Origin of the sequence: Methylomagnum ishizawai (assembly GCF_019670005.1) — a bacterium.
Lineage (GTDB): Bacteria > Pseudomonadota > Gammaproteobacteria > Methylococcales > Methylococcaceae > Methylomagnum > Methylomagnum ishizawai.
In genome coordinates this window covers 2051545-2105596 of record NZ_AP019783.1, presented here as the reverse complement: position 1 = coordinate 2105596, position 54052 = coordinate 2051545, and the positions used below count along the sequence as shown (strand labels likewise).

The 54052-nt window shown below is 63.2% G+C and carries 64 protein-coding genes and 1 tRNA gene (2 of these 65 running past the window's edge); 13 read left to right on the top strand and 52 right to left on the bottom strand.

What is annotated here, in order from left to right:
- The 5 genes from K5658_RS09665 to K5658_RS09645 all read left to right on the top strand — a co-directional run.
- Positions 1-556, top strand: partial view of a response regulator gene (locus tag K5658_RS09665; RefSeq protein WP_221066723.1) — the 3' portion only. 161 nt of this gene lie to the left of the window's left edge; 556 of the gene's 717 nt are visible here — the last part of the coding sequence; the start codon falls outside the window, past its left edge; its stop codon occupies positions 554-556.
- Positions 556-1911 carry an ATP-binding protein gene (locus tag K5658_RS09660; RefSeq protein ID WP_221066722.1) on the top strand — a complete coding sequence of 452 codons (1356 nt, stop codon included), beginning with the start codon at positions 556-558 and terminating at the stop codon, positions 1909-1911. The genes K5658_RS09665 and K5658_RS09660 overlap by 1 nt, the downstream gene beginning before the upstream one ends.
- A 105-nt stretch (positions 1912-2016) precedes the next feature.
- On the top strand, positions 2017-2457 hold the full coding sequence (locus K5658_RS09655) for a hypothetical protein (protein WP_221066721.1): 441 nt from the start codon (positions 2017-2019) through the stop codon (positions 2455-2457).
- Between the two features lie 94 nt (positions 2458-2551).
- The gene (locus tag K5658_RS09650) at positions 2552-3004 is read left to right on the top strand and encodes an NUDIX domain-containing protein (RefSeq protein WP_221066720.1); all 453 of its coding nucleotides are present in this window, start codon (positions 2552-2554) and stop codon (positions 3002-3004) included.
- Positions 3005-3085: 81 nt separating this feature from the next.
- The gene (locus tag K5658_RS09645; protein WP_085214618.1) at positions 3086-3313 is read left to right on the top strand and encodes a sulfurtransferase TusA family protein; all 228 of its coding nucleotides are present in this window, start codon (positions 3086-3088) and stop codon (positions 3311-3313) included.
- Positions 3314-3323: 10 nt separating this feature from the next.
- On the opposite strand, the gene K5658_RS09640 is transcribed toward K5658_RS09645, so the two are convergent.
- Positions 3324-3980, bottom strand: a complete 657-nt coding sequence (locus K5658_RS09640) for a histidinol-phosphatase (RefSeq protein ID WP_221066719.1) — start codon at positions 3978-3980, stop codon at positions 3324-3326.
- Positions 3981-4153: 173 nt separating this feature from the next.
- Between K5658_RS09640 and K5658_RS09635 the strand changes: the two genes are divergently transcribed.
- On the top strand, positions 4154-4693 hold the full coding sequence (locus K5658_RS09635) for an RNA pyrophosphohydrolase (protein WP_221066718.1): 540 nt from the start codon (positions 4154-4156) through the stop codon (positions 4691-4693).
- 11 nt (positions 4694-4704) lie between these two features.
- Here K5658_RS09635 and cpdA read toward each other — a convergent pair whose 3' ends face one another.
- The 5 genes from cpdA to xseB all read right to left on the bottom strand — a co-directional run bounded on the left by cpdA (position 4705) and on the right by xseB (position 9375).
- Positions 4705-5544, bottom strand: coding sequence for a 3',5'-cyclic-AMP phosphodiesterase (cpdA, locus tag K5658_RS09630; RefSeq protein ID WP_221066717.1), 840 nt, complete (start codon positions 5542-5544; stop codon positions 4705-4707).
- Between the two features lie 131 nt (positions 5545-5675).
- Positions 5676-6200 (bottom strand): adenine phosphoribosyltransferase, encoded by a 525-nt coding sequence (locus tag K5658_RS09625; protein WP_221066716.1) that lies wholly within the window; start codon positions 6198-6200, stop codon positions 5676-5678.
- On the bottom strand, positions 6197-8116 hold the full coding sequence (dxs, locus tag K5658_RS09620; RefSeq protein WP_221066715.1) for a 1-deoxy-D-xylulose-5-phosphate synthase: 1920 nt from the start codon (positions 8114-8116) through the stop codon (positions 6197-6199). Before dxs ends, K5658_RS09625 begins: the two co-directional genes overlap by 4 nt.
- Before the next feature lie 136 nt (positions 8117-8252).
- The gene (gene ispA / locus K5658_RS09615; RefSeq protein WP_221066714.1) at positions 8253-9155 is read right to left on the bottom strand and encodes a (2E,6E)-farnesyl diphosphate synthase; all 903 of its coding nucleotides are present in this window, start codon (positions 9153-9155) and stop codon (positions 8253-8255) included.
- Positions 9145-9375, bottom strand: a complete 231-nt coding sequence (gene xseB / locus K5658_RS09610; protein ID WP_221066713.1) for an exodeoxyribonuclease VII small subunit — start codon at positions 9373-9375, stop codon at positions 9145-9147. Before xseB ends, ispA begins: the two co-directional genes overlap by 11 nt.
- A 505-nt stretch (positions 9376-9880) precedes the next feature.
- Between xseB and K5658_RS09605 the strand changes: the two genes are divergently transcribed.
- Together K5658_RS09605 and K5658_RS09600 are read left to right on the top strand one after the other, a co-directional pair.
- On the top strand, positions 9881-10276 hold the full coding sequence (locus tag K5658_RS09605) for a DUF7682 family zinc-binding protein (protein ID WP_221066712.1): 396 nt from the start codon (positions 9881-9883) through the stop codon (positions 10274-10276).
- Between the two features lie 30 nt (positions 10277-10306).
- Positions 10307-11158 (top strand): radical SAM protein, encoded by an 852-nt coding sequence (locus K5658_RS09600; RefSeq protein WP_221066711.1) that lies wholly within the window; start codon positions 10307-10309, stop codon positions 11156-11158.
- Between the two features lie 24 nt (positions 11159-11182).
- Here the strand turns inward: K5658_RS09600 and K5658_RS09595 are convergent, their stop codons facing one another.
- The 10 genes from K5658_RS09595 to K5658_RS09550 all read right to left on the bottom strand — a co-directional run bounded on the left by K5658_RS09595 (position 11183) and on the right by K5658_RS09550 (position 21552).
- Positions 11183-12586: a M20/M25/M40 family metallo-hydrolase gene (locus K5658_RS09595; protein ID WP_221066710.1), complete on the bottom strand. Its 1404-nt coding sequence runs from the start codon at positions 12584-12586 to the stop codon at positions 11183-11185.
- 333 nt (positions 12587-12919) lie between these two features.
- Positions 12920-13306 (bottom strand): RidA family protein, encoded by a 387-nt coding sequence (locus tag K5658_RS09590; protein WP_221066709.1) that lies wholly within the window; start codon positions 13304-13306, stop codon positions 12920-12922.
- Positions 13281-15488 carry a RelA/SpoT family protein gene (locus K5658_RS09585; RefSeq protein WP_221066708.1) on the bottom strand — a complete coding sequence of 736 codons (2208 nt, stop codon included), beginning with the start codon at positions 15486-15488 and terminating at the stop codon, positions 13281-13283. The genes K5658_RS09590 and K5658_RS09585 overlap by 26 nt, the downstream gene beginning before the upstream one ends.
- Before the next feature lie 38 nt (positions 15489-15526).
- Positions 15527-15814, bottom strand: coding sequence for a DNA-directed RNA polymerase subunit omega (gene rpoZ, locus K5658_RS09580; protein ID WP_221066707.1), 288 nt, complete (start codon positions 15812-15814; stop codon positions 15527-15529).
- A 125-nt stretch (positions 15815-15939) separates the two neighbouring features.
- Positions 15940-16401, bottom strand: a complete 462-nt coding sequence (locus tag K5658_RS09575) for a cyclic nucleotide-binding domain-containing protein (RefSeq protein ID WP_221066706.1) — start codon at positions 16399-16401, stop codon at positions 15940-15942.
- Positions 16402-16548: 147 nt separating this feature from the next.
- Positions 16549-17724: a phosphoglycerate kinase gene (locus K5658_RS09570; protein WP_221066705.1), complete on the bottom strand. Its 1176-nt coding sequence runs from the start codon at positions 17722-17724 to the stop codon at positions 16549-16551.
- A gap of 34 nt (positions 17725-17758) precedes the next feature.
- Positions 17759-18316, bottom strand: coding sequence for a thioredoxin family protein (locus tag K5658_RS09565; RefSeq protein WP_221066704.1), 558 nt, complete (start codon positions 18314-18316; stop codon positions 17759-17761).
- A 456-nt stretch (positions 18317-18772) separates the two neighbouring features.
- Positions 18773-19330, bottom strand: a complete 558-nt coding sequence (locus K5658_RS09560; RefSeq protein ID WP_221066703.1) for a Uma2 family endonuclease — start codon at positions 19328-19330, stop codon at positions 18773-18775.
- Positions 19331-19433: 103 nt separating this feature from the next.
- Complete coding sequence (locus tag K5658_RS09555) at positions 19434-20033, bottom strand: hypothetical protein (protein ID WP_221066702.1); 600 nt, start codon at positions 20031-20033, stop codon at positions 19434-19436.
- Between the two features lie 220 nt (positions 20034-20253).
- Positions 20254-21552 carry a hypothetical protein gene (locus K5658_RS09550; RefSeq protein WP_221066701.1) on the bottom strand — a complete coding sequence of 433 codons (1299 nt, stop codon included), beginning with the start codon at positions 21550-21552 and terminating at the stop codon, positions 20254-20256.
- 308 nt (positions 21553-21860) lie between these two features.
- Between K5658_RS09550 and K5658_RS09545 the strand changes: the two genes are divergently transcribed.
- Both K5658_RS09545 and ppnP read left to right on the top strand, forming a co-directional pair.
- A complete protein-coding gene (locus K5658_RS09545) occupies positions 21861-22346 on the top strand; it encodes a hypothetical protein (protein WP_221066700.1) in 486 nt (161 codons plus the stop codon).
- Positions 22347-22405: 59 nt separating this feature from the next.
- The gene (ppnP, locus tag K5658_RS09540) at positions 22406-22717 is read left to right on the top strand and encodes a pyrimidine/purine nucleoside phosphorylase (protein WP_221066699.1); all 312 of its coding nucleotides are present in this window, start codon (positions 22406-22408) and stop codon (positions 22715-22717) included.
- A gap of 52 nt (positions 22718-22769) precedes the next feature.
- Here ppnP and K5658_RS09535 read toward each other — a convergent pair whose 3' ends face one another.
- The 23 genes from K5658_RS09535 to K5658_RS09425 form a co-directional block, all read right to left on the bottom strand.
- Complete coding sequence (locus K5658_RS09535) at positions 22770-23786, bottom strand: tetratricopeptide repeat protein (protein ID WP_221066698.1); 1017 nt, start codon at positions 23784-23786, stop codon at positions 22770-22772.
- A 4-nt stretch (positions 23787-23790) separates the two neighbouring features.
- Complete coding sequence (locus tag K5658_RS09530) at positions 23791-24783, bottom strand: NAD(P)H-quinone oxidoreductase (protein WP_343223311.1); 993 nt, start codon at positions 24781-24783, stop codon at positions 23791-23793.
- 166 nt (positions 24784-24949) lie between these two features.
- Positions 24950-25450: a protein disulfide oxidoreductase gene (locus K5658_RS09525; RefSeq protein WP_221066697.1), complete on the bottom strand. Its 501-nt coding sequence runs from the start codon at positions 25448-25450 to the stop codon at positions 24950-24952.
- Positions 25447-26160 (bottom strand): M48 family metallopeptidase, encoded by a 714-nt coding sequence (locus K5658_RS09520; protein ID WP_221066696.1) that lies wholly within the window; start codon positions 26158-26160, stop codon positions 25447-25449. Before K5658_RS09520 ends, K5658_RS09525 begins: the two co-directional genes overlap by 4 nt.
- The gene (locus K5658_RS09515) at positions 26157-26654 is read right to left on the bottom strand and encodes a GreA/GreB family elongation factor (RefSeq protein ID WP_221066695.1); all 498 of its coding nucleotides are present in this window, start codon (positions 26652-26654) and stop codon (positions 26157-26159) included. The genes K5658_RS09520 and K5658_RS09515 overlap by 4 nt, the downstream gene beginning before the upstream one ends.
- The gene (gene lpxB / locus K5658_RS09510) at positions 26651-27808 is read right to left on the bottom strand and encodes a lipid-A-disaccharide synthase (RefSeq protein WP_221066694.1); all 1158 of its coding nucleotides are present in this window, start codon (positions 27806-27808) and stop codon (positions 26651-26653) included. Before lpxB ends, K5658_RS09515 begins: the two co-directional genes overlap by 4 nt.
- Positions 27801-28898: a DegT/DnrJ/EryC1/StrS family aminotransferase gene (locus tag K5658_RS09505; RefSeq protein WP_221066693.1), complete on the bottom strand. Its 1098-nt coding sequence runs from the start codon at positions 28896-28898 to the stop codon at positions 27801-27803. The genes lpxB and K5658_RS09505 overlap by 8 nt, the downstream gene beginning before the upstream one ends.
- A gap of 42 nt (positions 28899-28940) precedes the next feature.
- Positions 28941-29876: a Gfo/Idh/MocA family protein gene (locus K5658_RS09500; protein WP_221066692.1), complete on the bottom strand. Its 936-nt coding sequence runs from the start codon at positions 29874-29876 to the stop codon at positions 28941-28943.
- A 28-nt stretch (positions 29877-29904) separates the two neighbouring features.
- A complete protein-coding gene (lpxA, locus tag K5658_RS09495; RefSeq protein WP_221066691.1) occupies positions 29905-30687 on the bottom strand; it encodes an acyl-ACP--UDP-N-acetylglucosamine O-acyltransferase in 783 nt (260 codons plus the stop codon).
- Between the two features lie 26 nt (positions 30688-30713).
- A complete protein-coding gene (gene xerD, locus K5658_RS09490; protein ID WP_221066690.1) occupies positions 30714-31625 on the bottom strand; it encodes a site-specific tyrosine recombinase XerD in 912 nt (303 codons plus the stop codon).
- A complete protein-coding gene (locus K5658_RS09485; protein ID WP_221066689.1) occupies positions 31606-32070 on the bottom strand; it encodes a methylated-DNA--[protein]-cysteine S-methyltransferase in 465 nt (154 codons plus the stop codon). Before K5658_RS09485 ends, xerD begins: the two co-directional genes overlap by 20 nt.
- 116 nt (positions 32071-32186) lie before the next feature.
- A complete protein-coding gene (rplS, locus tag K5658_RS09480; protein WP_221066688.1) occupies positions 32187-32534 on the bottom strand; it encodes a 50S ribosomal protein L19 in 348 nt (115 codons plus the stop codon).
- 6 nt (positions 32535-32540) lie between these two features.
- Complete coding sequence (gene trmD, locus K5658_RS09475; RefSeq protein ID WP_221066687.1) at positions 32541-33299, bottom strand: tRNA (guanosine(37)-N1)-methyltransferase TrmD; 759 nt, start codon at positions 33297-33299, stop codon at positions 32541-32543.
- 9 nt (positions 33300-33308) lie between these two features.
- Complete coding sequence (rimM, locus tag K5658_RS09470) at positions 33309-33812, bottom strand: ribosome maturation factor RimM (protein WP_221066686.1); 504 nt, start codon at positions 33810-33812, stop codon at positions 33309-33311.
- 18 nt (positions 33813-33830) lie between these two features.
- Positions 33831-34094: a 30S ribosomal protein S16 gene (gene rpsP, locus K5658_RS09465; RefSeq protein ID WP_221066685.1), complete on the bottom strand. Its 264-nt coding sequence runs from the start codon at positions 34092-34094 to the stop codon at positions 33831-33833.
- A 231-nt stretch (positions 34095-34325) separates the two neighbouring features.
- Positions 34326-34418 (bottom strand) — tRNA-Ser (locus K5658_RS09460).
- A 38-nt stretch (positions 34419-34456) separates the two neighbouring features.
- Positions 34457-34651, bottom strand: coding sequence for a carbon storage regulator CsrA (gene csrA / locus K5658_RS09455; protein WP_085216282.1), 195 nt, complete (start codon positions 34649-34651; stop codon positions 34457-34459).
- A 132-nt stretch (positions 34652-34783) separates the two neighbouring features.
- On the bottom strand, positions 34784-36016 hold the full coding sequence (locus K5658_RS09450; RefSeq protein WP_221066684.1) for an aspartate kinase: 1233 nt from the start codon (positions 36014-36016) through the stop codon (positions 34784-34786).
- Positions 36017-36038: 22 nt separating this feature from the next.
- Positions 36039-38639: an alanine--tRNA ligase gene (gene alaS / locus K5658_RS09445; RefSeq protein WP_221066683.1), complete on the bottom strand. Its 2601-nt coding sequence runs from the start codon at positions 38637-38639 to the stop codon at positions 36039-36041.
- A 13-nt stretch (positions 38640-38652) separates the two neighbouring features.
- A complete protein-coding gene (locus K5658_RS09440; protein WP_176225259.1) occupies positions 38653-39093 on the bottom strand; it encodes a regulatory protein RecX in 441 nt (146 codons plus the stop codon).
- Between the two features lie 26 nt (positions 39094-39119).
- The gene (gene recA, locus K5658_RS09435; RefSeq protein WP_221066682.1) at positions 39120-40163 is read right to left on the bottom strand and encodes a recombinase RecA; all 1044 of its coding nucleotides are present in this window, start codon (positions 40161-40163) and stop codon (positions 39120-39122) included.
- A gap of 38 nt (positions 40164-40201) precedes the next feature.
- A complete protein-coding gene (gene thpR, locus K5658_RS09430; RefSeq protein WP_221066681.1) occupies positions 40202-40780 on the bottom strand; it encodes an RNA 2',3'-cyclic phosphodiesterase in 579 nt (192 codons plus the stop codon).
- Positions 40764-41255, bottom strand: a complete 492-nt coding sequence (locus K5658_RS09425) for a CinA family protein (protein ID WP_221066680.1) — start codon at positions 41253-41255, stop codon at positions 40764-40766. The genes thpR and K5658_RS09425 overlap by 17 nt, the downstream gene beginning before the upstream one ends.
- A gap of 141 nt (positions 41256-41396) precedes the next feature.
- Here K5658_RS09425 and K5658_RS09420 point away from each other — a divergent pair, with 141 nt between their 5' ends.
- Positions 41397-42854 carry a TrkH family potassium uptake protein gene (locus tag K5658_RS09420; protein WP_221066679.1) on the top strand — a complete coding sequence of 486 codons (1458 nt, stop codon included), beginning with the start codon at positions 41397-41399 and terminating at the stop codon, positions 42852-42854.
- A 72-nt stretch (positions 42855-42926) separates the two neighbouring features.
- Here the strand turns inward: K5658_RS09420 and K5658_RS09415 are convergent, their stop codons facing one another.
- The 5 genes from K5658_RS09415 to K5658_RS09395 all read right to left on the bottom strand — a co-directional run bounded on the left by K5658_RS09415 (position 42927) and on the right by K5658_RS09395 (position 46959).
- Positions 42927-43397, bottom strand: coding sequence for a YbhB/YbcL family Raf kinase inhibitor-like protein (locus K5658_RS09415; protein ID WP_221066678.1), 471 nt, complete (start codon positions 43395-43397; stop codon positions 42927-42929).
- 132 nt (positions 43398-43529) lie between these two features.
- The gene (locus K5658_RS09410) at positions 43530-43967 is read right to left on the bottom strand and encodes a universal stress protein (RefSeq protein WP_221066677.1); all 438 of its coding nucleotides are present in this window, start codon (positions 43965-43967) and stop codon (positions 43530-43532) included.
- Positions 43968-43979: 12 nt separating this feature from the next.
- On the bottom strand, positions 43980-44450 hold the full coding sequence (locus tag K5658_RS09405) for a hypothetical protein (protein WP_221066676.1): 471 nt from the start codon (positions 44448-44450) through the stop codon (positions 43980-43982).
- Between the two features lie 57 nt (positions 44451-44507).
- Positions 44508-46394, bottom strand: a complete 1887-nt coding sequence (locus tag K5658_RS09400) for an ATP-binding cassette domain-containing protein (protein WP_221066675.1) — start codon at positions 46392-46394, stop codon at positions 44508-44510.
- 40 nt (positions 46395-46434) lie between these two features.
- Positions 46435-46959, bottom strand: coding sequence for a YcxB family protein (locus K5658_RS09395; protein ID WP_221066674.1), 525 nt, complete (start codon positions 46957-46959; stop codon positions 46435-46437).
- 201 nt (positions 46960-47160) lie between these two features.
- Here K5658_RS09395 and bfr point away from each other — a divergent pair, with 201 nt between their 5' ends.
- A complete protein-coding gene (bfr, locus tag K5658_RS09390; RefSeq protein WP_221066673.1) occupies positions 47161-47628 on the top strand; it encodes a bacterioferritin in 468 nt (155 codons plus the stop codon).
- 102 nt (positions 47629-47730) lie between these two features.
- Positions 47731-47943 carry a (2Fe-2S)-binding protein gene (locus K5658_RS09385; protein ID WP_085214711.1) on the top strand — a complete coding sequence of 71 codons (213 nt, stop codon included), beginning with the start codon at positions 47731-47733 and terminating at the stop codon, positions 47941-47943.
- A gap of 88 nt (positions 47944-48031) precedes the next feature.
- Here the strand turns inward: K5658_RS09385 and K5658_RS09380 are convergent, their stop codons facing one another.
- The 8 genes from K5658_RS09380 to K5658_RS09345 all read right to left on the bottom strand — a co-directional run.
- Positions 48032-48781, bottom strand: a complete 750-nt coding sequence (locus tag K5658_RS09380) for a phosphate/phosphite/phosphonate ABC transporter substrate-binding protein (protein ID WP_221066672.1) — start codon at positions 48779-48781, stop codon at positions 48032-48034.
- 20 nt (positions 48782-48801) lie between these two features.
- Positions 48802-49275 carry a PAS domain-containing protein gene (locus K5658_RS09375; RefSeq protein WP_221066671.1) on the bottom strand — a complete coding sequence of 158 codons (474 nt, stop codon included), beginning with the start codon at positions 49273-49275 and terminating at the stop codon, positions 48802-48804.
- A 79-nt stretch (positions 49276-49354) separates the two neighbouring features.
- The gene (locus K5658_RS09370) at positions 49355-49717 is read right to left on the bottom strand and encodes a roadblock/LC7 domain-containing protein (RefSeq protein WP_221066670.1); all 363 of its coding nucleotides are present in this window, start codon (positions 49715-49717) and stop codon (positions 49355-49357) included.
- A 107-nt stretch (positions 49718-49824) separates the two neighbouring features.
- Positions 49825-50460, bottom strand: a complete 636-nt coding sequence (locus tag K5658_RS09365) for a hypothetical protein (protein WP_221066669.1) — start codon at positions 50458-50460, stop codon at positions 49825-49827.
- On the bottom strand, positions 50453-51001 hold the full coding sequence (locus K5658_RS09360; RefSeq protein WP_085214719.1) for a GTP-binding protein: 549 nt from the start codon (positions 50999-51001) through the stop codon (positions 50453-50455). Before K5658_RS09360 ends, K5658_RS09365 begins: the two co-directional genes overlap by 8 nt.
- A 14-nt stretch (positions 51002-51015) precedes the next feature.
- Positions 51016-52269, bottom strand: a complete 1254-nt coding sequence (locus K5658_RS09355; protein ID WP_221066668.1) for a hypothetical protein — start codon at positions 52267-52269, stop codon at positions 51016-51018.
- A complete protein-coding gene (locus K5658_RS09350) occupies positions 52262-53005 on the bottom strand; it encodes a type IV pilus assembly protein FimV (protein WP_221066667.1) in 744 nt (247 codons plus the stop codon). Before K5658_RS09350 ends, K5658_RS09355 begins: the two co-directional genes overlap by 8 nt.
- 461 nt (positions 53006-53466) lie before the next feature.
- Positions 53467-54052, bottom strand: partial view of a porin gene (locus K5658_RS09345; RefSeq protein ID WP_246628604.1) — the 3' end only. 767 nt of this gene lie beyond the right edge of the window; only the last 586 of its 1353 coding nucleotides appear in the window; its start codon lies beyond the right edge, outside the window — the gene reads right to left on this strand; its stop codon occupies positions 53467-53469.

Genomic DNA, 54052 nt, shown 5'->3' with positions numbered 1-54052 from the left:
CGTCATGCTGCCGGGGGAGGACGGGCTGTCGCTATGCCGCGACCTGCGCGCCCGCTCCGACCTGCCGGTGCTGATGCTCACCGCCCGCGGCGACCCCATCGACCGGGTGCTGGGCCTGGAAATGGGCGCGGACGATTATCTCCCCAAGCCCTTCGAGCCCCGCGAACTGCTGGCCCGGCTCCGCAACATCCTGCGCCGGCTCCACGCCCTGCCCAGCCGCGGCGTCGCCCACCAGACGGGCCGCTGGCGCTTCGCCGGCTGGCGGCTGGATGGACGCACCCGCCAGCTCACCTCGCCCCAGGGCGTGGTGGTGGCGCTGTCGGGCGCGGAATACCGCCTGCTGCAAGTATTCCTGGCCCATCCCAACCGGGTGCTGAGCCGCGACCAACTCATGGACCTGGCCCGCGGCAAGGAAGCCGATCCCTTCGACCGCTCCATCGACCTCCGGGTCAGCCGCCTGCGCCAAAAGCTCGGCGACAACGCCCGCGCCCCCGACCTCATCAAGACCCAGCGCAACGAGGGCTATGTGTTGGCGGCGGCGGTGGAGGCGGAGTGATGCCATGGTTCCCGCCGCGCTCCCTGGCGGTCCGGCTGTTCCTGCTGTTGCTGGGCGGGGTGTTGGCGGCGGTATCGACCACCACGGCGCTGGCGATCCACGAGCGCGAGCGTATCGTGCAAAGCTTCCGCGACCAGGCCACGGCGGACCGGGTCGCCGATTTCCTACATTTGCTGGCCGCGCTGCCGCCGGGTGAACGCTTCGCTACGGTGCGGGCCTTGCCCTCGGGGCTGTGGCGCATCGATCCCGGCGACCGGCCCCACGCCGTGCCGCAACCGTTCTCGCCCACCTTCACCCTGGCGCTGGAAGAAGCCGTGGGCACCGGCATCCAGATCGAGGACGCCTGGCGCGTCATCCGCCAGGATTGCGAGGACGACGGCGGCCCTTGCCTGCCCAAGCGGGTGATCGGTGCCTGGGTGCGCTTCCCCGACGGCCAGCGGGTCCATGTCGAAGGCATCCGCGACTATTCCCCGCCCTACCTGCCGCAAGGCGCCCAGTTCGCCATCAACCTCTCGCTGCTGGCGGCCTTCCTGGCGGTGATGGCGTGGTTCGCGGTGCGCCTGGTGCTGGAACCCCTGCGCAGCCTGTCCCAAGCCGCCGAAGCCTTCGGCCGCGATCCCGACCATCCGCCGATGGACGAATCCGGCCCCAGCGAGGTGCGCCAAGCCGCCCGGACCTTCAACCAGATGCGCGAGCGCCTCCGCGCCCACATCCAGGAACGCACCCACATCCTGGCCGCCGTCACCCACGACCTGAAAACCCCCCTCACCCGGATGCGCCTGCGGTTGGAACAATGCGAGGACGAACCCTTGCGGGCGCGCCTGGTGGAGGATGTCGAGGCCATGCGGACCCTGGTCGCCGAAGGGCTGGAACTGGCCCGCAGCCTGGATACCGGGCAGGCGCCCCAGGCGGTCGACCTCGCCGCCCTGCTGGGCAGCCTGTGCGACGATGCCCAGGACGCGGGCGGCGACACCCGTTATCTCGGACCGGAAACCGCCCTGGTCGCGGGCCGGCCCGAAGCCCTGCGCCGGGTGTTCCTCAACCTGATCGACAACGCCCTGAAATATGGCGGCGTGGCCGCCGTGGGCCTGGAACGGGCGGGCGCGGACTGGCTGGTGCGGATCAAGGACGCCGGCAACGGCATCCCGGAACGCCATCTGGCCGAGGTCATGCAGCCGTTCTTCCGGCTGGAAACCTCGCGCTCGCGCGAAACCGGCGGCACCGGGCTGGGTTTGTCCATCGCCGCCAACCTGCTCGCGGCCCAGAACGGGATTTTGACCTTGCACAACCGTCCCGAGGGCGGACTGGAAGCGCGGGTGCGCCTGCCCGCGCTCAAAGGCAATGGCAAGCCATGAACCGCCATGGCCATGGCGTTGCGTTGTCCCTGGAGGATTCGATGGATCGTCTCTGGTATTCGGACGGCTTATCGCCCAAACTTCCCTTATTTGAGAGGGAAACCGATGACACGCTTCGCACGCTTGGGAGGGATGGCGGGACTGGGCTTGCTACTGGCGGCCTGCGCCCAATTCAGGGATTCGGACACGCGCCTGACCGAGAACCACCTGTTCACCGCCGGCTTCAAGATGATGGAGGCCAACACCCCGGAACGGCAAGGCATGTTGAATGGGCTGGCCCCCGAAACCCTCACCCGCGTCCCCAGGCCCGAGGCGGTCTATTACATCTATGCCGACCCGGATATCTGTAGCTGCCTGTACGTGGGGCGGGAAGCCGAGTTCGACAAGTTGCAAGCCCTGTTGCGGGAACGGCAGGATTCCGACCGGCGGATGATCGCCAGGGAACTGGAGCAGGACCAACGCCTGGGCTGGGGTCCGACCGGACCCTGGGGCAATTGGGGCATGGGCGGAAACAGTGCCGGGAGGCCGGATTGGGACCCCCAGTGATCGGCCAACGGGGCGCTCCCGGCCCGGCAACCGGCCAGCCCCCGGCTTATTTCGTTGGCGCGGGACCGGAGCGTCCCGCCCGTTTGGAGTTACGATGCGCAATGAATTGATCGGCGACGGCACCAAGAGCTATATCCTCTCCTCCGGGGTGATCATCGTGCGGGGCCTGCAAAGCCCGCACTACCTGCTGCTACGGGCCTTCCAATACTGGGATTTCCCCAAGGGCGTGGTGGAACCGGGGGAAGACCCGTTCATGGGTGCCCAACGCGAGGTGGAGGAGGAAACCGGGCTGACCGGATTGCTGTTCCATTGGGGCAAGACCTTCCAGGAAACCCGCCCCTACGGCATCGGCAAGATCGCCCGCTATTACCTGGCCGAATCCCCCGAGGGCGAGGTGTTCCTGCCGGTGAACCCGGCGCTGGGACGGGCCGAACACGAGGAATTCCGCTGGGTGGATTTCAAGGCGGCGCGGAGCCTGGTCGGCCCCCGGCTGAAGCCCATCCTGAACTGGGCCGATTGGCTGGTGACCCATGGCCGGAACGGTTGAGGGCGGAGCGCCGCCGACCCCGGTGGAACCGGCCCCGATTTGCTAAAATCGCCGCCCTCGTTCCACCGACCGGACCCCGCGATGCAGATTCACCTGGAATTGGATACCACCGGACTGATGTGCCCCCTGCCCCTGCTCAAGCTCAAGAAAGCCCTGCAAACCCTACAGGGCGGCCAGACCGTCCTGGTCTTGGCGACCGATCCGGCCTCGGTGCTGGACTTCGGCGTGTTCCTGGAACAGGCCGGGCACGAGTTGCTGGAACGCAGCGAGGACACCGGGGTGTTCCGCTACCTGATACGCAAGGGCTGAACGCCGGGACTCAGCCACGCAGGCCGATGACCGGCCAGCCCCGCTCCCGGGCGTGACGGGCCAAGCTCGGGTCCGGGTCCACCGCCACCGGATGTTCGACCCGCTCCAACAGCGGCAAATCGTTGTGGGAATCGCTGTAGAACCAGCTTCCCGCCAAATCCCGCCCTGTTTCCGCCAGCCATTCCGCCAACCGCGCCACCTTGCCTTCCTGGAAACAGGGCGTGCCCTCGAAACGCCCGGTATAGCGCCCGTCGCGGAATTCCGGGGTGGTGGCGATCAGGTGTTCGATGCCGTACAAGCGGGCGATGGGTTCGGTCACGAAGCGGTTGGTGGCGGTGACGATCACCGGCAGGTCGCCCGCCGCGCGGTGCTTTTCGATCAAGGCCCGCGCCGCCGGCAACAGGATCGGCCCGATCTTGGCCGCGACGAATTCTTCGCGCCAGCGGTACAGGGTCGCGGGTTCGTGCCGGGCCAGGGGGGCCAGCGCGAACTCCAAAAACCGGGCGATATCCAGACACCCTTGCTTATAGTCCTCGTAGAAGCGGGCGTTGGCCGTTTCGTACTCCTGGGCGTCGACGATGCCGCGCTCGACCAGGAATTGCCCCCACAGATAATCGCTGTCACCCGCGATCAAGGTGTTATCGAGATCGAATATTGCCAGACTCACGAGATTCCTTTAAATTCCAAGATGACGGTAAGAAGAAACTGTCAACGGCCCGCCCCGATAGCCTGGGTGGCCGGAGCCGGTCCCACCCGGCGCTAACGCCGGACCGAAACCGTAACACCGCCGGACGAGACGGCGGACTATACACCAGCCCCAACCAGGACTCGCGCCCCGTCATGATCGACCCGGATGGCTATCGCCTCAACGTAGGCATCATCTTATGCAACGACGAGGGCCGTGTGTTCTGGGCGCGGCGGTTGGGGATGCGCTCCTGGCAATTCCCCCAGGGCGGCATCAAATTCAACGAAGACCCGCAATCCGCCATGTACCGGGAATTGTACGAGGAAGTCGGGCTGCGCTACCGCGACGTCAAGATCATCGCCCGCACCCGCGACTGGCTGCGCTACGACCTCCCCGAGCGCTATATCCGCAAGCATTCCTATCCGCTGTGCATCGGCCAGAAGCAACTCTGGTTCATGCTGCGCCTCCGGGCCAGCGAATCCCGCATCCGCCTCAACCGCACCGCCAAGCCCGAATTCGACCATTGGTGCTGGGTCGATTATTGGTATCCCGTCAGCGATGTGGTCTATTTCAAGCGGCAGGTCTACCGCCAGGCGTTGACCGAACTCGGCAACCACTTGGCCACCGGCAAACCCGCCCGCGCCCCCGCCGCGCCCCTGCCCGCCGGTCCCCGGATCGTCGTCCAGGAAGGCTGAGCCGCCACGGCTCAATAACCCCGCGACGAGAAATCCAAGCCCTCGGGAATCTCCCGGCCCCGTCCCATCGTGGTGGCGATGCCGCCATCGGCCCCCAGTTCGATCCAGCGATAGCCGGGCGGCAGCGCGTCCAGCGCGAAATCGGCTTGCAGCGGTTTGAACTGGAAACAGGTCGAGGGCGTGGCGATCATGCGGACGCCTTGGTGCGTCCGGTCGATGGCCTGGTGGACATGGCCGCACACCACCGCCCGCACCCGTGGATGCGCCGCCAGCAATCCGAACAAACGGTCGGCGTCCTCCAACACCATGGTGTCCATCCAGGCGCTGCCGCTGGGCACGGCGTGATGGTGCAGGGCGATCAAGGCGTGGCATTCCGGGTGCCGCCCCAGCAGGTCCTCCAACAGCCGCAATTGCTCCCCGCCGAGGCGGCCAAAGGGCAGGCGCGGGATGGTGCTGTCCAGGCAGATGATTTGCCAACCGCCCACGACGAGGTTGGATTGGAACAACACCCCCGCGCCGACCAGGTGTTGCTCGATCAACCGGGGGTCGTCGTGGTTGCCGGGCAGGCAATAGGCCGGGCAAGGCAGTCCCCGCAAGCGCTCCCGCAAGCGCCGGTAGGCCGAGGGCACCGGGTCTTGCACCAAATCGCCGGTCAGGAGGACCAGGTCCGGGGGCGGGCCGGACGCCAAGGCGGCGCGGAGGGTATCGACGAAGCTTTGCTCGGTGTCCACGCCGAGCATACGTTCCCCGGCCCCGGCCAGGAAATGCAGGTCGGTGAGGTGCAGCAAGCGGAGGTTCCCCGGCGGTTTCGGGGCGCTGGCCGGGGCGGCAGGCGGCGAAAGGTCGGTCATCGGACTGGTCCCGTTAGGGTGGCTCGTGAGTGGTGGTTGCCGCCGCGCCCTGGGGGAAGCGCCGCGCCGCCGCTATTGTATCTGGTTTGTATCCGGCCTTGCCGCGGCGACCCGGAATCCGCGACACCCGCCTAGAACTTCAGGAGGGAATGCACCGGATAGCCCGCCAGCCGTTCCCGCCCACACAAAGCCTCCAACTCGACCACGAACCCCAGGGCCACGACCTCGGCCCCCAGCGATTCGATCAAGCCGCAACTGGCCTGGGCGGTGCCGCCGGTGGCGAGCAGGTCGTCGATCAGCAGCACCTTGTCGCCCGGTCCCACGGCGTCGATATGGGCTTCCAAGGAGGCGGAACCATATTCGAGGTCGTAGCTGACGCTCTGGACGTTGTAAGGCAGCTTGCCCGGTTTCCGCAAAGGCACGAAACCCACGCCCAGTTCCCAGGCCACCAGGGAGCCGAAGATGAAACCCCGCGCCTCCATCCCCGCCACCGCCGTGATGTCCCGGCCCAGGAAGGGGTGCAGCAGATGATGCACCGCCAAACGCAGGCTGGCCGGGTCCTTCACCAAGGGCGTGATGTCCTTGAACAGGATGCCGGGCTTGGGGAAGTCCGGGATATCCCGGATTTTGGCTTTGAGCGCTGCGACCGGGTTCATGCGCGTTGCTTCCCGGCGGCGATACGCGGTATGGCCTGTGCTTCGGGCATGGCCTTCTGGCGGAAAGCGTCGATGGACTCGAAAATTCCGGCGGCGTCGAGGCCGCATTCGGCCAGGAGTTCCTCGCGGGTGCCCTGCTCGACGAAGAAGTCGGGCAATCCCAGGTTCAACACCGGGTTGCGGCGCAGATGGGCATTCAACAATTCGTTGACGCCGCTGCCCGCCCCGCCCGCGACCACGTTTTCCTCGACCGTGACGATAAGCTCGTGGCTCTCGGCCAGCTTGAGGATCAAATCCTCGTCCAGGGGTTTGACGAAGCGCATATTGACCACGGTCGCGCCCAGCTTTTCGCCCGCCTCGACCGCCGGGGACACCAGGCTGCCGAAGGCCAGGACGGCGATGCGGGAGCCTTCGCGGCGGACCTCGGCCTTGCCGATGGGCAGGGCGGTCATTTCGTCGCGCACCTCGACCCCGCCGCCCTTGCCGCGGGGATAACGCACCGCCGCCGGGCCATTGTGCTTGAAGCCGGTGTAGAGCATTTGGCGGCATTCGTTCTCGTCGGCGGGGGCCATCACCACCATCCCAGGCAGGCAGCGCAGATAGCTCAGATCGAAACTGCCCGCGTGGGTGGGACCGTCGGGACCGACTAGGCCGGCCCGGTCGATGGCGAACAGCACCGGCAGTTTTTGCAACACCACATCGTGGATCAGCTGGTCGTAGGCGCGTTGCAGGAAGGTGGAATAAATCGCCACCACCGGCTTATAGCCTTCGCAGGCCTGTCCCGCCGCCAAGGTCACGGCGTGCTGCTCGGCGATGCCCACATCGAAATAACGGTCGGGGAAACGCCGCTCGAATTCCACCAATCCGGACCCCTCGCGCATGGCCGGGGTCACGCCCAGGAGCCTGCGGTCCCGTTCCGCCATATCGCACAGCCATTGGCCGAACACTTCCGTGTAGCTCGGCGTGCCCGGCTTGGCCTTGGGCAAATGGTCCTGGCTCGGGTCGAACACACCGACGCCATGATAGGCCACCGGGTCGCGCTCGGCGGGGGCATAGCCCTTGCCCTTTTTGGTGACCACATGCAGGAACTGCGGCCCCGGCGTCTTGCGGAGATTGCGCAGGGTGGTGATGAGAGTGTCGAGGTCGTGGCCGTCGATGGGACCGATATAGTTGAAGCCCAGTTCCTCGAACAGCGTGCCCGGCGCCACCATGCCCTTGACATGTTCCTCGGCGCGGCGGGCCAATTCCCACACGCCCGGCATCCGGTGCTTCAACAGTTCCTTGCCGCCCCGGCGCACGCTGGAATAGAAATTGCCGGACAGGATTTTGGCCAAATAGTTGTTGAGCGCCCCGACATTGGGCGAAATCGACATCTCGTTGTCGTTGAGGATCACCAAGAGGTTGGCGTCGAGCGGACCCGCGTGGTTCAGCGCCTCGAACGCCATGCCGCCGGTCATGCCGCCATCGCCGATGATGGCGACGGCGTGGGTGTCCTTCTTGTCCAGGGAAGCGGCTATCGCCATCCCCAGCGCGGCGCTGATGGAGGTGCTGGAATGGCCCACGCCGAAGCAATCGTAGGGGCTTTCGTCGCGGTTGGGGAAGGCCGAGAGGCCGTCCTTCTTGCGGATGCTGGGCAGGCGCTCGCGGCGTCCCGTGAGGATTTTGTGCGGATAGGCTTGGTGCCCCACGTCCCAGACCAGCTTGTCCTCCGGCGTGTTGAAGACATAGTGCAAGGCGATGGTCAATTCCACCGTGCCCAACCCCGCCGCCAAATGCCCGCCGGACTGGCTCACGCTGTGCAGCAGGAAAGCCCGCACCTCTTCCGCCAAGCGCGGCAATTGGTCTTCCGGGAGGTTGCGGAGGTCGGCGGGACCCGTGATGGAGGGGAGCAAGGAATGGCTGTTCGGATGATTCATGGGGGATTCTTAAGTCGGGAAACGGGGCCGGACGGAACGCCGGTCCCAGGGGGATCGCGGCGGCGGAAACAAGCTCGGGGCCATTATGGAACCGCGCCCCAGGGCTTTCAAGAAAGGCCGTTCCGCCGCCCCGGGCCTAGTTGCGGCGTTCGATGATGAACAGCGACAAGGCCCGCAGCAGGTCGGCCTCCGCGCCGAAGCCCGCGAGGCTGGCCAGCGCCTCCTCGTGCAATTCCTGGGCTTTCTCCTTGGCCCCGTTCAGCCCCAGGAGGGCCGGATAATTCGGCTTGTTGTGGTCGCGGTCCTTGCCCTGGGTCTTGCCGAGGGTCTGGGTGTCGCTCTCCTCGTCGAGGATATCGTCCTTGATCTGGAAGGCGAGCCCGATGCATTTGGCGTAATGGTCGAGTTTGTCGGCGGCGGCCGGATCGTGCGGCACCTGGGCCAGGGTCGCCAGCTTGACGCTGGCCCGGATCAAGGCGCCGGTCTTGCGGATGTGCATGTTTTCCAGGCTGGGGAGGTCGAGGATTTTGCCCACCGCGTCCAGGTCGATGGCCTGCCCCCCGACCATGCCATAGGAACCGCTGGCGGTCGCCAGGGTTTCGATCATGGCGATGCGGTTCTCCGCCGGAACCTGGAGGCTGGGATCGTGGGCCAGCACATGGAAGGCCAACGCCTGCAAGCCGTCCCCGGCCAGGATGGCGGTGGCCTCGTCGAAGGCGATATGGCAGGTCGGCTTGCCGCGGCGCAGGGCGTCGTCGTCCATGGCGGGCAAATCGTCGTGGATCAGCGAATAGACGTGGATGAATTCCACCGCCGCGGCCGGGCCGTCCAGCAGGTCGAGGGACAACCCCAAGGCAACCCCGGTGGCATAGGTCAACAAGGGCCGCAGCCGCTTGCCGCCGCCCAGCGCGGAATAGCGCATGGCCTGGTGCAGCCGTTCCGGCATCCGGGTCGTGGCGGGGAGCCTCGCGTCCAGCGCGGCTTCGGCGCGGGTCTGGCAGGCCCGCATGAAATCTTGCAAAGCGTTCTCAGGATTCATCGGTAAAAGGTTTCAGTGTGGGTTCGCCGTTCTTTTCCAGCAACACGCGGACTTTTTGTTCCGCTTCGCGCAGGGCGGCTTGGCTGGTGCGGGTGAGTTGCACGCCGCGCTCGAACAGCTTGAGGGCTTCTTCCAAGGGCAGGTCGCCCTGCTCCATGCGCTCCACCAGTTGTTCCAGCTCGGCCAGGGATTCTTCGAAATTGGGGGCTTTTTTCGCCATGGTCCGGGGCGTTGCGGCGCGGTGGTCGGTGTAGGGCGGTATTATCACAAATGTTGGTACTTGAGAAAAACACTGGGATTTAGCGCGGGCGGCGTCCCGATGGGACATGGGCCGGGCGCGGCTTCCGGGCCGGAACAGCCCGCCCGTGGAGCGGCCCCCGGTCCGGCCTGGGGGTTTCAACTATCATGTCCGCGGCAGCCGGAGCCATATCGCACCGGCCACCAAGCCGGGAGGAGCCGTCGCGGCCAAAGTCGCCGACGGCCACCATAGCCCTCCGCACGGCGGATGGAAACACACGAAGAGGCACCAGCGCCCGAAGCTCCGGACCGGGCCGGGCCGGTCCGGGTCGGCTTCCGGGCTGGTGTGGTTTATACGAAAATCACGGACAGCGGAACCAAATTTGCCGGCCCATTACGGCAATTGGACGGAGGATACCCCGTTTGCATAATAACCCGCCCCCCCAAAAAAAGCCGCACTCCCCCAGTTTTAATACTTTCCGAATACCATGCCTGTTAGAAAAAAAACCTTTTCGTGCGGCCACAGCGGCAAAGGGAGATTCTGCCATCGCTGCGCCAGCGAAGAACAGCGGAAGCACGCGATGCTCCAAGCGAAAACCCAGCGCATCCAACGGCTCTCTCAAGCCCCGATCCCGCTCGACGACCTGCCTCCCGAAATCGCGGAAAAAACCCTCGAAATGATCGCCGCACTGCAACAAGGCGCCTCTTATATGGATTTCATGGGGAAACGGATGAAGAATATGGGACAACGCCATGTCATTTCCATCCCCATCGGACGGAGATACCGCTTGATCTGCAAAGAAGATAATGGCCAACTGGAATTCATCGAAGCCATCTCCCACGAAGAATATAATAACCGTTTATCCGGTAACGGCTGGGTTTGAGATTCCAGCCGCAATCCCCACCCCATCGCCATGACCAAACTCACCTCCGCCAACCACGACCGCCATAGCGCCGGACTCACCTACGTCTACCCGGTGGTGTCGCGCCGCTCGGGCGGGCTGTCCATCGGTGTCAACCTCAACCCCAACCACGCCTGCAACTGGCGCTGCGTCTATTGCCAAGTCCCGGACCTCGTCCGGGGTGCCGCCCCCACCATCGACCTGTTCCAACTGGAAGGCGAATTGACCGGGTTGCTCGAAGACGCCCTGCATGGCGATTTCTACCAGCGCTATGAATTGCCGGAAGACCAGCGCGTGATCCGCGATATCGCCCTTTCCGGCAACGGCGAACCCACCAGTTGCCGCGAGTTCGACGCCGTGGTCGGGGTGGTCGGCCAGGTCTGCGCCGAATTCGACCTGTTCGGGGCGATCAAACTGGTCCTCATCAGCAACGGCAGCCTGATGGCGAAACCCGAGGTCCAACGCGGCCTGGCCCATTGGTCGGAACTGGGCGGCGAGGTCTGGTTCAAGCTGGACCGCGCCACGGCGGACGGCATCCACCGCGTCAACAGCGTGAACCTGACGCCGGCAGCCGTGTTGCGGCATTTGGAAATCTCGGCCCGGCTGTGCCGGACCTGGCTACAAACCTGCTGGTTCGCCTGGGACGGCGCGGCCCCCGGCGCGGACGAACAACGGGCCTATCTGGATTTGTTGGCGGAAATCCGGGCGCGGGAAATCCCGGTCGAGGGCGTGCTGCTCTATGGACTGGCGCGGCCTTCCCTGCAGGCGGAAGCACCGCGCCTCTCGGCCTTGCCGCTGGCATGGTTGGAGGATTTCGGCGGGCGGATCGAGGCGGCGGGGTTCGTGGTCAAGGTGAGTGGATGAATCGCCCGTCCCGCGCTTGCGGACTCAAGCGCCCACCCGCGCCAAAATATACGCCACGCAAGCCGTCAACTTCTTCGCATAGGGGATATGCAAAAACTCGTTCGGCCCATGAGCGTTGCTCAAGGGTCCCAGCACCCCGGTAATCAGGAACTGCGCCTCGGGGAATTGCTGCCCCAGCATCCCCATGAACGGAATGCTCCCGCCCAGGCCGACATAGGCCGCGTCCTTGCCATAGAACGTCCCGGAAGCTTCCTGGGTCGCTTGTTCCAGCCAAGGAGCCAGGGCGGGCGCGTTCCAGCCGGTGCCGGATTGGTCGAACTCGACCGAGATTTCCGCGTCATAGGGCGGGTCGGCGGTCAGCTCGGCGCGGATCGCGGCTTCGGCTTCCCGGCCATCCACCGTCGGCGGCAGGCGGATCGACAGCTTGAAGGCGGTATGCGAGCGCAGGATGTTCCCGGCGGAGTGGATGGGCGGCATCCCCGCCTGTCCGACCACGCACAGGGTGGGACGCCAGGTATTGTTGAGCAGCAATTCGGCCCCGTCGGCGCTGACCGGGCACAACCCCGGCACCACCTTGAAGCTGCCGCGGATGCCCTCGACGCCGATGATCTCCGCCGCCGCCGCCGCCTGCTGGCGGCGCTGCCCGGGGATTTCGGCCAACAGCGCCGGGATGCGGCTCGCGCCGGTCACGGGGTCTTCCAGCCGGTCCAGGAGTTGGCGCATGATCCGCATGGACGAGGGCACGATGCCGCTGGCGATGCCGGAATGGGCGGTTTCCTCCAACACCTTCACATCGACCACGCAATTCACCACGCCGCGCAGCGAGGTGGTGGACCACAGCCGTTCGTAATCCCCGGCCCCGGAGTCCAGGGCGATGACCAAATCCGGGGTGCCGATGACGGCACCGTAGGCGTCGAGATAGGCGGGCAGGTCAGGCGAACCGCTTTCCTCCGAGAATTCGATCAGGAGGACGATGCGCGGCAAGTCCACGCCCGCGAGCGCCCGCAGCGCCGCCACGGCGGCGAACAGCGCATAGCCGTCGTCGGCCCCGCCCCGGCCATAGAGCTTGTCTTCGCGCAGGACCGGCGTCCACGGACCCAAGCCCTGGCTCCAGCCTTCCATTTCCGGCTGTTTGTCGAGATGGCCGTAGATCAACACGGTTTTATCGATGGCACCGGGCACCTCGACCAGGATCAAGGGCGTACGGCCCGGCAAATGGGTGCCGTGCAGGGTCGCGCCGGGAAGGGGGTGGGCGGCGAGCCAATCCAGGGCGAGGCGGCGGGCGGCTTCCATATGGCCATGCGCGGCCCAATCGGGATCGAAATGCGGGGATTTGTTGGGAATCTTGATGTACTCGGCCAGGACGGGCACGATTTCGCGGTCCCAGAACTCGGCGATGTTGGCATACAGCGTATCGGTGGCGATCATGGCTAGGATTTTCCTCTAAAACGACGGCGCGGCTAGTATTCCGCAAATCCCACCGGCCCGACCACAGTTCCCAGATTCCACGCATCGGCCTCGACGCCTATGGGCGGCGTCCGGTCCACCATGGCGGCGGCGACGCCCCGGCCAGGGTCCGAGCCGAAGTTTTTTTGAAGGCGGGATTGATACGGCGCAAGCGGGCGGGGAACCGGCGGAGCCGGGATGCGCGGCCCGGTGTGCCGGGTAGGAACCCACGACACAGACCGGTGATCGGCGTACTGTCCAGTGGACCGGGCCGGGCGGCGTTGGACGCGAACCCGGCCCGGAAGATTCAAGGCGCTATCGATCCAGCACCATCACCCCGTCCATCTCCACTCCCGCCCCCCGTGGCAAGGCCGCCACGCCTATCGCCGCCCGCGCCGGATACGGCGGGGCGAAATAGCCCGCCATGATCTCGTTCACCAGGGCGAAATGGCCGAGGTCGGTCAGGAAGATGTTGAGCTTCACCACGTCCCGCAAGCCGCCGCCCGCGGCTTCCGCCACCGCCTTGAGGTTGTCGAACACCCGGCGGATCTGGGCGTCCATGCCGCCCTCGACCAGGGTCATGGTGGCGGGGTCCAAGGGGATTTGCCCGGACAGGTACACGGTGTCGCCGACCTTCACGGCCTGGGAATAGGTGCCGATGGCCTGGGGGGCGAGTTCAGTCTGTATGATTTGTTTTGCCATGGGTGGTTTTCTTGCGGAGTTCGGATTTGACACGGGAAATCTTCATCACCACCGAAAGCTTCTTGAGTTCGCGCATCACATTGGCGAGATGCACGCGGTCGCGGACCAGGAGGGTGATGATATCGACGGAAATCTGGCTGTCCTGGTTGGTGATCTGCACGTTCTCGATGTTGGCCCGCATCCTGGAGATGGTGGAGGCCACCTTGGCCAGGGTGCCGACCTGGTTCATCAATTCCACCCGGATCACCGCCGGGAATTCGCCGCTGGCCTGCTTATCCCATTGCACTTCCAGCCAGTTGGTGGGTTTCTTGCGGAGGTCTTCGAGGTTGCGGCATTCGCTCAGGTGGACGACGATGCCCTTGCCCGGATTGAAGAAGCCGACGATGGGATCGCCCGGAATCGGGCGGCAGCATTTGGCGAGATTGACCACCATGCCTTCGGTGCCCTTGATGATGAGCGGCGAGAGCGTGGTCCGGTCCGGGGCGGCGGCGTCCTGTATATCGACGTGGACCAGTTGCCGCGTCACCAGGAACGGGAGCCGGTTGCCCAGGCCGATATCTTCGAACAAGGCGTCCCGCGACCCCAGGTCGAGCCGCTTCAGCAGTTCCTCGACCCGGCCCGCGGGAATATCGTCGAAGCGCAGGTTCTGGGCGTCCAGTTCCTTCTCCAGCAGGCGCTTGCCCAGGACGATGGCCTCCTGCTTCTTGAAATTGCGGAGGTAGCTGCGGATCGCCGCCCGCGCCTTGGCCGTGACCACGAAGCTCAACCACAGGGGGTTCGGCCTCGCCCAGGGCGCGGTGATGATTTCCACCGTGCGGCCATTTTCCAGCACGGTCTGCAAGGGGGCGAGCATCCGGTCCACCCGCGCCGAGACGCAGGTATTGCCCACGTCGGTATGGACCGCGTAGGCGAAATCGACGATGGTGGCGTTGCGCGGCAGCTTGACGATCTTGCCCTTGGGCGTGAAGACGTAGACCTCCTGCTGGAACAGGTCCACCTTGAGGTTGTCGAGGAATTCCATGGAATCCCCGGCGCTCTTCTGGATTTCCAAGAGGTCGCGTAGCCATTCGTGGGCGCGGGCCTGGCTGTAGGACGATTGCTCGTGTTCGCTTTTGTAAAGCCAGTGCGCGGCGATCCCCGACTCGGCCAGATGGTGCATGGCACGGGTACGGATTTGGATTTCCAGGGGTTGGCCGTAGGGACCGACCAGCACCGTGTGCAGGGATTGGTAGCCGTTGGCCTTGGGCACGGCGATGTAATCCTTGAACTTCCCTGGGACCGGTTTGTAGAGGTTGTGGACTATCCCCAAGGCCCGGTAGCACTCGTCCACGCTGTGGCCGATGATGCGGAAGGCGTAGACGTCGCTGACCTCGCCGAACGAAAGATGCTTGTTCCGCATCTTCTGGTACAGGCTATACAGATGCTTCTCGCGGCCCACCACCTCGCATTCGCCCAGGCCGCCCTCGTTCAGGCGCCTGTGGATGCTGGATTCGATGGTCGCCACCACTTCCTTGCGGTTGCCGCGGGCCTTCTTGACCGCCTGTTCCAATATCCGCGCCCGCATCGGATACATGGCGGCGAAGCCCAGGTCTTCCAGTTCCAGCCGGATTTCGTTCATCCCCAGGCGGTTGGCGATGGGGGCGTAGATATCCAGGGTCTCGCGGGCGATGCGGCGGCGGCGGTTGCCGGACATGATGCCCAGGGTGCGCATGTTGTGCAGCCGGTCGGCCAGCTTGACCATGATGACCCGCAAGTCCTTGACCATCGCCAGGAACATCTTGCGGACGTTCTGGGCCTGGGCCTCCGCCCTGGATTTGCAATCGAGCTGGGTCAGCTTGCTGACGCCATCGACCAGGGCCGCGACCTCCTCGCCGAAGCCCTCGCGCAATTGCTCGCGGGTGATGGGCGTGTCCTCGATCACATCGTGCAGGATCGCGGCCATGATGCCCTTGGTGTCCATGCGCATCTCGGCCAGGATCATGGCGACCGACAGCGGATGGCAGATATAGGGTTCGCCCGTGAGCCGGAACTGGCCCTCGTGGGCGGAATTGCCGAGTTCATAGGCACGGTGGACTTCGTCGATCTGCGCCGATTCGAGATAGCCGGACAGCAAGGCGCAAAGCCGGCGCACCAGCTTTTCCTGTGGGAGTTCGGGGTCTTCCCTGGGCGGCAAGGGACTCATGGCGGCGGGCTTCTGGATGCGGGGATGGACCGGCGCGATTATTCGAAATCGTCGTCCAGGTCGGACAGCGCGGGATTGCGCAACGGCAGGGGCGGACGTTCGATGCTGAAGCGGTCGGCCTTCGGAGCCACGTTGAGGTAGTCGCGGGTGATGAGGTCGGCGGCGATTTCGCGCAAGGCCACCACGGTGCATTTATCGTTTTCCCAGGGTATCTTGGCCTCGTCGGGACGGCGCGACAATTCGCGGGCGCGTTTGGAAGCCAACAACACCAACTGGAAACGGTTGTCCACATTCCTCAAACAGTCTTCTACGGTCACTCTGGCCATGGGTTTCGATTTCTCCGGTAGTGAAAGGGTCCACCGTGGTTTTACCCGAAACCAGCGCTCCTGTACAGCCATGGGGAAAGCCGACCCTCCCGCGCCCGGCCCGCCCCAACCGCCCAGCAACCAGGCTAAGCCTCGTAATCGTTCAAGTACAAGGCGGTGATGGCATTGCTGCGCAGGGTGGTTTCCCGCATCCGGCTGACCACCTGGTCGAAAATATCCCGCAAGATCCAATAGCCCAGGCCGGGGTTCCGGTCCATGAAGGCTTCCAGCGATTTGCCATCGATCACGGCGACCTGGCAGTCGCAGGTGGCGACCACGCTGGCGGTGCGCGGCTGATGCTCGAACAAGGACAGTTCGCCCAGGATTGCGTCGGCGTTCGACCGGGCGATTTCGGTGGTGCGGCCGGGCGGGCCGAGATGGTCCACCGCCGCGTAGATTTCGGTGGCACCTTCCAGGATCAGGTAGATTTCGGTGCCGGCGGAGCCTTCTTCGATGATGGTCGCCCCCGCCGGGTAGTGCTTGATCTCGTGGCGCACGGAATTGATGAATTCGGGTTCGCGCAGGATATCCCGGAACTTGAGTTTCATGATGGTTCCTCCCAAAACGATGTGGACGATCTCGGGCGAGCGGAACTCCCTGTCCCTAGGCCGCAAGGCTTCCGGCGCGGCTGGCTTGGTTGCGTGACTGCAAGGACGGGCGCGGCGGGAAAATCCCGCCGCGCTTGGGGACGGAGCTTAGGCGCGGGCTTCGAGCATGGCCACGGCGGGCAGCTTCTTGCCTTCCAGGAATTCCAGGAAGGCGCCGCCACCGGTGGAGGTGTAGGAGACCTGGTCGCCGATGCCGTATTTGTCGATGGCCGCCAGGGTGTCGCCGCCGCCCGCGATGGAGAAGCCTTGGGAATCGGCCACGGCCTTCGCCACGGTCTGGGTGCCCTCGGCGAACTGGTCGATCTCGAACACGCCGACCGGACCATTCCAGACGATCGTCGCCGCCGATTGGATGATTTCGGCATAACGGGCGGCGGTATCCGGCCCGATGTCGAGGATCATATCGTCCTCCGCCACTTCGGCCACCGGTTTGATGGTCGCGGCAGCGGTGGCGGAAAACTCCTTGGCGCAGACCACGTCGGTCGGCACCGGAATCTCGCCGCCCCGGGATTTGGCTTGTTCCATCAGGCGCTTGGCTTCGGGGATCAGGTCGGCTTCGTACAGCGATTTGCCGACGTTGTGGCCCGCCGCCGCGATGAAGGTATTGGCGATGCCGCCGCCGACGATGAGTTGATCGACCAGATGGGACAGGGAATCCAAGACTTCCAGCTTGCCGGACACCTTGGAGCCGCCGACGATGGCGAGCAAGGGGCGCTCCGGGCTTTTCAGCGCCTTCCCGAGGGCGTCGAGTTCGGCGGAGAGCAGGAGGCCCGCGCAGGCTTGCGGGGCTTTTTGGCCCACGCCATGGGTGGAGGCTTCGGCGCGGTGGGCGGTGCCGAAGGCGTCCATCACATAGACATCGCACAGCGCCGCCATCTTGGCCGCCAGTTCCGCGTTGTCCTTCTTCTCGCCCTTGTTGAAGCGGACGTTCTCGAACAGCACGGCCTCGCCCTCGGCGACCTCGAACTCCCCTTCCAGCCAGTCCTTAATCAAGCGCACCGGCTTACCCAGGAGCTCCGCCAGGCGGTCGGCGACCGGCTGCATGGAATTCTCCGGGCTGAATTCGCCTTCCGTAGGACGGCCCAGGTGGGACATCAGCATCACCTTGGCCCCCGCGCCCAAACAGTGCTGGATGTTCGGCAGGGCGGCACGGATGCGGATATCGCTGGCGACCTTCCCGTCCTTCACCGGCACGTTGAAATCCTCGCGGATCAGGACGCGCTTACCGGCGAGATCGAGGTCGGTTACTCTCTTGAAAGACATAGTTTTCTCCTGTTTAAGGGATTGTGGGTTCGGTTCAGCGGTCGCGCCATTTGATGGAACAACCCATGCTGGGGATTTGTTCCTGGGGACCCTGGCCGGTCAGGGCGACCTGCTTCATGGCCTCGTAGAGGTCGCGCCGAGCGTCGGCCGGGGCGGTATCCTTGCGGCTGGCGTCGAGCCGGCCGCGGTATTGTAGTTCCAGGTTCCGGTTGTAGCCGAAGAAGTCCGGCGTGCAGACCGCGCCATAGCTTCGGGCGATATCCTGGCTTTCATCGAACAGGTAGGGAAAGGGATAGCCGCAGCGCTCGGCCACGCGCTTCATGTTGTCGAACGAATCCTCCGGGTAGTCGGCGGGATCGTTGGACATGATGCCGACGGCGTGGATGCCGTGTTCGCGCAAATCCCGCACGTCGCGCACCAGCCGCTCCTGGATGGCCTTGACATAGGGGCAATGGTTGCAGATGAACATGACCAGGAGGCCGTTGGGGCCGCGGCATTGTTCCAGGGTCCAGGTTTTGCCGTCGATGCCGGGCAGGGAAAAATCGATGGCGGGGGTGCCGAAATCGCAGATGGGGGTTTCCAATAGGGCCATGACGCGCTTCCTTGGGTGGGGGCGGAGTCTTGGCATCATAACAAAAGAAAGGCGGCGGCGGCGTATCGCGGGGACGGTGGCGACCGGGCCGGTTCCGTGGGAAGGCTCGCGGCAACGGTGCGGATCATTCGGACCGATGACAGGCGTCGCAAAGCTTGTTGCCGTCGGATTCCCTCGCAATCACCGGCCAGCCGCATCGACGAGGGACCGGCAGAAAGCCATGGCCCGGTCGAAATCGGCGATGCCGAGGAAGATGCGGGAGAACATGAGTGGGCTTTCGAGGCTTTAGGGTGGTTTCTAGAGCATTTTCAGGTTGTTTGTAGGGCGGGCACGTATTCCATACCCACCGGGATAGCCCGGAAGTGGTGGGCATGAGTACATGCCCACCCTACGGCTGAGCGCAAACCCAAACCGAAAATGCTTTGTTTTCCCAGATTCCGCCGCGCTTCATCCTGGCTACGTGGGTTGACCGAAAATATAATCCAAGTCCATTTCCAAACCCTCGAACGGCGACACCCGCACCTTTATGAAATCTTCAGGCGACCGGCATTCCATGGCGAATACCACCCGGTATCTACCTTCCACCCATTCATAAGCGATGAGGGTTTTATCCTCGGGCGAAATCACCCAATAATAAGCCACGCCATGCCGCTGTAGTAGCAGGAAATTATGGAATATATCCTTGCGTTCATGCCCAGGAGAGGTAATTTCGCACACCCAATCCGGGATGATATCCATGATACCTGTTGGCCGGTTGGGAACCCGTTCCTTGCGCCAACCGGCCAAATCGTGGCTGGCATACCTGACGCTGACGCTGATTTCGGTCATGATCCACCAACCGCCGGGGCCGTCCTTGCGCCTCAATGGGGAAACCTCGTCGGAAATACCGGCTTGGACCAAAGCATGTTCGGAACGCGCCATGGGCCGCTGGACGATTTCGCCATTGATTAGCTCGACCCGCTCCTCGGGGAATCGGAGCAAATCGTCCACGGTGTTTAATCGCTGGGCTTCCATGGTTCCTCCCGGATTCGGTCGGGTCGTGGATAGGCACAGCAGGGTGGGCATGGGCACATGCCCACCCTGCCCGGCTGCATAGTTTCTACGCGGGCTTGGATGCTCATAGCCTGAACTTGCCAAGTAGAACCCAAGCAATGAACGCAAGCGAGAGCGCTGCAATCGCTGGAGCCACCCAGTTGCGCGCGATGCGAAACGGCAACTCGCCTTTCTTCACTCGCTCCCACTCCTTCTTCAAAACAGGCTGGGCATATTCGCTGGCAATCTCGATGGCCTTCATGGTTTCTTCGACGCCTGTCTTGTTATTGACCATTGCGTTTTGCTCGCTAACGGCACGGCGTAGCAGACGAAGAAGTTCTTGATGCTCCGGTTCGTTTGGATTTAGGCGAAGCTGAATCTTGCAGAGTGACTCTGCAACCTGATACCGGAGGTCTCCGACTTTTTCATCGCTGATTCGAAGCGCCGTCTTGTCTTTGTAATCCGGCCCGTAGGTGTTGAGTATCTCTACGGCTCTGGCAAAAGCTCTTGCTGCGGCAAGAAAGCTGGCGAGTTCTTCTCTGAGTGCGTCAATCCACGCCTGTCGAAACTCCGATGTCTTCTGCTCTTTCGTGAGCGTGAGGCTGACAAACGAAACGGCAGCAGTAATCAGTGCGGCGACGAGTGTGGCTATCGCAGTAAGTGACTGAACTGGAAGGTCGTTCATTTGAAGCATAGCATGTAAATAAATAGATTCCCTTAACCACCCAAACCAGGACGTTAAGCGAACGTCTTGCTAGCCAACCACACGAAATGTGGCCCCACTTATCGAACCACAGCCCCATAAAATTGACAACGAAAATCCCCATTCCCAAAACGCAAAAAGGGCCGGCGCTCCCCACGCCGACCCTTTTGAATCCGAAGCGCGATCCGCCGCGCCGCGACCCTCAATAACCTTCCTTCTCGATCAAATAGCGCTGTACCGCCGATTCATAGACCTCGGTGGAAATCTTGACGCCATAGATCACCGTGCCGCAATGCTCCTCGACGATGATGCTCAACAGGCGGAAGGCGTTGCGCGGTGTCAACTGCCGCACGATGAACTGCGCCTTGCTCTCGCCGTCCTCCTCGAAGATATCGGCCAGTTGCAGCGGCGGGCTGCCCGGCTTGCGGCCCACGTTCATGCGTTTCTCGATCAGCCGGATCATGTTCTCCGCCGACCAGTTGATCGAGGAAATGGTCTTGATGCGGTCGCTGCGGTAATACTTCTTGAGATCGTGCAACTCGTAGGGCAGGAACATGATGATGCCGAGGTGGTCGATCTGGAACAATTGGTCGTCCAGCACCGGCGTCACCAGTTCGCGCATCTTCTCCGGGTCGCCCTTGATGCTGGTCGGCTCGTCCACCCGGTCCACCAGTAAATACACCCCCGACAGCCCGAAATAGCGCACCAATTCCATGAAGCTCTTGAGCAGGGTGAAGCGGTTCTCGGTGGTGCGCGGAATGCCGTGGAACTCAAAGAGGCCCGGCCCGATTTCCTGGATGATCTTGAACGTCCCTTCCAGCGACACCGGCACGCCCCGGATATAACGGTAGATTTCCCCGGCCAGGAACTTGGCCTGGCTCTTGGCGAAGAAGTTGCTCTTCTTCTTATAGCCCGCGATCTCCATCTGGCGGCGCAGGGCCGACACCTTGCTCGACAGGTCGTTCGGAGCGAAATAGAGCGCGGTCAGCAGCAGGAATTTCTCGGCGATTTCCCGGTTGTCCTTGAGCATGTCTTCCTTGTGGGCTTCGAGGATATGGCCGTAAAGTTCCTCGATGCCGAGCTTGAGGATGTAATCGAGATGGTCGTCCAGGGTCATCTTGGCTTCGCGGGCCAAGGGTTCTTCCTTCTTGCGCTTGAAGATGCGGGCGAGGGCGGATTTGTTGGCGGAATATTCGATGGGCAAGCGCCGGGGGCGGCTCACCTCGCTCAGGAGCTCGTTGAATTCCACATAGCTGATGACCAGCACCTTGTCTTCGTACTGGCGCAGGTAGCGCTCGGTGTCGATCCGCATGGAGGATTTGCCCGCGCCGCGGATGGCGAAGATCACGTAGGGGCTGGGCTTCTCCAGGTGCAACAACACGGAACGCAGCGAGGTGTTCTCCACCATCGCGGTTTGCAGATACGGGTCGCGGTCCGCGTCGAAGATGACGAATGGGTTGTGTTCAAATTGCCAGACCTGCAGCCATTCTTTGATTTCCATGAAGCTCTCGGTATATTTTTTTCGTCGGGTTCTTGGGGATGGGTTCGCTGGGAGTCCTTGTTGTTCGAGCGTCCGTCCCCGGAGCCTGCGCCCAAGGACCGTCATACCGGAGAACCCCGGCCGCGCCGCTGGCGAACTATATCACAGTTCTATTTTACCCCGTCCGTGCGGGATTCCGGCGAGTTTTATCGCAAATCCCACACTACCGGGCGGTTTCCAAGCCCGCCAAGTTTGACCTATCGCGCTTGAACCGCCCCCCGAAGGAAGCTACCCTTCCGCGTCCGGTCAACCCAGCCCAGCCATTAGCCATGAGCGATTCCGATTCCGAGGCTCCCGCCCGTCCCGCCGTCCTCGCCACCGAAGCCGACCCCCCGGTAGAACCCAGCTGGATCCCCTTGTACTGGTTCCTGGGCTTCGTCGCCCTGGCCTTCATCCTGGAAGAAGCCCTGTTCGAGTTCATCCTGGAAATCCTGGAATTCATCGGCGACGGGATTTTCTTCGTGGTCGAGGGCAGCGAGGAGCATCTCGAAGACCAGATCGAGGAATGGTTCGACCTCGATCCCTACCATGCCGAGATCGTCACCGCCTGGAGCCTGACCCCGGTCAAGCTATTGGCGGGGCTGTTGGTGCTGCGCTGGCTGTGGCGGAAAGCCCGCCGCCAATGGTTTCCCAGGATCGCGGCCTTTTTCCGGCGGCAATACCGCGCCGTGCGGCTGGCCTGGCAACTCCTGGCCTGGCCCTACAAACTGCTGGCGGGCGTGGTCGTGGTCGGCGTGCTGGCGGTGCTGATCTAAGCCATCCGGCCCGCCCGTCGTATAATCCCGCCTTTTCCATACCCAAACCGAGGAACCCCATGTCCCAATTCGATGAGGTCAGCGTCGTCAAGAAAGCCAATGTCTATTTCGACGGCAAGTGCGTCAGCCACACCGTGCTGTTCCCCAACGGCACCCGCAAGACCATCGGCGTCATCTTCCCGTCCAGCCTGACCTTCCAGACCGCCGCGCCGGAAATCATGGAAATCATCGGCGGCGTGTGCCATGTGCGCCAGGCGGGGGAAAGCGAATGGACCACCTACCAAGCCGGTGATTCCTTCAAGGTGCCGGGCGATAGCCGCTTCGATATCGAAACCGTCGAGATGCTGGATTACGTTTGCCATTTCGGCTGATCCGGGCGCTTCCCCAAACGCCCCGTCCGTGCCCGGCACGGACGGGGCGTTGTCATTTGGGGGCCGGTTTGGGCTTGGGCTTGGGCTTGGGCTTGGACACCGCCGTTTTTTCCTTGCCGGCCTTGGCCTCCTGGGCGGATTTGGCCTTGACGGGTTTGGCCGGTTTCTGGGTATCGGTCGGTTTTATCGCCTTGGGCGGGCCCGGCTTGGAAGGCTTGGCCGGTTTTGCGTGGGCAGCATGGGCGGGTTTGGCGCTCCGATCCTGCCCCTTGTGCGCCGGTTTGGGCTTGGCCACCTGGCCGGCCTGGTGGGCCGGCTTGGCGTTCTTGTCCGCCGCTTTCGGCGTTTTGGGCTTGGGCCGTGGTTCCGGGTCGGCCTTGACCCGCCTGGGCGGGAGCGACCGGGCGGCGGGCCCGCCCACCGGCTCCAAGTGACGGGCGGCGGGCGGCGGTTCGGCGAATTCGGGCGGTTCCTCCTCCTTCACCTCGGGCAAGGGATGGTCCTTCTCCCAGGCCGCCAACAAATCCAGCCCCCGGTTGATTTCGTCGGTGGTCATGCGGTCGGCCAGTTCGGTCTTGCGGTCCGCCGCCGTGGGATGGCCGCGGTCGGCGGCCAGGGCGTACCAGAAATACGCCTGGGCGATATCCTTGCGGATGCCGTCGCCCGCCTCGTACAAGGAACCCAGGATCGCCGCCGACCCCGGATCGCCCCGCTCCGCCGCCTCGCGGAACCAACCCACCGCCGCGCCGTGGTTCTCGTCCATGCCCAGGCCGTAATACTGCATCATCCCGAGCTTGCCCTGGGCCAGGGCGCTGCCCTGGCCCGCCGCCCGGAGATACCAGCGGTAGGCGGCCCCGTAATCCTGCTCGACGCCATAGCCCTTGAGATACAGGTTGCCGAGATTGATCTGGGCATCCCGGTCGCCCGCCTCCGCCAAGGGCTGGAACTGCGCGGCGGCGGCGCGCCAATCCTGTTTCGCCACGGCGGCGAGCCCCCGCGCCACATCGGCCTCGGCCCGCCCCGCCAACAAACACAACGCGGCCAGGGCCGCGGATACCCGGAATCTCATCGGTTCAACTGTTCTCCAACACCAATTTGCCGATATGCCGGCCGCTTTCCAATAAATGATGGGTTTCCGAGGCGTCGGCCAAGGGGAAGGTGCCATGGATCACGGGCTTGATCTTCCCGCTCTTCAACAAGGGCCAGACCTGGGATTTCAGCGCGGAAGCCAGCGCGGCCTTCTCGGCGAGGCTGCGCGGACGCAGGGTGGAACCGGCCAGGGTCAGGCGCTTGAGCAGGATCGGCAACAGGTTGATTTCGGTCTTGGGACCGCCCTGCACCGCGATCAAGGCCAAGCGCCCGCCGGGGGCCAGGCATTCGAGATTGCGCTGTAGATAGGGACCGCCCATCATGTCGAGGATGAGGTCCACGCCTTGGCCCCCGGTATATTCGCGGATGGCCTCGACGAAGTCCTGCTGGCCGTAGTCGATGGCCCGCGCCCCGAGTTGCTCGCAGAAAATGCATTTTTGCACGCTGCCGGCGGTGACGAACACCTCGGCACCGAACTCCCGCGCCAACTGGATGGCGGTGCTGCCGATGCCGCCGCTACCGCCGTGGATCAAGACCCGCTCCCCGGCCTTCAAGCCGCCTTGCTCGAACAAATTGGCCCAGACCGTGAACAGGGCTTCCGGCAAGGCCGCCGCCTCGACCCAACTGAAGCCCTTGGGGATGGGCAGGCACAAGGGCGCGGCGGCGACGCAATATTCGGCATAGCCGCCACCCGTGACCAGGGCGCACACGCCCTCGCCGACGCCGGGATGCTTCACGCCCTCGCCCACGGCCACGACCTGTCCGGCGACCTCCAATCCCGGAATATCGGACGCGCCGGGCGGCGGCGGATACAAGCCCCGGCGTTGCATGGCGTCCGGGCGGTTGATGCCCGCCGCCGCCACTCTGATTAACACTTCCCCAGGACCGGGCTCGGGCACGGCGCGGCGGCAAGGCTGCAACACCTCGGGACCGCCCGGTTGGGTGATTTCGATGGCAAACATGGTAGATGGGATCACACTCACGGCAGTTTCTCCTGTAATTATTAAGGCCGATGAGCTAGTTATAGCCCATGTTCGGACCTATCACCCGCACCGCCATCGTGCCGGGACGAGCCAGGACAGACTTCGGATTCCAGCTTACCGCTTCCAATTGACAATCACCGTGTAGCCCGGATGCGGCGGCCTACAGCCCGGCCAGCCAATATCTCAGGCGCACGCCCAGGGCGGTGGTATAGCCCGCGCTGGCATAGCGGATATTGCCGTCGGCACCCAGCACGAACACCGCGGGCACACCGCGCAACCCGAAGGCTTTGCCGATGTCCCCGGAAGCGTCGATCACCACGGGGATATCGAAGCCCATCTGCTTCATATACTGGGCGACCTCGGCGGCATCGCCGGACTGCATGGCGATACCGAGCAAAGGCATATCTTGCGCCAATTCCTGGATACCGCCTTGCATGCCCCGACAAACGGGGCACCAACTGGCCCAGAAATACAGCACGGCGGGTTTGGGCAGGGAAGCCAGGCCGGGGAAGGCTTGGCCGTCCAGGGTGGGCCCCTGGATCGCGGGCGGCGGGCCCGAGGCCAGGTCGCGGTTGGCGAACAGTTGCATCCCGAAAAACAGCGGGACCAAGGCCAGCCAAGCCAGGAGGTTCTTTCCGAATTTTTTGTTGAGTGTGTTCATGCGAAGCGCCGCAATAATTCGCCGCCATGGCGCTTGAGCCATTGCCGTTCCTGGAGCCAGCCGGGCAAATGCCGGGCCACCAAATCCCAGAAGGCGGCGGAATGGTCGCGCCGACGGAGATGGCAAAGCTCATGCACCACCACGTATTCCAACACCGTGGGCGGGGCGAAAGCCAAAAGCCAATTGAGGTTGATATCGCCCCGCGCACCGCAACTGCCCCAACGGCTTTTCATGCGTTTGATGCGGATGGAGCGGGGTTCGAGACCGTAGCGGACGGCGTGGCGGGCCACGATGCGGGCGGCCTCGTCCGCCATCCAGGTTTTGATCCAGGCGGACAGGGCGGCTTTCACCCGCTGTTCGGTGGGACCGGAAGCCGTGGCGGGCAAGGCGATGCGGAAACCCTGGTCGAATTCGACGCGGGTCCGGCGGTCGGGGGATAGGACGATATCCAGGGCCACCTCGCGGCCCTGGAACGGCAGGGTCGCGCCCGCGAGGAAGCCGACCGGCGCGGTGGCCGTGGCGGCGCGGGCGCGGAATTCCGCCAGCTTGCGCTCGGCCCAGGCGCGGTGCTGTTCCATGAAGGCCAGCGCCTGTTCCCGGCCCACGCCGGGCGGGATCACCAATTCGGCCCCGGCGGGCTTCACCACCAAGCGCAGGCGTTTGGCCCTGGCGCTATAGCGCAGCCGACAACCGGGCGCGGCGTCGCTCACGGCGAGTCTTCGCCGATGGCGAGGATTTCCAGGGTTTTATCGCCCACCGGACGCCGCCATGTCACCACATCGCCGGGCCGGGCGTTCAACAGGGCTTGGGCCAGCGGCGACACCCAGCTGATCCGGCCCTGGGCGGCGTCGGCTTCGTCCTCGCCGACGATGACGCAGCGCTGCCGGTGCCCGTCCCCGTCCTCGACCTCCACCGCCGCGCCGAAATGGACCTTGTCGCCGGGCTGGACGCCGGGCCGCACCAGCACGGCGCGGGCCACCCGCTCGGTGTAGTAATGCAGATCGCGTTCGACCCGCTTGAGTTGCTGGCGGCTATCCAGATCGTCGCGGGGTTCCAAAGCGCTACGCAGGGCGCTCAGTTCCCGTACCCGTTCCTGCAATTGCGCGAGGCCACGCGGGGTCACATAGTTGATGTGGGGGCTTTGGGGCCGCTCCGGCAAAGCCTCTTCCAGCCCGTCCATTTCCTTCACGAAAGCCCGGCTCATGGCACCGCTCCGGGCACCAGCATCTCCGCCGCCAACCGCGCCAACTCCTGGGAGCCATTGCGCCCGCCCAGCCGCTCCCGCACCTCCGCCAGCGCCCGGCGGATACCTTCCGCATACTCGGGTTCCCGCAGGATTTTGCCGATCTCGGCGGCGATGTTGGCGGGGTTGGCTTCGTGTTGGATGAATTCGCGGACGATGCCCCGGCCCGCCAGGATATTCGGCAGGCCGATATGCGGGATGCTGACCAACAAGCGGCCCAGCCAATAGCTCAGGGGCGACAGGCGGTAGACGATGACCATGGGCACGCCGACCAGGGCGACCTCCAGGGTCGCCGTGCCCGACACGGTGATGACGGCGTCGCAGCATTGCAGGGCGTCATAATCCTGGCCCTGGATGACCCGGATATCCAAACCGGCAGCCTCCAGCCGCCCCTGGATATCCGCGTCCGCCACCGAAGGCGCTTGGAACAACAGGAACCGCGCCCCCGCGAAATCCTGGGCCAGCCGCCGCGCCGATTTCAGGATGACCGGGAACAAGCGTTTGATTTCATTGACGCGGCTGCCGGGCAGGAGACCGATGACCGGGGCCGCGCCGTCGAGTCCATATTTTTCCCGCGCCGCCCGAAGATCCAGCGTGGGCCTCACCTTCCCGGCCAGGGGATGGCCGACATAAGTGACCGGCACTTGGTGGGCCTCGTAGAACGGCACCTCGAACGGGAAAATCACCGCCATGTGATCGACGATGCGGCCATAGGTCTTGACCCGGCCCGGCCGCCAGGCCCAAACCTGCGGGCTGACATAGAACAACACCCGCACCCCGCTGGCCTTCGCCGCCTTGGCCAGCCGGAAGTTGAATTCCTTGTAATCGACGCAGATCAGCAAGTCGGGTTTTTCCTCGCGGGCGAGGGTTTGCATGAGCGCGAGCGCCCGGCGGATTTCGCCGTAATGCTTGGCGATTTCGACCAGGCCGATGACGCCGATGCCGGAGGAATCGCAGCGGATTTCGACCCCGGCCTCGCGCATCGCCGCCCCGCCCATGCCGATGCCGCGCACATCCGGCACCAGGGCTTTCAGCGCCGTGAACAGGTCGGCGGCATGGCGGTCACCGGAGGCTTCCCCGGCGGACAGCAACACCAAGGGGGGACGTTCAGCCATCGAGCGCCGCCCGGATCACCGCCACGACGCGGCGGATATCCGCTTCCCCGAGTTCGGGATAGATCGGCAAGGACAGGCAGCGCGCTGCCACGGATTCCGTGACCGGGAGGCTCAGCCCGGCGCAATCGGCCTTGAACACGTTCTGCTGGTGCAAGGGCACCGGGTAGTAGATGGCGCAGGCGATTTGCGCTTGTTGCAACGCCAGCATGAGGGCGTCGCGGCGGTCGCTGAGCAGGGTGTATTGGTGATAGACGTGGACGCCGATACCATCCTCGTGCGGGGTCTCGACCGGCAAATCCGCCATCAATGCGGAATAAAGCTGGGCGGCGCGGCGGCGGCCCGCGTTGAATGCCTCGATATGGCGCAATTTCACCCGCAGGATCGCGGCCTGGATTTCGTCCAGGCGGCTGTTATAGCCGATGGCGTCGTGGTAATAGCGCACCTCGGAGCCGTGGTTGCGCAGCATCTTCACCTTGGCGGCGATATCATCGGACTGGGTCGTGACCAAACCGCCATCGCCGTAAGCGCCCAGGTTCTTGCTGGGGAAGAAGCTGAAGCCCGCGCCCAGGCCGAACGCGCCCGTTTGCTTGCCATCGAGGGTCGCGCCGAAGGACTGGGCGCAATCCTCGATCAGCACCAGGCCGTGGCGCTCGCACAGCGCCGTGATCGCCGCCATGTCCGCCGGTTGGCCGAACAAATGCACCGGCATGATGGCCTTGGTCTTGGCGGTGAGGGCGGCTTCGATCCGGGCGGGGTCGATGTTGAAGGTCTGGGGATCGATGTCCACGAAGACCGGCTTGGCCCCCACGTAGCGGATGGCCTCCGCCGTGGCGATGAAGGTGAAGGCCGAAGTGATGACCTCGTCGCCCTCGCCCACGCCCGCCGCGCGCAGCACCAAGTGCAGGGCGTCGGTGCCGGAAGCGCAGCCGATGGCGTGCTTCACGCCGAGGTAGGCGGCGGCTTCCTCCTCGAACGCCTTGACATTCGGCCCCAGGATGAAGGCGCAGCTTTCCAAGACTTCCTGGACGCCGCGGTCGATTTCGTCCTTGAGGTTGGCGTATTGGGTTTTGAGATCGACCATCGGGATCATGGCTTGAGAACTCCTAGGATTGATGATTGGGTAACGCCGCGCTCAGGATTTCAAAAGCCGGGTAATCTCGGTCGCCGTCGCCAAAGCCCTGCGCCCGGCGTGGCCAGAACACAAAGGCTCCCTGCCCTCCCGCACGCAGGCCACGAAATGCTTGATCTCCGCCATCAAGGCATCGCCGTTCTCGAACACCGATTCCTCGCTGACGATCTCGGGGACGCCGGGGAACATCTCCCGTTCGCCCTTGCGGTGCTTGGCCAATACCCGGTTCTGGAAATCCACCGAAACATAGCAGTTCGGCATGAACATCCGCATCTTGCGCTCGACCTTGAGGCTGGCGCGGCTGGCGGTGACGTTGGCGACACAGCCGCTTTTGAAGGTAATGCGGGCGTTGGCGATATCGGTGTCGTTGGTCAGCACGGTGACGCCCTTGGCGTCGATGCGTTCGACCTCGGAATCCACGATGTCGAGGATGATATCGATGTCGTGGATCATCAGGTCCAACACCACGCTGACATCGTTGGCCCTGGGATTGAAAGGCGCGAGCCTATGGGATTCGATGAACAAAGGCTTGTCCTGGGTCAAGTCCAAGCCCAACAGCGCCGCGTTGAAGCGTTCCAGATGGCCGACCATCAGCCGCACATCCTTTTCACCGGCAAGGCGGATCAATTCGTCGGCCTCGTCCACCGTGACGGTGATGGGCTTTTCCACCAAGACATGCACGCCCGCCGCCAGGAACTCGCGGGCCACCTCGAAATGCAGGCTGGTGGGAACCACGATGCTGACGGCATCGACCCGGCCCAGGAGTTCGCGGTAATCGGCGACGGCGCGGGTCTGGTTGGCCTCGGCCACGGCCTGGGCCTGGGCCGGGTTGCTATCGACCACCGCGACCAATTCGCAATCGGGAAGCGCGGCGTATTTTTGCGCGTGGAATTTGCCCAGGTATCCGACGCCGATCACGGCGCAGCGCAGAGGGTTCATAGGGTTCGCTCCGATGGGGAAATAGGCATCAATCGTCGCCGCGGCCGAGTTCGACGAAGCCCAAGGTGCCGTGGCGCTTGGACTCGGCGGCCAGCCATGTCCGTAGATAGGCCAATTCCGGGGTGTCGGGCAGGTCGTCCAGGCTTTGTTTATTACGCAAGCGGCGGAACGCGGCGGACACCGCCTTGAGCCGGTCGCCATCGATCCCGGCCCGGCGCACGCCGACCAGATTGACCCGGTAATGCTTGCCGGGACGCCCGCCGACCATCGTATAAGGAATCACGTCCTTGTTGATGCCGGCCAAGCCTTGCAGGATGGCGAGGCTGCCGACCCGGCAGAATTGATGCACCACCGCCCCGCCACCGCAGAACACCCGGTCGCCCATTTGCACATGGCCGCCGAGGGCCACATTGCTGGCGAAGATATTGCGGTCGCCCAGCACGCAATCATGGCCGACGTGGCTGCCGTTCATCAGGTAATTGTGGGAACCCAAACGGGTCGAACCGCCCGGTTTCGTGGCCCGGCTCAGCGTCACCGCCTCGCGGAAGACATTATGGTCGCCGATATCCAGATAGGTCTCGGTGGCCTCGTCGAAACCCAAATCCTGCGGCAAACCGCCCAGCACCGCATGGGGATGGACATGGTTGTGCCGACCCATCCGCACATAGGGGCGGATCACCGCATGGGCGTCGATGCGGCAACCCTCGCCGACCACCCCCGGCCCCTCGATCACGGCGAACGGTCCGACGGCGACTCCAGCCCCGAGTTCGACCTCGGGCGCGACATAGGCGGTGGGATGGATATTCGACATGGTGGCTCCGATAGGGGGAAAGGGGTTCAACCGCGGGGATGGCAACGGGCGTGCAATTCCTTGAGCCGTTCCTGGGCGACGTGAGTATAAATCTGGGTGCTGGATAAGTCGCTATGGCCCAGCAGCATCTGCACCACCCGCAGATCGGCCCCGTGGTTGAGCAAATGGGTGGCGAAGGCGTGGCGCAGGGTATGGGGCGACAAGGGTTTGTGGATGCCCGCTTGCAGGGCGTAGCGCTTGATGAGATACCAAAAGGCTTGCCGGGTCATGCCCGCGCCCCGGTCGGTCACGAACAAATCGTCGCTGCGGCGGCCCTTCAGCAAGACGACACGGGCGGTATCGAAATAACGGCGCACCCATTCCTCGGCCTCCTCGCCCAGGGGCACCAAGCGCTCCTTGCCGCCCTTGCCCATGACCCGGACCACGCCCCGGCGCAGGTTCACTTCTTCCAGTTTGAGGCCGACCAGTTCGCTGACCCGGAGCCCGGTGGCGTAGAGGACTTCCAACATGGCGCGGTCGCGGCAGCCCAACACCTCGTCGGTGGGGGGCGCTTCGAGCAGGGCTTCGACATCGCGCTCGGTCAAGGTCTTGGGCAGGGGACGGCCCAGGCGGGGCGGGTCGATGTTCAGGGTGGGGTCGATTTCGATCCGGCCTTCCCGCAGCAGGGACAGATAAAGCTTCCGCAGACTGGACAATAGCCGCGCCATGCTACGTCCGCTGGCTTTCCGCTGATATCTGAACGCCAGATAATTTTCTATCGCGGCGGCATCGACCGCCAACAACCCCCCGCGCTGCGCCTTGCCGAGCCAGGCGGAAAAATGCGACAGGTCGCTGATATAAGCTTTCTGGGTATTCTCGCTCAAGCCCTCTTCCAGCCACAGGGCGTCGGCGAAACGCTGGATCAACTCCCGATCCGTCTCAGGCGGCGTAGCCTTCATGCCTCAGCAGCCAGCGCTTGAGATCGAGGAGCGGCCCGGACCTCCGGCCACCATAGCCGCCCAAGCCCTGGGCCGACACCACCCGGTGGCAGGGAATGACGATGGGAAAAGCATTAGCGCGGCAGGCACCGGCCACGGCGCGGGGACCGCTGCCGAGGCGGTCGGCCAAGCGGCCATAGGTTTCGACGTTCCCCGCGGGGATGGCGACCAAGGCGTCCCAGACCCGGCGGCGGTAATCGGTACCGGACAGGCGCAAGGGCAAGGAGAAGGCAAAGCCGGGATCGTCGAAATAGCGGGCCAACTGGGAAGCCGCCAATGCCAGCACCGGATGGGCCGGAATTTCAACGGCGGGGGCATCCAGGGAGAAATCGATGCCGACCAATTCATGCTCCGTGGCGGACAGGGCCAGGGCACCGAACGGCGTCGCGATGATCGCGGTAGGCATGGCTGGAACACCGAATGCGGGGAATAGAAGATTTTCCGGCCCCGGAAACGACCGACGGGCAGTTTGCGCTGCCCGTCGTACCGTTCCACAGGTTCGCGGCGACCACCGCGGGCCGGTTAGATTTTTTCCTTGATGCGGGCGGCCTTGCCGGTGCGGTCGCGCAGGTAGTACAGCTTGGCGCGGCGCACATCGCCCCGGCGCTTGACCGCGATTTCCTGCACCTGCGGGCTGTAGGTCTGGAACACGCGCTCCACACCCTCGCCATGGGACATCTTGCGCACGGTGAAGGCGGAGTTGTAACCCCGGTTGCGCTTGGCGATCACCACGCCTTCATAGGCCTGTAAACGCTCACGGTTGCCTTCCTTCACCTTGACCTGCACCACCACGGTGTCGCCGGGCGCGAATGCCGGTATGGTCTTCGCGCTCATCCATTCGGCTTCGAGTTCTTGAATAATATTCGCCATTGCTGCTTACCCTTCTTGTGTCTTTCCGGTATTCAATTCGTTCTGGAATTCCCCGAGCAATCCTGCCTGTTCGGCGTCGAGTCGGACCTTGGCCAGAAGGTCCGGCCTTTTCAGCCAGGTACGCCCGAGCGATTGCTTCAAACGCCACCGCCTAATGGCCTCGTGGTTCCCGGATTGGAGGATTTCCGGGATTGCGCGGCCATCGATTTCCTCGGGGCGGGTGTAGTGGGGACAATCCAACAACCCGGCCACATGGGAATCCTGCGCCGCCGATTCGGCATGTCCCAATACGCCGGGAAGCAAACGCACCACGGCATCGAACAGGACCAAAGCCGCCAATTCCCCGCCGCTCAGGACGTAATCGCCAATCGACCATTCCTCGTCGATTTCGGCCTCGATCAGGCGCTCGTCTATGCCTTCGTAACGGCCCGCCACCAAGATCAAGCGCGGAACAGCGGCGAAATGTGCCACCGCCGTTTGATCCAACACCCGGCCCTGGGGACTCAGGTAAACCGTCTTGGCCGGCAAGGCCGAATCGGCCCGCGCCGCGTGGATGGCGTCGCGCAAAGGCCCGACCTTCATCACCATGCCCGGTCCGCCGCCATAGGGCCGGTCGTCCACCGTGCGATGACGGTCATGGGTGTATTCGCGTGGATTCCACAGGACCAGATCGGCGATATGGTTTTCGATGGCCCGCCCGGTGACGCCATGGCGGGCGGCATCCCGCAGCATCTCGGGGAACAGGGTGACGACATCGAAGCGCATCGTCGCGCCCTAGAAGTCGGGGTCCCAATCGACGCTCAGCCATCCCTCATCGATCCGCACTTCCTTGACGAAAGCGCCGACCACAAAGGGAATCAAGCGTTCGCGGTCGCCCCGGACTTCCATCACATCGTTGGCCCCGGTTTCCATCATACCGACGACTTTTCCCAGCACCACGCCACCCAGGGTGCGGACTTCCAAGCCGATCAAATCGGCCCAGTAATATTCCCCCGGTCCGGGCGGCGAGAAGCTTTCCCTGGAAACCGCTATGGTATGCCTTTGCAAAAGCAGGGCTTGGTCGCGGTCGCTTATCCCATCCAAGCGGGCGATAACCACATCCTCGCCATGCCGCTTACCCTCGACAAGCTTATAATCCTTGGATCCGCCATTCCCCGCGATCCGCCATGGGGAATACTTCAGTATGTTTTCCGGCGGATGGGTATGTGATTTGATTTTGATCCATCCCCGCACACCGAATGCCCCGAGAATCTCGCCAACGATGACTTGCCGGGACATTGCGGCTCAATCGACCGCTTAGGCGGCGGAAACGGCGGAGAGTTTGCGCAGTTCCTTGATCAGGCTGCCCACTCTTTCAGTGGTTTGGGCCCCTTGGCCGATCCAGTATTGGATACGCTCTTCGTTCAAACGCAACCGCTCGGCAGTCCCCTGGGCAACCGGGTTGAAGAAACCCACGCGCTCGATATAACGGCCATCCCTTTTGGAGCGGCTATTCGCGACCACCACATGATAAAAAGGACGCTTCTTCGCGCCGCCACGGGACAAACGGATAGTGACCATGAAGATTCCTCTCTGAGTTTCAGAACGACCTGAAAAATCCGAAAATTATATCAACAAAAACAAGCCCCGCACAAGCCCCGCATGGCTTACACCAGGGCTATCGTAGCTTGATGATTCTAAGTATAGCGGGGGGGCTTATCAGGACGATAACAGCGGACTTGACCAGGAAGCCCGTGTTTCCACGACGATGCGCGAAGACCGTAAACTATTTCCGCGCCACAACTGAATAAGTGGCGGAGAGAGAGGGATTCGAACCCTCGATAGAGTTTTAAGCCCTATACTCCCTTAGCAGGGGAGCGCCTTCAGCCTCTCGGCCATCTCTCCGAAGTATCTGCCTATTATAACCGATTCCGCCCGAAGATTCAGCTAATTTCTCCGCCGGGTTGGACCTGCTGCTCGCGTTTGATGCGCTCGTAGATTTCCTCACGATGTACGGAAACCTCTTTGGGCGCATTCACACCGATACGAACCTGATTACCCTTGACCCCCAATACGGTAACCGTTACATCGTCCCCGATCATCAGAGTCTCGCCAACCCTACGAGTCAATATCAACATAAATCCTTCCTTATACGGTCTCGCCAACTTATTAAGAGCAGCACCGCTTTAAGCAACGCTATCCCGACCCACAGTTGCATACAAGCCGAATATTATACCACTTCCCGCTGTATTTCTAACAGAAAATTCAGGCTAGGCGGCTTCGGCGGGCTGATCGAGATGGAAGGCTTCATGCAGGCTCCTGACGGCCAACTCCAGATATTTCTCGTTCAGGACCACGGAAATCTTGATCTCGGAAGTCGAAATCATCTGGATATTGATACCTTCGCCCGCGAGCGCCTCGAACATCTTGGCGGCGATGCCGGCATGGGAACGCATCCCGACACCGACCAGGGAAACCTTGACGATAGCGGTATCCCCGGCGGCTTCCTTGGCCCCCAGGTCGGCGCAGATGTTCTGTAGGATTTCCAGCGCCCGCTTGTATTCGTTGCGATGCACGGTGAAGGTGAAATCGGTGCTGCCGTCCTCGCCGACGTTCTGGACGATCATGTCCACTTCGATATTGGCCTGGGCGATGGGGCCGAGAATCTTATAGGCGATGCCCGGCCTGTCGGGCACGCCCAGGATGGTGAGCTTGGCCTCGTCGCGGTTGAACGCGATTCCCGAAATCAATGGTTTTTCCACGCCGCTTGCCTCCTCGTAGCTGATCAACGTGCCGGACCCTTCCTTGAAACTGGAAAGCACCCGCAAGGGAACATTATATTTGCCCGCGAATTCGACCGAGCGGATCTGCAATACCTTCGAGCCCAGGCTGGCCATTTCCAGCATTTCCTCGAAGGTGATGCGCTCCAAGCGGCGCGCCTTGGGTTCGATGCGGGGGTCGGTGGTATAAACGCCGTCCACATCGGTGTAGATCAAGCATTCGTCGGCCTTGAGCGCCGCCGCCAGGGCCACCGCCGTGGTGTCGGAACCGCCCCGGCCCAGGGTCGTGATATCGCCGTCCTCGGTGACGCCTTGGAACCCGGCCACCACCACCACCCTACCCCGCGCCAAGTCGGCACGCATCCGTTCGGTGTCGATATCCTCGATACGGGCCTTGGTATGGGCGCGGTCGGTCAGGATGCGGACCTGGGCACCGGTATAGGAACGGGCATCGCAGCCTTTCTGCTGCAAAGCCATGCTCAGCAAGGCAATCGTCACCTGTTCGCCAGTCGACAACAGCACATCCATCTCGCGGGTATTCGGACGCTCCTGGGCCTCGTGGGCCAAGGCGACCAGGCGGTTGGTCTCGCCGCTCATCGCGGACACCACCACCACCACATCCTCGCCGCGCTGACGGGCCTTGATGACATTGTCGGCCACATGCTTGATGCGCTCGACCGTGCCCACCGAAGTACCGCCATATTTGTGTACGTAAAGAGCCATTTTTGCTATCGGAGTGGTTGAATCATGCCAAACGGCCACGTACCCATTCGGGCACGCCGCGCAAAGCTTCATCGAGTTTGCCGGGATCGGTGCCACCGGCCTGGGCCAGATCGGGACGCCCGCCGCCCTTGCCGCCGACCTGGACCGCCACCGCGTTGACCAAATCGCCCGCCTTGATGCGCCCGGTTTGGTCCTTGGTGACGCCCGCGATCAGGCCGACCTTGCCGTCCTTGACGCTGGCCAGCACCACGGCGGCGCTGCCGAGTTTATTCCTGAGTTGATCGACCAAATCGCGCAGGGCTTTGGGGTCGCTTTCTTCGACCTTGGCGGCCAGCACCTTGATGCCGTCGATCTCGACGGCCTGGGCAGCCAAATCGTCGCCGGAAGCGCTGGCGAGTTTGCCCTTGAGCTTGTCCAGTTCCTTTTCCAGGGCGCGGTTGCGTTCCAGCAATTGCTGCACCTTATCGACCACACCATCGCGCCCGGCCTTGAGCTTCTCGCCGACCGACTGCACCAAGCGCTCGCTAGCCTTGACCCACTCGAACGCGCCCGCCCCGGTCAGGGCTTCGATACGGCGGACGCCCGCCGCCACACCGGATTCGGCGACGATCTTGAACAGGCCGATATCCCCGGCCCGGTCGGCGTGGGTGCCGCCGCACAACTCGGTGGAGAACTCGCCGATGCGCAACACCCGGACCTCGTCGCCGTATTTCTCGCCGAACAAGGCCATGGCCCCGGCCTTCATGGCCTCATCCTTTGCCATGACATCGGCGCGGACCGGGCTGTTGACGCGGATTTGCTCGTTCACCAAGCGCTCGATGGCGTCGAGTTGCTCGGGTTTGATCGGCTCGAAGTGGGAGAAATCGAAGCGCAGACGTTGCGGATCGACCAAAGAGCCTTTCTGCGCCACATGCTCGCCCAAAATCCGGCGCAAGGCGGCGTGCAAAATATGGGTCGCCGAGTGGTTGAGCGCCGTGGCGTTGCGGGCCGCGCCATCCACCTCGGCCCGGCAGTCCGCGCCCAGCGTGAACAGACCCCGCGCCACCTTGCCGATATGCAGGAATACATCGCCCGCCTGCTTCTGGGTATCGCTCACCTCGAACAGCGCATCCCCGGCACGGAGGACACCCGAATCGCCGACCTGACCGCCGGATTCGCCATAGAACGGCGTTTTATCCAGGATGACGACGCCTTCCTCGCCCGCCGCCAATTGATCGACGGCTTTGCCGCCCTTGAGCAAGGCCACGACACGGGCATCATCGGCCAGATGGGTGTAGCCGGTGAACTGGCAATGCACATCCACCGCCACTTCCTGCGAATAATCCACCGCGAAATGGCTGGCGGCGCGGGCGCGTTCGCGCTGGGCCTCCATGGCCTGCTCGAAACCGGCCAAATCCGGGGTCAAGCCATGTTCGCGGGCGATGTCGGCGGTGAGATCGACCGGGAAACCATAGGTATCGTACAACTGGAACACGGTTTCGCCCGGAATGACGGTGCCGCTCAAGCCTTTGAGATGGGCTTCCAGAATCTTCATGCCCTGATCCAGGGTCTCGGCGAAGCGCTCTTCCTCCTTGCGCAACACCTGCTCGACCGTGGCACGGGCGGCGACCAGTTCGGGATAGGCCGCGCCCATCTCGGCGCATAAGGGCGCGACTAGCTTATAGAAGAAGACATCGCGGATGCCGAGCTTATACCCATGGCGGATGGCCCGGCGGATGATGCGGCGCAGCACATAGCCCCGCCCTTCGTTGGACGGCAACACGCCATCGGCGACCAGGAAGGCGCAGGAACGGATATGGTCGGCCAGCACCCGCAGCGAGCTATTATCGGTATCGCTCAGCCCGGCCAATTCGGCGGCGGCCTGGACCAAGGTGCGGAACAGGTCGATCTCGTAATTGCTATGTACGCCCTGCGCCACCGCCGCGATGCGCTCCAAGCCCATGCCGGTATCGACCGAAGGCTTGGGCAGCGGGGTCAAGGTGCCATCCGCCGAGCGGTCGTACTGCATGAACACGAGGTTCCAAATCTCGATGTAGCGGTCGCCGTCCTCATCGGGGGAGCCGGGCGGACCGCCCGCGATATGGGCACCGTGGTCGTAGAAGATTTCGGTGCAGGGACCGCAAGGGCCGGTGTCGCCCATGCTCCAGAAATTGTCCTTGGTGCCGATGCGGGAGAAACGGTTGGGATCGATGCCCACCTCGTTCAACCAAATATCGGCGGCTTCGGTGTCCTGGTCGTAGACCGTGATCCACAGCCGTTCCGGCGGCAAACCCAACACGCCGGTCAGGAATTCCCAGGCGTAGCGGATGGCGTCGCGCTTGAAATAATCGCCGAAGCTGAAATTGCCCAGCATCTCGAAGAAGGTGTGATGGCGCGCGGTATACCCCACATTCTCCAGGTCGTTGTGCTTGCCGCCCGCCCGCACACAGCGCTGCGAGGACGCCGCCCGCACATAGCCACGCTCTTCCCGCCCGAGGAACACATCTTTGAACTGCACCATGCCGGCGTTGGTGAACAGCAAGGTCGGATCGTTGCCCGGAATCAAGGGGCTGGACGCCACCACGGCGTGGCCGCGTTCTTGGAAGAAGTTGAGGAATAAGGATCGCAGTTCCGAACTGGTCATAGGGTTGCCATTGTCAATCGTCTGGTTGTGCTAGTCCGCGCCGCGCCAAGCGCCGGAATAATTGGCGGATGTCGTCGTGCCCGAAGCCCCTGCCAAGCAAAAAACGTTCCCGCGATGCCCGTTCCGGCAAACCGTCCGGCAGGGTGTCGCCGTATTTCTTGCGGTAAACCTTGTCGATCTGCGCCTCCCAATCCCACTCCTTGAGATCGGGCGCGTCCCCGATACCGCGTTGCCTGAGTTCCCGCTGGATCCGCGCCGAACCATAGCCCTTGCCGACCCTGCCGCGCACGAACGATTCGGCGAAACGCGCATCGCTCTGTAGCCCGTCGCGCACGGCGTCGGCGACGACCTCATCGACCAGGGATTCCGGGTAACCTCGCGACAAGAGCTTTTGCCGCAGTTCGGCGCGACCGTATTCACGGCGGGAGAGATAACGGAGGCAAGCGGCCAGCACCGCCTGCCTCTCATCGGGGGCTTCGGTCAGAGTTCGGCCTCCTCGACCTCGTCGGCGGGGGCCGGACCCGGCGCGGGCGGGGTCGCCAGCGCTTTCTCGCGGATTTTGGCCTCGATGGATTCGGCCATTTCGGGGCGTTCCTTCAATAGGTTGCGGACATTGTCCTTGCCCTGGCCGATGCGCTCGCCGTTGTAGCTATACCAGGAACCGGATTTCTGCACGATGCCATGATCCACGCCCAGGTCGATCAATTCACCCTCGCGGGAGACGCCTTCGCCGTACAGAATCTCGAACGTGGCTTCCCGGAACGGCGGGGCCACCTTGTTCTTGACCACCTTGACGCGGGTTTCGTTGCCGACCACTTCGTCGCCGCTTTTGATCGCGCCGATGCGGCGGATATCGAGGCGCACCGAGGCATAGAACTTCAAGGCGTTGCCACCGGTCGTGGTTTCGGGGCTGCCGAACATCACGCCGATCTTCATGCGGATTTGGTTGATGAAGATGACCAAGGTATTGGAGCGCTTGATATTGGCGGTGAGCTTGCGCAAAGCCTGCGACATCAAGCGGGCTTGCAAGCCGACATGGGAATCGCCCATCTCGCCTTCGATTTCGGCCTTGGGGGTCAGGGCCGCCACCGAGTCCACCACCAGCACGTCCACGCCGCCGGAGCGCACCAGCATATCGGCGATTTCCAGGGCTTGTTCGCCGGTGTCGGGTTGGGAAATCAGGAGGTCGTCGAGGTTGACGCCGATCTTCTCGGCGTAGCTGGGATCGAGGGCGTGTTCGGCATCGATGAAGGCCGCGACCCCGCCCAACCGCTGGGCCTGGGCGATCACTTCCAGGGTCAGGGTGGTTTTACCGGAGGATTCGGGCCCGTAGATTTCGACGATGCGGCCACGGGGCAGACCGCCACAGCCCAGGGCGATGTCGAGGGTCAGGGAGCCGGTGGAAATCACCTCGATATCGCGCATCGCGGCCATGTCGCCGAGACGCATGACCGAGCCTTTGCCGAATTGCTTGTCGATTTGGGAGAGCGCCGCGTTGAGGGCTTTTCGCTTGTTCTCGTCCATCGTGATGGGACCGCCCAATCAGTTGAAGTAGCCGACGATTATCCCACAGACCCCGATCCCGGAATAGCCTCGACATTTTGCAAGCGCCACGTTTGACGCGGCGTGTAGGTGGCGCCTTCACGGCCCAGGCGCGATTCGACCAAGCTGCAAGCATCGACCCGCCAAGCCACAGGTTCGGGCAAGACCAGCGCCGTCCGCCCGGAACGGCCTTTGCGGGCCAGGGTCAGATGGGGCCGGTAAGGCCGCTGGTCCAGGATGAAACCGGCTTGCTTCAAGCCCTGGGCCAAGCCTTGGGCCAAATCCGACAGCGGTTGGGGCGCTTGGCCCGCGCCCAGGCAGACGATGCCATTGCGCGGCCAAAATTCGGCCCGGTCCAGGGTCAAGGTGAAGGATGGCACCTTGATCGCGTCGGCGACCCGGACGATCCCAGGCCAGCGTTCCTGGGCGACTTCGCCCAAAAACGCCAAGGTGACATGCAGATTGTCGGGTTTCACCCATTGCCCGGCCATAGTCCGGGCGACCACGTCACGGGCGGCGCACAACGCGGCCCGCGCCTCCCCATCCGGCCACAGCGCCAGGAACAACCGGGCCGATATGGCGCTATTCCCGGCAGGCATCCAACACCCCGCGCAGGGCCACCGCCACCGCCTGCGCCCGCACCGCCCGGCGGTCGCCTTCGAAGCGCTCGCAACGCGCCACGGTCTCCCGCCCTTCGCAGGCCCAGGCGAACCAGACCAACCCCACCGGCTTGTCGGGGCCGCCACCGCCCGGCCCCGCGATACCGCTCACCGCCACCGCGATATTGGCCCAGCTCAGCCGCACCGCGCCCTCCGCCATCTCGCGCACCGTGGCCTCGCTGACCGCGCCGTGTTCGCGCAGGGTTTCGGGATCGACACCCAGCATATCCATCTTGGCCTCGTTGCTATAGGTCACGAAACCCCGGTCGAACCAGGCGGAACTACCCGCCACGGCGGTCACGCATTCGGCCACCCCGCCGCCGGTGCAGGATTCGGCGGTCGCCAACATCCAGCCCGCCGCGCCCAAGGCCGCGCCGGCCTGCCGCGCCAAGCCGTACAAATCTTCATCGCTCATCGCCAACCTCCGCCCTGCCAGGGCTTATTTTCATTGTTTAACGCCGCGCCGTTGGGTGCCGCCCCAGGATTTTTCGTACAATCCCCCGCAAAAAACGCACCGCCCGCCCCAACCACCTCCTCCTTCGATAAGGCTTGAACGATGACTAGGCTCCTGTCGCTCGCCAGGGTATTCGGCCTGATGCTGATGGTGTTCAGCATCACCTATCTCCTGCCCATCCTGACTTCGCTATTGTTCGGCGACGGCACGGCGGGGCTGTTCTTGGCGGACATGTGCTTCACGCTCGGGGCCGGCATCCTGCTCTGGTTCGCCACCCGGCGTTTCGTCCGCGACCTGAAGGCCAAGGACGGTTTCCTGCTGGTGGTCCTGGCCTGGACCGGGATGGCGGCGTTCGCCACCATTCCCCTGCTGTCCTATCTGGAAAGCCTGTCGTTCACCGACGCCTATTTCGAGACCATGTCCGGGCTGACCACCACCGGGGCGACGGTGCTGTCGGGGCTGGACCAATTGCCGCCCGCCATCAACCTCTGGCGGCACGAGCTCAATTGGCTGGGCGGCATGGGCATCATCGTGCTGGCGGTGGCGATCCTGCCGGTGCTGGGCGTGGGCGGACGCCAGTTGTTCATGGCCGAAACCCCCGGCCCCATGAAGGATAGCAAGCTGACGCCGCGCATCACCGAAACCGCCAAGAACCTCTGGCTGGTCTACGGCACCATCACCGCGCTGTGCATCCTGGCCTTGAAGGCGGCGGGGATGAGCTGGCTGGACGCGGTCTGCCACGCTTTCGCCACCATGGGGCTGGGCGGCTTCTCGACCCACGACGCCAGTGTGGGCTATTTCAATTCGCCCGCCATCGAGGGCATCCTGATCGTGTTCATGCTGCTGGCCGGGATGAACTTCGCCACCCATTTCCAAGCGCTCCGCGGCAAGAGCCTCGAACCCTACCGCCAGGATATCGAGGCCATGCCCTATCTGATGCTGCTGATCGGCAGTTGCCTTGGCATCGCGTTGTATCTCTGGCTGCAAGGCACCTACGCCAGCTATTGGACCGCCCTGCGCCACGCCAGCTTCAACCTGGTGTCCATCGCCACCGATTGCGGCTTCGCCAGCACCGATTTCAACGAATGGCCGATTTTCGCGCCCCTGTGGATGCTGTTCCTGAGCTGTATTTGCTCCTGCACCGGCTCGACCGGCGGCGGCATCAAGATGATGCGCACCATGATCCTGGTCAAGCAGAGCGAGTTGCAGATGTTCCTCCTGACCCACCCCACCTCGGTCAACCCCTTGAAGCTCGGGAATATGGTGATTCCCTCCAACATCATGCTCTCGGTGCTGGGCTTCATCTTCGTGTATTTCATGAGCATCGTCATCCTGACCTTGCTTTTGGTGATGAGCGGGCTGGATTTCGTGTCCTCGTTCTCGGCCATCCTGGCCTGCATCAACAACGCGGGGCCGGGCTTGGGACAGGTGGGGCCGACCACCAATTATGGCGTGCTGACCGACTTCCAGGTGTGGATGTGTACCTTGGCGATGTTCCTGGGGCGGATCGAGGTGTTCACGGCGCTGATCCTGCTCACGCCGGCCTATTGGCGGAAGTGATTTGGCCCCCGGCGGGTGAGCGCCCCGCGGTCGGGATGGAATTGGCATCCGGGCCGCGCGGGCATACCGGGGTCAAGGACTGCGCTGATACAGCCCGATCAAACGGGCTTCGGCGAGGATATGCCCGCGCATGGCCTGTTCGAGTTGGGCCTTGGTGGGCGTGCGGAGGTCGGGCAGGACAATATCGAGGGCGTACAGCTTATGGAAATAGCGGTGCTGCCCGACCGGCGGGCAAGGACCGCCATAGCCGGTGCGCTTCCAGTCGTTGAGTCCCTGGCGGGCACCCGGCGGCGGGGCAGCCATCCCTTCGGGCAAGCCGGACACGGTGTTCGGCAGGTTATACAGCACCCAATGCACCCAGGTGGTCTTGGGCGCTTTGGGATCGGGGGCGTCGGGGTCGTCCACGATCAAGGCGAAGCTTTGGGTGCCTTGGGGCCAGCCCGACCAGGCCAGCGGCGGGGAAAACTCCTGGCCGTCGCAGGTATAGCGCTTCGGAATCAAACGTTGATCGGCGAACGCCGGGGACGAGAGTCGCAAGGACATGGCGGTTCCTCCTTCCTTGGGTGCCTGCGCGGAAGCGACTCCGCAGCAGAGGGACAACGCGGCGGCCAGTCCGGCCGGCCACCGCCCGGTGCGCATGGATTCCATGGCGCTCCTCCTGGGGTTTGGAAAAGCTCAGGCCCGCAGCCGCACCGCCAGCACATCGCATTCGGCATGGTGCAACACGCCGGAAGCGGTCGAACCCAGCAACAGCGCCAAGCCATGGCGGCCATGCGAACCCACCACGATCAAATCCACCCCGCGTTCCTCGGCCAGGCGGGTGATTTCCAGCTTGGGGCTGCCGATCTCGACCCAGCGCCGTTCGGGCGGGATGCTCAAGCCTTCGGCCAGTTTATCCAGCCGTCGCCGCGCCGCCTCGACCAGTTGCCCGGTCAGGTCGACCTCGAACGGCACGATGGGACCGTAGGCGGCGTCCATGTACTGGAGGTTCTCCACCACATGGACCACGCTCAGTTCGGCCTGATGGCGGTGGGCCAGGTCCAAGGCGCGTTGGGCGACCCGCCCGCCATGTTCGGAAAAATCGGCCCCTAACAGGATATGTCGGTAATTCATGCCCGTCCTCGCTCAACCTGGATTGGAAAACAAGAGGTCCATCAACTCGACGCTGCCCGCCATATAGGCCAAAGCCAGCCCCAGCCCCAGCGCATAGGACGACGACAAGGCTTGGCGCAACACATGGCCGATGATCGCGATCTGCCACAGCAAAAGCAAAGTCACCACCGTCAACACCACCTCCCTGCCCTCCCCGGAGCAGCGCGACCACACCAACAAGGGCAAGGCCAGGGCGCTGACCAAGGTATCGCATCCCAGGGCGGCGGTGAAAGTCTGCAAATACCGGGGGGTTTGATGGGCCAGGGCCAGGACGATCCACAGGAAGCCGGCCAGCAGCCCGATCCCCACCAAGGATTGCGCGATGCCCTCCCACCAATCGACATCCAGCAGGGCCAAGGCCAGCGCCACCGCCAGGTTGGCGGTCGCGACCAAACCCAGCAGGAAGGCCGAGGCCGGTACATCGCGCGGGCCTTTGTTAAACAAGGCGACATCCAGGAACAACCTAATCAACGGCACCGGGGCGTCCTCCGCACGGCCATATCAAGATTCCTCGGCCTCGGCGGCTTCCAAGGCTTCGCCGGCTTCCAGCCAAGCGACCTCGGCTTCCTCCAGGGATTTCTCGACGCCCGCCTTTTCCAGCAGCACGGCTTGCAAACGGGCCTTGGCCTCGGCCAGATACAGCTCGGGATCGGCCAAGCGGGTTTCCAGGGCTTGTTTCCGCGCGGCGAGTTGTTCCATCGCCGCCTCGGCCTTTTCCAGGGCCAGGCGCAAAGGCCGGAGCGCCTTGCGCCGGTCGGCGTCGGATTTGCGCTGGTCCTTGCGCGAAGGCGCGGCGGGTTTAGCGCTGTCGCGGGCGTTGCGGCGGGCGGAGAGCCAGAGCCGATAATCTTCCAGATCGCCCGAGAATACATCCATGCCGCCATCCGCCACCAGCCACAAATCATCGGCCACGGTGCGCAGCAAATAGCGGTCGTGCGAAACCACGATCAAAGCGCCCCGGTAGTCCTGTAGCGCCAAGCTCAGGGCATCGCGGGCGTTGAGGTCGAGATGGTTGGTGGGTTCGTCGAGCAGGAGCAGGTTGGGCCGCTGGTAGATCAACAAGGCCAGGGCCAGCCGGGATTTCTCGCCGCCCGAGAACGGCGCGATGGGGTCCAAGGCCTGGTCGCCCCGGAAGCCGAAACCGCCCAGGAAATTCCGCAAATCCTTCTCGGTGGCCTTGGGATCGAGCTTTTGCAGATGCCAAAGGGCGCTGTGCTCGGGCCGCAGTTGTTCGAGTTGGTGCTGGGCGAAATAGCCGATTTTGAGGTCTTGCGCCGCCAGCCGCTTGCCCGCCAGCAAGGGCAGTTCGCCCGCCAGCAGCTTGACCAGGGTGGATTTGCCCGCGCCGTTCGGACCCAGCAGGCCGATGCGGTCGCCCGGATTCACCGTGAGCTTGGCACCGCTGAAAATGGTTTTCTCGCCATACCCCCCGGCGGCATCGTCCAGTTTGAGCAAGGGGGACGGCAGTTTTTCCGGCGTCAGGAAAGCGAACTCGAACGGCGAATCGACCTGGGCCTGGGCGATCAACTCCATGCGGGACAGCGCTTTCAGGCGGCTTTGCACTTGGCGGGCCTTGGTGGCCTGGGCGCGGAAGCGGTCCACGAAGGAACGCACATGGGCGATTTCGCGCTGTTGGCGCTCGTAGGAAGATTGTTGCTGGGCCAGGATTTCGGCGCGGCGGGTCTCGAAGGCCGAGTAATTGCCGGTGTAGAGCGTCAAGCCCTGGTGTTCGATATGGAGGATGTGGTCGGTGAGGTCGTCGAGGAAATCGCGGTCGTGCGAAATCAGGAGCAAGGTGCCGGGATAGGCCACCAGCCAATCCTGGAGCCAGATGACGGCGTCGAGGTCGAGATGGTTGGTGGGTTCGTCCAGCAGCAGCACGTCGGAACGGCACATCAGGGCTTGCGCCACATTCAGGCGCATCCGCCAACCGCCGGAGAATTCCGACACTGCCCGCCGCTCGTCGCCCGGCGCGAACCCGAGGCCGTTCAACAGCTTGGCGGCACGGGCCGGAGCGTCGTAGCCGCCGACCGTCTCGAAACGGCCATGGGCATGGGCCAGGGCCACGCCGTCGCCGACCGCTTCGGCCCGGCCCAATTCGGCCTCGATCTGGCGCAGTTCGCGGTCGCCGTCCATGACGTAATCCAGCGCCGTGCTGGGACTGGCCGGGGTTTCCTGGGCCACATGGGCGATTTCCAGGCCGGGCGGCATGGAAAACTCGCCGGTTTCGGGATGCAGCGTGTCCAGCAACAGGCCGAACAGGCTGGACTTGCCCGCGCCGTTGGCCCCGGTAATACCAACCTTCTCGCCCTTGTGGATGGTGAACGAGGCGTTCTCGAACAACAGGCGCTGACCACGCCGCAACGCCACGGCCTTGAAATTGATCATACCCAGCACACCCCGCCGCCCGGTGCCACCGCCGTCCGCATCAGGCGGCCTGTTCGAGGCGGGCGTCGGCGTCCTTGAGGAACTCCCGCAAATCCCCGGTTTTCACGGTCGCGTAGGGCACGATCAGGGCCGTATCCAGGGTCACGAAGATGAAGACATAGCCCTTGATCACATCGATGCGGAGAATATCGGCCCAGGACACCCGCGATTCGCCGACGCGGCTGACCTCGACCAGGGCATCTTGCTCCGAACGCAGTTTGTACTTGCCGAGGACAGCGGCCATGTCCGCGTCGGAATACATCTTGCGGATGCGCTGGCGCATTTGCCATTTGAGGAACACCGGCGTCAGCAAACCCCAAGCCACGGCGGTGACGGCGACATAGATCGCGGACAGCGTGTCCTGGTAGTAGAACCAGAGGAACATGGACAACACCGCCAGGACGCCCGGCACGATGCCCTGATGGCGGCGCAGGACTTTTTGCAGCCCTTGAGAATTCTTGAGTTGGTGGTCGTTGAAAGCGAGCAAATCCTGCTCGCGCACTTCGTATTCGATCTCGGTCATCATCACACCCTGGTTAATCCCGTCCCGCCCCCGGTGCTGGCCTGGGGGGGACGTTTTATCGTAGCTATACGGATACGGCGGACACGATGGAATCGGCCCGGCGCGAAAAAACCGCTAGTATACGCAATTCCATTTCACCGCGCCCCGCCCTGGCCGCTTGGCCCGACGACGCGGGACCGGCCGGCCATTTATAGGAGAATCACCATGCAAGGGCATCCCGACGTCATCCTGCGCCTGAACCGGCTTCTGGCCGGCGAACTGACCGCCATCGACCAGTATTTCATCCATTCGCGGATGTGCCGGGATTGGGGGTTCCAGCACCTGTACGAACATATTTCGCACGAAATGGGGGAGGAACAGGAACATGCCGACCGTTTGATTTCGCGCATCCTGTTCCTCGAAGGCATCCCGGACCTCGGCCAACGCAGCCCGCTCGCCGTGGGCCGCGACGTGCCCGCGATACTCGCCAACGACCTCGCGCTGGAATACCGGGTGATCGCGGAACTGCGGGAAGCCATGGCCTTCTGCGAATCGGTCGCCGATTACGAGACCCGGAACATCCTGCTCACCCTGCTCAAGGACACCGAGGAAGACCACGCCCATTGGCTGGAAGCCCAACTCGGCCTCGTCGCCAAGATCGGCCTGGAGAACTACCTGCAATCCCGGCTTTGAGCGGGCGGTCGGGCGGATGCAACCCATCCGTCCGACTTTGATAATCGTTCTCGTTTGTACTAAGATAAGACCCAAGTCCAGCCACCACTCACCGGTCTTACCATGTACATCTGCATCTGCAAGAACGTTACCGATGGACAAATCCGCAACGCCGTCCGCGATGGACGGGTGCGCAACATGAGGGGATTGCGGCAGGAACTCGGTGCCTGCGATCAATGCGGGAAGTGCGCGATGGATGCGTGCCGCGTCCTCCGCGACAGCTTGCAGGAGAAACAACACCTGACCGGCAACGAACCCCTGGCCGCGACGGGCTGAACGCCGTCCGGCGGACACGGGCTTTGGGGGGAATCCTCGGGACGGGCGGCCATCCGGCGGGGCCGATGCCGCCGGATCGGTCCGGGTTCTAAACCATCAAGGTATCCATCAGGTCGATCATGAACTCCATCGCTTCTTGATCGACGACCTCCCACTCGGCGAAACCCAGGGATTTCAGCACACCCCGGCCCTTCTCGTCCGATGCCATGCCCAACAAGGCGGCCAGCAAGACATCCCGGTAGCAAGCCAAGCGCGGCCCCAACAGCAAGCCATGGTGGACCACCTGGATTTCACCGCGCACCAACACCTTGAGTTGGCTTTTCACCATCGAGGACAGATCGTGGAAAGCCTCGGCCAGGAAGATACCGGCCTGGCATTCGCCCCTGACGAGGCGCTTGGCGACCAGGACGTAATTATCGGAAACCACCAAAGCCACGTTATCCGCGTTCAGGTCGGCGGGTTCCAGCATGATCATGCCCATCATATGCACGTCGGGGTCGCTGGTGGTGGCGATCCGGGCACCGGGTTCGAGGTCTTCGACCGTCGCGATATCATCGTTATGGGCACCGGTCGCGATGATCGCCTCGTCGACCTTGCCCTTGGGCCGGACCAAAGGGACGAAACCCTTTTCCCGCACCAGCATGGAAGCATCGTAGGGATTGGCATAGATCAAATCGACCTTGCCATCCGCGATAGCCTGGCGCTGGCTATCGAAATCCGGGTAAATCTCCAAATGGATGGCGGTTTCGAGCGCCCGTTGCAGCCAGGTATTGAACACATACCAGCCCGCCAAATGCTCCGGTCCGAAATCGGGACTCACCGTGAAGTTATAAACCATATCAATATTCCGGCCAGGATTTAAACCAAGGTCTGGTAAAGCGCCTTGCTTTGCTCCACCATCTGCCGGGAAGGCTTGCGCCGTACCGAGGTATATCCGATCACCTTGCCACCCCGCACATTCGGGATCACCGTGGCCTTGACCCAGTAATACCCGCCATCCTTGCGTAGGTTCTTCACATAGCCCTGCCAGGTTTTGCCCGCCCGCAAGGTATCCCATAGGCCACGGAACGCCACCGACGGCATATCGGGATGCCTCAGGATGGAATGGGGGGAACCGATCAGCTCCTGCTCGGTATACCCGGACATCAGCACGAAGGAACGGTTGACATGGGTAATGAAACCATTCGGATCGGTCCTCGACACGATCAAGCGGCCTTCGGGGTAAGGCGTTTCTATATCGGTCACCAAAACCCGCCGGCTACCATAGCCATATAGCCTCAAAGTATATTCGCGATAATCACCGACAATCTCTTCCGGTCTCATATCCTGCATCGCCCTACCCTCACGAGGATTTGATGATCGCGCCCCCTTCCCGCAGTCAACACCCACTCTTGCTTATTCGGTCCGTTATTCAAATCATCGCCGAGATGCTTTCCGCCGCCCGTTTCACATCGAGGAAGATCAAACCCAGTTTGGCGTTGGGTTTCGCCATCACGGTCAAAACCGCCTCGTGGCCGGCGTGGGTCATCAGGACATAGCCTTTGCTGCCCTTGATGAGCACCTGCTCCAGGCCGCCCCGCTCCAACTCCTGGGCGGTGCGGTCGCCCAAGGACAGCATGGCCGCGCTCATGGCGCCCACGCGGTCCTCGTCCATGCCCTGGGGCAACACGGCGGCCATCATCAAACCGTCGGTGGAAATCACGCCGGACGCCTCGATATCGGCCGAGGTTCCGTTCAATTCATTCAAAATAGACTTGAGCATGTCTGCACGCATATGGATTCACTCCTGCTGGTATTAGGTGTATAGGTTGGAAACTGGGGGTATTCCGGTCGATAAGCACGGCTCGCCAGGCCGATGGGTCCGCGAACCCGAACCCGGCCTCATGTGGCATAGCGCCGGCTGAGAATCCATACCAAGTTCACGAAATCGGGATGGTTGAAATGGGGCATGCCACTGATGACCAGTACGAAACGCTGCGTCCCTATGAACAAAGGCCAAAATCCTATCTTGCCATTGCCGGAGGCATCGACGATAGCCCAGGCGCTACTCGCCAACCCCAAGTTATTGACCAGCAACCCGGAACGCCGCGCATGCAGGTTCGCCAAATCCGCGCTCAACGCCGACAGTTCCTCCGCCACCTCGTGGGGGAACCCGCTGGACGCCAGGTAAAACCCCTGATGGTCGGCCAACAACACCTTGCCCTGCACGGCCAGGGTTTTCAACAATCCCGGCAATTGGATTTCGAGCGGCTGCTCGTTGCAGTGCCGCGGCGCGTCGAAGCCCTGCACCCAACCCAAACCCTGCGCATGGTAGAGCAGGCTCAACGCCTGCTCCTCGTCCTCGATTTCGGACCAAGCCCGCAAATCTTCCAAGGTCAACCGGGGGGAGGATTGTTTCCGCAACAAGGATTGGATCATCCGGCGGCTGGGATTGGGGTCGGTGGCCGATACCGCATAATAGGTTCCCGCCGGCGTCGGGTGGGCATACATCTCCTCCGCCAGGACGAAATTAGCCATCCTTGGCCTCCTGCAAACCCGGATCGAGGGAATAGAGCAGGGCTTGGAGCAGGATGGTCATATCCTTGCGGGCGCGGGCATCGACCTCGAACAAAGGGATATTCCGGCCCATGCCATGCAATTGCTGATGATAATCCTCGATGGTCGGGCGCGGGCTCAAATCCATCTGGGTGACGCCGATGACCACCTTGGTCTGGTCGATGAATTTCTTGAAGGCCTCCAGGAAGAAACGCATATCCTGGAAAGGGTCGGCGCGGGTATTATCCAACAACAGGATCAAACCAATCCCCCCGCTGCTCAGGATATCCCACATGAAATCGAACCGCTCCTGGCCGGGCGTGCCGTAGAGGTGGATTTTCTCGCCCCCCGCCAAATGAAGGACGCCATAATCCATGGCCACCGTGGTGGACGATTTCCTCCCCTTGGTCATATCGGAAGCCGATTCGTCGGTCTTTACCGGCGGTTCGTCGCTCAGCGAGGCAATCGCCGTGGTTTTGCCGGCCCCCACGGGGCCGGTGAAGATAATTTTATAGTTCGCCATTATGACCCTTCGAATTACCGTCGCAGCAGTCGTTGCAAAATCTTCTTGAATAACCCGGCATCCTTTTTCGATTCGACCGGCAGCGGGGCGATCAAACTTTCCGATTGCCGCACGGCCTGGTCGGCCAAGCCCAGCGCACGGGCCGCGCTGAAGAACGCGAAAACGTATTGCTGGCGGATATTGAGCGTCTCGGCGATATTCAACAACGACCGGGGCTGCTCGCTCAATAGCGCGGCGATACGCAAGGCATGGGGGAAAACCAACAAGCGTGTGAAATTGGGCCAATTCCTGAGGTAAACCGGGCGGTTCAAATCGATATCGTCGGGCACCCGGCCCGCCGAGGTCCAAAGCGCGACCTTCCAGATCAAAGCGTCCATGCGGTGCAGTTTGCTCTGGTCCCGGCCGTCCTCCTTGAATTTCACGGCGCTGGCCGACGAGATCGTCATGATACCGGAATCGCTTTCGGAAAAGCCGAGTTCGGCGATCGAATGCACCGGCACCAGGCAAAACGAGCGGAGTTGCTGGTCGTCGGCGTCCACCCAGATTTCCCGGCTTTGCGGAAAAATGGTGACGGGCTTCCAACCGGTATTCAGCCGCAAAGCGCAATTTTTGGTCAGGGCGGTTTTACAAGCCGATTGCAGATAACCCTGGAAATACCGCTTGGGATCGTATTGCGCCGCGGTCACCTCCATGGGATTGCTGGGGTCTATATCCTTGAGCGAACCAATATAGTCGCCAAAACCACGCTCGTCCAACGACAGCGCCGCATGGCTGGTATCGCGGTCCTCGCGGGCGGCGAAGCCTATGGCCGGGGCGGCGGGCCGCGCCGGAACGGGGCTTGCGCCCGGCTTGGGCGCGGCGTCCACGGGCGGCTTGGCGGGGGATTCGGCATCGCGGCGTATCTTCTCGGCGGGAGCCTTGGGCGCGGCCTTGGCCCTCAACCGGGCGGCGGTCTGTTCCAAAGCGGTCAGCATGCTTTGTATCTGCACCGGCTTCTTGATGTAGATCACTCCGGACGGGATTTCCGCCGGGGGATTCAGGGACAACAGGATGAAAGGCCGTCCCGGATGCCGTTCCCGCTGCTCGGCGAGGATTTTCGCGCCATTGAAGGAATCCATGTCGACGATGCTGACATCGGCGTCGTCCTCGCCGACCAGGACGGCCTTGTCGCCGCATTTGCCGCGGAAAAACAATTGTAGGGCCGTATAGGAACGAGCATCGAAGCCCAGGGCGCAAGCCCGCAGCGACATGTCTCGGGGACTAATCATTGAGGCTCCTGAAGTACTCTGTCAATGCTTGCCAAGCTTCGGGCACCGCGATTTCGATGCCCTCCAACGCCTCGGACAGCCTGGAAAAATTAGCGCTATCGCGGGTGGAGCGGTAAATATCCAGCAGTTCCAAATGCAGTTCGGCCCGTAGCGGCTCGCGCAGGACGGCCCGCTCCAGGAGGGCGCGCGCCTCCTCCACTTGGCTGTATTCCAGATATTCCCGCGCTTCGAGCAAGACATCCCTCGGCCCCTCCCCGCGCGGTTCCCCTGCCGGATGGACGAGGTTCAAGCCGCCCTCGATGCCCCGGCTCAAGATCGAACCCGGCACGATGGGGGTATGGATGGCATCCACGCCCTGGGCGAAGGCACCGGCCAGTTCCTGGAACAGCCGGGGATCGAGGGTATCGCGGGCCAATTCGAGCATACGCCTACGCAACCCGGCCCCGCGCCTTCCCAGGGCGATGAACAGGTCGAGCAAGGCGGCGTGGAGTTCTTCGCCCCGCCCCGCTTCGTGTTCGAGATAGATCCGCCGCACATGGCTACGCAGGTCGTTGGGATCGCGGGCGATGCAATGGCGGAAATAATCCGAGAGCGCCGCATGGTATTCCCTGGGAAATGTGAGTTCCGCCGATCCCGGCACCACAAAGGCCGGCTCCGGGTCGTCTTGGAAGTGCCCTAGCGGCGGTTCCGGGGGAAGCCGGGCCGACACGAGGGTCTGGTTATGCTCTACCGTCAAATCTGCCCCGCGTTTTTCACAGAGGAAGCCACCCGCCCCGCCCATCAGGCCACCTTGGTCCGGCGCGGCTTCGCATTTCTATACGGCGTTTTTCGGTGGCGTAATAGTGTACGTCAAGGGTGACATGAGAAGCGATACCCCTATGCTTATTCCGAAGGCCAAATCCGGTCCCGGCGCGGGTTCGCCGACCGGCATGGCCCAGGACGCCGGGGGGGAACCCGGATAGATAGGGGGACCGGACGGATGGACCGAAACCGGACGCAGCGGGTGGTTGCGGTAATGGAGCCGCTTTTTGGGAGGGGAGGTAGGAGAGGCGGTGGCCGGTTCCCGGACACCGGGATGTCACCGCCTCATTTAAGTAACAGTGGGATACAGCGATGGAAGCGCATGTTTCACAGCCATGGCCGGGCCGCCTCCCGCGACGGGAAAGACGTCCTTGTCCGCGCCATGACAATCGGGAATCAGAACAGGATGACGACATCCGTGGAGAACAAAAGCTGGTCTTTGCGCTTGCCGTCGTCGAAGGCCTTGACCTTGTCGGTCCAGTCGTAGCGGAGGTTCGGGCGCAGCGTGACCCACTTCAGCGGCTTGTAGGTCAGGCCGACGGTGACTTCGTAATAATTGCTACCCGCCCAAGGATAGGAGTAGCCCGGACAGGTATAGGAAACAACATTGCCGGCACCGTCGGCGTTGAGGCCAGCGCCGCACCGGGCCGGGCCGTTCACGCGGAAGCCGTTGTTGTCGCGGAACCATTCGCCGCGGATACCCACGCCCAGGTCTTCCTGGATGTCGTACATCAGGTATTGGTTGATGCCGTACCACTCGGCGTCGTCGCCCAGGCCACGGGAGGTCAGGACGTTGTTGGCGAAGCCGTGGTCGTGCTGGGTGACCACATGCAAGGTGTTATCCAGGAAATTGGCCTTGCCGACCAAGCTGTACAGCGCCCAGGTGTTGCTATTCTGCTCGGACTGGGAACCGGCGGTGGAGGAGGCGTTGAACGAGTAGTTCTTGTCGTCGCTGGTCCAGGTGAAACCGCCGATGAAATCC

What these genes read in the sequence shown, in the direction of transcription:
- K5658_RS09660 (WP_221066722.1), top strand. Translation starts at nt 556, where the DNA reads ATGCCATGGTTCCCGCCGCGCTCCCTGGCGGTCCGGCTGTTCCTGCTG.
- K5658_RS09655 (WP_221066721.1), top strand. Translation starts at nt 2,017, where the DNA reads ATGACACGCTTCGCACGCTTGGGAGGGATGGCGGGACTGGGCTTGCTA.
- K5658_RS09650 (WP_221066720.1), top strand. Translation starts at nt 2,552, where the DNA reads ATGCGCAATGAATTGATCGGCGACGGCACCAAGAGCTATATCCTCTCC.
- K5658_RS09645 (WP_085214618.1), top strand. Translation starts at nt 3,086, where the DNA reads ATGCAGATTCACCTGGAATTGGATACCACCGGACTGATGTGCCCCCTG.
- K5658_RS09635 (WP_221066718.1), top strand. Translation starts at nt 4,154, where the DNA reads ATGATCGACCCGGATGGCTATCGCCTCAACGTAGGCATCATCTTATGC.
- cpdA (WP_221066717.1), bottom strand. Translation starts at nt 5,544, where the DNA reads ATGACCGACCTTTCGCCGCCTGCCGCCCCGGCCAGCGCCCCGAAACCG.
- K5658_RS09625 (WP_221066716.1), bottom strand. Translation starts at nt 6,200, where the DNA reads ATGAACCCGGTCGCAGCGCTCAAAGCCAAAATCCGGGATATCCCGGAC.
- dxs (WP_221066715.1), bottom strand. Translation starts at nt 8,116, where the DNA reads ATGAATCATCCGAACAGCCATTCCTTGCTCCCCTCCATCACGGGTCCC.
- ispA (WP_221066714.1), bottom strand. Translation starts at nt 9,155, where the DNA reads ATGAATCCTGAGAACGCTTTGCAAGATTTCATGCGGGCCTGCCAGACC.
- xseB (WP_221066713.1), bottom strand. Translation starts at nt 9,375, where the DNA reads ATGGCGAAAAAAGCCCCCAATTTCGAAGAATCCCTGGCCGAGCTGGAA.
- K5658_RS09605 (WP_221066712.1), top strand. Translation starts at nt 9,881, where the DNA reads ATGCCTGTTAGAAAAAAAACCTTTTCGTGCGGCCACAGCGGCAAAGGG.
- K5658_RS09600 (WP_221066711.1), top strand. Translation starts at nt 10,307, where the DNA reads ATGACCAAACTCACCTCCGCCAACCACGACCGCCATAGCGCCGGACTC.
- K5658_RS09595 (WP_221066710.1), bottom strand. Translation starts at nt 12,586, where the DNA reads ATGATCGCCACCGATACGCTGTATGCCAACATCGCCGAGTTCTGGGAC.
- K5658_RS09590 (WP_221066709.1), bottom strand. Translation starts at nt 13,306, where the DNA reads ATGGCAAAACAAATCATACAGACTGAACTCGCCCCCCAGGCCATCGGC.
- K5658_RS09585 (WP_221066708.1), bottom strand. Translation starts at nt 15,488, where the DNA reads ATGAGTCCCTTGCCGCCCAGGGAAGACCCCGAACTCCCACAGGAAAAG.
- rpoZ (WP_221066707.1), bottom strand. Translation starts at nt 15,814, where the DNA reads ATGGCCAGAGTGACCGTAGAAGACTGTTTGAGGAATGTGGACAACCGT.
- K5658_RS09575 (WP_221066706.1), bottom strand. Translation starts at nt 16,401, where the DNA reads ATGAAACTCAAGTTCCGGGATATCCTGCGCGAACCCGAATTCATCAAT.
- K5658_RS09570 (WP_221066705.1), bottom strand. Translation starts at nt 17,724, where the DNA reads ATGTCTTTCAAGAGAGTAACCGACCTCGATCTCGCCGGTAAGCGCGTC.
- K5658_RS09565 (WP_221066704.1), bottom strand. Translation starts at nt 18,316, where the DNA reads ATGGCCCTATTGGAAACCCCCATCTGCGATTTCGGCACCCCCGCCATC.
- K5658_RS09560 (WP_221066703.1), bottom strand. Translation starts at nt 19,330, where the DNA reads ATGGAAGCCCAGCGATTAAACACCGTGGACGATTTGCTCCGATTCCCC.
- K5658_RS09555 (WP_221066702.1), bottom strand. Translation starts at nt 20,033, where the DNA reads ATGAACGACCTTCCAGTTCAGTCACTTACTGCGATAGCCACACTCGTC.
- K5658_RS09550 (WP_221066701.1), bottom strand. Translation starts at nt 21,552, where the DNA reads ATGGAAATCAAAGAATGGCTGCAGGTCTGGCAATTTGAACACAACCCA.
- K5658_RS09545 (WP_221066700.1), top strand. Translation starts at nt 21,861, where the DNA reads ATGAGCGATTCCGATTCCGAGGCTCCCGCCCGTCCCGCCGTCCTCGCC.
- ppnP (WP_221066699.1), top strand. Translation starts at nt 22,406, where the DNA reads ATGTCCCAATTCGATGAGGTCAGCGTCGTCAAGAAAGCCAATGTCTAT.
- K5658_RS09535 (WP_221066698.1), bottom strand. Translation starts at nt 23,786, where the DNA reads ATGAGATTCCGGGTATCCGCGGCCCTGGCCGCGTTGTGTTTGTTGGCG.
- K5658_RS09525 (WP_221066697.1), bottom strand. Translation starts at nt 25,450, where the DNA reads ATGAACACACTCAACAAAAAATTCGGAAAGAACCTCCTGGCTTGGCTG.
- K5658_RS09515 (WP_221066695.1), bottom strand. Translation starts at nt 26,654, where the DNA reads ATGAGCCGGGCTTTCGTGAAGGAAATGGACGGGCTGGAAGAGGCTTTG.
- lpxB (WP_221066694.1), bottom strand. Translation starts at nt 27,808, where the DNA reads ATGGCTGAACGTCCCCCCTTGGTGTTGCTGTCCGCCGGGGAAGCCTCC.
- K5658_RS09505 (WP_221066693.1), bottom strand. Translation starts at nt 28,898, where the DNA reads ATGATCCCGATGGTCGATCTCAAAACCCAATACGCCAACCTCAAGGAC.
- K5658_RS09500 (WP_221066692.1), bottom strand. Translation starts at nt 29,876, where the DNA reads ATGAACCCTCTGCGCTGCGCCGTGATCGGCGTCGGATACCTGGGCAAA.
- lpxA (WP_221066691.1), bottom strand. Translation starts at nt 30,687, where the DNA reads ATGTCGAATATCCATCCCACCGCCTATGTCGCGCCCGAGGTCGAACTC.
- xerD (WP_221066690.1), bottom strand. Translation starts at nt 31,625, where the DNA reads ATGAAGGCTACGCCGCCTGAGACGGATCGGGAGTTGATCCAGCGTTTC.
- K5658_RS09485 (WP_221066689.1), bottom strand. Translation starts at nt 32,070, where the DNA reads ATGCCTACCGCGATCATCGCGACGCCGTTCGGTGCCCTGGCCCTGTCC.
- rplS (WP_221066688.1), bottom strand. Translation starts at nt 32,534, where the DNA reads ATGGCGAATATTATTCAAGAACTCGAAGCCGAATGGATGAGCGCGAAG.
- trmD (WP_221066687.1), bottom strand. Translation starts at nt 33,299, where the DNA reads ATGCGCTTCGATGTCGTCACCCTGTTCCCCGAGATGCTGCGGGATGCC.
- rimM (WP_221066686.1), bottom strand. Translation starts at nt 33,812, where the DNA reads ATGTCCCGGCAAGTCATCGTTGGCGAGATTCTCGGGGCATTCGGTGTG.
- rpsP (WP_221066685.1), bottom strand. Translation starts at nt 34,094, where the DNA reads ATGGTCACTATCCGTTTGTCCCGTGGCGGCGCGAAGAAGCGTCCTTTT.
- csrA (WP_085216282.1), bottom strand. Translation starts at nt 34,651, where the DNA reads ATGTTGATATTGACTCGTAGGGTTGGCGAGACTCTGATGATCGGGGAC.
- K5658_RS09450 (WP_221066684.1), bottom strand. Translation starts at nt 36,016, where the DNA reads ATGGCTCTTTACGTACACAAATATGGCGGTACTTCGGTGGGCACGGTC.
- alaS (WP_221066683.1), bottom strand. Translation starts at nt 38,639, where the DNA reads ATGACCAGTTCGGAACTGCGATCCTTATTCCTCAACTTCTTCCAAGAA.
- recA (WP_221066682.1), bottom strand. Translation starts at nt 40,163, where the DNA reads ATGGACGAGAACAAGCGAAAAGCCCTCAACGCGGCGCTCTCCCAAATC.
- thpR (WP_221066681.1), bottom strand. Translation starts at nt 40,780, where the DNA reads ATGCCTGCCGGGAATAGCGCCATATCGGCCCGGTTGTTCCTGGCGCTG.
- K5658_RS09425 (WP_221066680.1), bottom strand. Translation starts at nt 41,255, where the DNA reads ATGAGCGATGAAGATTTGTACGGCTTGGCGCGGCAGGCCGGCGCGGCC.
- K5658_RS09420 (WP_221066679.1), top strand. Translation starts at nt 41,397, where the DNA reads ATGACTAGGCTCCTGTCGCTCGCCAGGGTATTCGGCCTGATGCTGATG.
- K5658_RS09415 (WP_221066678.1), bottom strand. Translation starts at nt 43,397, where the DNA reads ATGTCCTTGCGACTCTCGTCCCCGGCGTTCGCCGATCAACGTTTGATT.
- K5658_RS09410 (WP_221066677.1), bottom strand. Translation starts at nt 43,967, where the DNA reads ATGAATTACCGACATATCCTGTTAGGGGCCGATTTTTCCGAACATGGC.
- K5658_RS09400 (WP_221066675.1), bottom strand. Translation starts at nt 46,394, where the DNA reads ATGATCAATTTCAAGGCCGTGGCGTTGCGGCGTGGTCAGCGCCTGTTG.
- K5658_RS09395 (WP_221066674.1), bottom strand. Translation starts at nt 46,959, where the DNA reads ATGATGACCGAGATCGAATACGAAGTGCGCGAGCAGGATTTGCTCGCT.
- bfr (WP_221066673.1), top strand. Translation starts at nt 47,161, where the DNA reads ATGCAAGGGCATCCCGACGTCATCCTGCGCCTGAACCGGCTTCTGGCC.
- K5658_RS09385 (WP_085214711.1), top strand. Translation starts at nt 47,731, where the DNA reads ATGTACATCTGCATCTGCAAGAACGTTACCGATGGACAAATCCGCAAC.
- K5658_RS09380 (WP_221066672.1), bottom strand. Translation starts at nt 48,781, where the DNA reads ATGGTTTATAACTTCACGGTGAGTCCCGATTTCGGACCGGAGCATTTG.
- K5658_RS09375 (WP_221066671.1), bottom strand. Translation starts at nt 49,275, where the DNA reads ATGCAGGATATGAGACCGGAAGAGATTGTCGGTGATTATCGCGAATAT.
- K5658_RS09370 (WP_221066670.1), bottom strand. Translation starts at nt 49,717, where the DNA reads ATGCGTGCAGACATGCTCAAGTCTATTTTGAATGAATTGAACGGAACC.
- K5658_RS09365 (WP_221066669.1), bottom strand. Translation starts at nt 50,460, where the DNA reads ATGGCTAATTTCGTCCTGGCGGAGGAGATGTATGCCCACCCGACGCCG.
- K5658_RS09360 (WP_085214719.1), bottom strand. Translation starts at nt 51,001, where the DNA reads ATGGCGAACTATAAAATTATCTTCACCGGCCCCGTGGGGGCCGGCAAA.
- K5658_RS09355 (WP_221066668.1), bottom strand. Translation starts at nt 52,269, where the DNA reads ATGATTAGTCCCCGAGACATGTCGCTGCGGGCTTGCGCCCTGGGCTTC.